The organism is Thermotoga sp. 38H-to (genome assembly GCF_011057665.1).
In the GTDB taxonomy this organism is placed as follows: Bacteria; Thermotogota; Thermotogae; order Thermotogales; family Thermotogaceae; genus Thermotoga.
In genome coordinates, this window is record NZ_LNFZ01000002.1 from 1 (window position 1) to 56,640 (window position 56,640).

Sequence of the window (56,640 nt, forward strand, 5' to 3'; positions counted from 1 at the left end):
ACCGGCATCATCGAAACAAACAACACCGCAAAGATCACTCCGCCAAACACTACATACGTCACTATCGTCCCAAAGGTCGCTTTCCTTCCTTCTGCAAGAAGTTCATCCAGGTACCCCGTCGAGAAGATGTAGAAGTCGTATCCGGGTACTTTCTCCCACACGGTGTATTTCTTCCCGTCGTATTCGTATTCTACGTATTTTTCCCCACCTTTCTTTGCCTCTTCAAACGCTTTCTCAAACCCTCCAAACTCTTTCACGTCTCTCATGAAATTCCCCATGTCTTTGTGAATCAATACCTTCCCGTCATCCGTGACGAGTACTCCGTAGCCATTTTCACCCAATTTGCCACCTTCTGCCACCGTACGCCAAAAATCCTTGTTCTGAGAGAGATCTATCACATAACCCACCGCACCGAGTGTGCCTGCACCGAACGCACCAAGGGGAGCTAAAACAACGAAGGATGGTTTACCTTCAAAAACGTCCGGAACGACCACATACGGTTTTTGTGAACTCTTCACAAGATCCATGTATTTTTGATAGACGGTCGAAGAAGAATCGATCTGCTCTAATCCGTCAGCTTTAGCAATGTAGCCAGAACCCGTCATTTCTTCTATCGTAATTCCAGCAATGAGTGTATTGGAAGCTTCTTTCACCAGCTTGACCATGTTGGAAGCCATGGAATATGTATCGAGAAGCTGTGCTTCCATGGACTGGGTCAGAGCAACTGCCCTTTCTACGTATTTGTTCAACTTTTCAGCAAAATAATTCGAAAGAACCTGAATCTGAACAGTAGCATTTTTCTTGACTGTTTCAACAACCGCACCAGAAACGCTCTGATAGATGAGGTAAAAACTCACAAGAAGTCCTGCCAGAACGACCAATATAACAAGGAAGACTTTCGCACGAAGAGTCATGGCTTCACCCTCCCGGTTTCGGTGTTATCAACTTTTATTTTATCAGACACGTCAACAAAAAAGAAAGGGTACCGGAAACAGTGGGAGTTAAAAACCAACCACTTAAAATCCTTATTAAAACTTTCTTATTCCCCAGACTCATACCCTTCGAGTAGCCAGCTCCCAAGACGGCTCCCACAATGGCCTGAGACGATGAAACAGGGATTCCAATCAAGCTAAAAATCCACACAACCATTGCCTGTGATAAAACAGCCATAAGAGAAGTAAAATGATCTAATTCTATTAGATTTTTCCCCACTGTCAGCATCACGTTCTTACTGTAGGTGAGAATACCAAGAGCTATGCTGGCTCCTCCCAATAAGGCTGCTTGCTCGATCGTCAGGATCTTTCCAGCGAACACACCTGTTACGTTCGCGACGTTGTTCGCTCCCAGAGAAAATGCGCCGTAAGCACCTATGATCCAAGCGGAAGTTTTTATCACTCTGTCTTGAATTTGAATGCTGGGAATTCTCCTGAAGAAGAAAGAAAGAACTGGGTAGATGATGAGACTCAAAAGAAAAGCTCCAACCGGTGTTAAAAACCACACAACGAATATTTTTGTGAGTGCAGAAAAATCGATTCCACCAACGCCCAGTACAGCGACATTGGCTCCTATTATTCCTCCAATCACAGCCTGAGATGTGGACACAGGTATCTCGAGTTTCGTCATGATCGTGACTGTAAGGGCACCTGAAAGAACTGCTATACTGGAGACAAACAGATCAGAAGCACTAAGGGAACTGATATTCTGAAGCCCCTTCGCTCCTCCGAGAACAGAACCCAGAATTACAAAAATGCTCGCCACCATGGTGGCTTTTCTGTAAGGAATGAGTCCCGATCCCACGAAAGGGCCAAAGACGTTTGCCGCATCGTTGGCACCGAGTGACCATCCCAGAAAAAGAGAAGGTAAAAGGAGTACAAACACTATGACCCCTCCTGTAGTGTGTTTTTTATTGTATCACCTTGAACCTTTTTTATGATACATTTGTCTTAATTAGCGAAAGATAAAAAACCAAACAGAACTTCACAATATCTTAAAAATAAGGTACCCATTTTAGAATCTTCTCTTAACCTGTTACATTTAGAATGTACCATGGAGAATGAAAGTTGACCCCCCTATCCCCCTTGAGATACACCCCCACGGCCTTGGCGGGCTCGAAAGAGCCCGCATTTTTTTGTCTAAAAACCCCACTAAACGTGGTCTGATGTGATAGAATTTACACGGCGAACCGGTAAAGGGGGGCTCCGGCGTGGACATAGGCACATTGATCTTTCAAATTTTCTGGATGATCTTCATTTTTTCGCTCGTTACGCCTTTTCTCAAAAACTCTGCTCTCAAATCGGCCAGAGAAGCTCTGATAAGAGAAATTGAAAAAAAGAGAAATAGTCGTGTGATTACACTGATTCACAGGGCAGAATCCATCAGCTTCCTTGGTTTTCCAGTACGCAGGTACATAGATATCGAAGACTCTGAAGAGATACTGAGAGCGATTAAGTTAACACCTCCTGATATGCCGATAGATCTCATACTACACACACCTGGCGGACTCGTATTGGCAGCGGAACAGATTGCCAGAGCTTTGAAAATGCACAGGGGAAAGGTAACGGTTTTTGTTCCACATTATGCCATGTCCGGTGGAACGTTGATAGCCCTCGCCGCCGACGAGATTATCATGGATGAGAACGCTGTTCTGGGGCCGCTAGATCCCCAGATAGGAAATATGCCCGCTCCCTCCATTCTCGCCGCTGTAAGAAAAAAGGATGTGAACCAAGTTGATGACCAGACACTGATACTTGCAGACATAGCGGAAAAAGCGATCAGACAGGTTAAAGAATTTGTGGTGGAAATTCTTTCAGACAAAGTGCCAAAGGAGAAAGCTGAAGAAATCGCCGATAAACTCTGCAGTGGACACTGGACACACGATTATCCGCTGAACTACGAAAAACTCAGAGAGATGGGTATACAGGTGAAAACGGACATGCCTCAGGAAATATACGATCTCATGGATCTTTACAAACAGGCCGAACCCAAGAGACCTTCTGTGAACTACATTCCTGCTCCCTACTACAACAGAAAGGAGACGGGTAATGGGAATAGATGAGCTCTACAAAAAGGAATTTGGAATCGTAGCAGGCGTGGATGAAGCAGGAAGAGGATGTCTCGCAGGTCCCGTTGTGGCGGCCGCTGTCGTTCTGGAAAAGGAAATAGAAGGAATAAACGACTCAAAACAGCTTTCTCCCTCGAAAAGGGAGAAGCTCTTCGATGAAATAATGAAGAAGGCAGCTGTTGGTATAGGAATCGCATCTCCAGAGGAAATAGACCTCTACAACATATTCAACGCCACAAAAATTGCTATGAATCGAGCACTGGAGAACCTACCCGTGAAACCCTCGTTCGTGCTCGTTGACGGAAAGGGAATCGAGCTGAATGTTCCCGGTACATGCTTGGTGAAAGGAGATCAGAAAAGTAAACTGATAGGAGCAGCCTCCATTGTTGCAAAAGTATTCAGGGATAGATTGATGAACGAGTTCCACAGGATGTATCCCCAGTTTTCCTTCCACAAACACAAAGGTTACGCCACAAAAGAACATCTGAACGAAATCGGAGAGAACGGAGTTTTACCCATCCACAGGATGAGTTTTGATCCCGTTTTAGAACTTCTGACCGATGATTTGTTGAGGGAGTTCTTCGAAAAAGGACTCATCTCCGAAAATCGATTCGAACATATAAAGAACCTTCTGGGGGCGAGAAAAAGTGTGGTTTTCCGGAAAGAAAGAACAGGTCATAATCTCTCTCTTTTTTAAACACATCGACAAAGTTGAAGAAACTCTGGAATGCGTCTTCGATCTCATAAAAAAGTATTTTGAAGATACTGACGACATCGAGTCTCTTTATCTCCGGACACAAAGGCTTGAAAGCGAAGCCGATCGATTACGTCGAAAAACAGAGATGGAAATGTACAGTGGAGCGTTCCTGCCGAATTTCAGAGGAGATCTTCTGGGACTGATTGAAGCCGTAGATAAGGTGGCGAACAAAGCCGAGTATGTGGCGGACTTGATTGTTCTTCAAAAACCAGAAGTTCCCCACGAACTGAAAGATCTTATTTTGTCGCAGATGGAATATTCTCTGAAGGCTTACGAATCACTGAAAAGTGCACTCAGGTTTTTGTTCGAGGATCTCGAGAGAGTTGAAGAGTTCGTTCTCGCCGTGGAGAAATACGAACACGACGAAGATACCGTGGAGCGAACGGCCCTCAGAAAGCTCTTTGAGATGGACATCGAAAGGTGTGTAAAACTTGAAGTGAAAGAACTGATAAGAAGTATAGGGGACATAGCCGATAGAACGGAGGATGCGTCTGATAGAGCAGAAATCATCCTTCTGAAAAGGAGGTTCTGAAGTGAAAGAGGCAGGGATTCTCTTCGAAGAACTCGTATCCATAATGGAAAAACTGCGATCTCCTGAAGGATGTGAATGGGACAGAAAGCAAACTCACGAGAGCTTGAAGCCGTATCTTATCGAGGAATGCTACGAACTGATCGAAGCGATAGACGAAAAAAACGACGAGATGATGAAAGAGGAACTCGGTGATGTGCTGCTTCAGGTGGTGTTCCACGCACAGATAGCCCGCGAAAGAGGCGCTTTCACCATTGAGGATGTGATACGAACCCTCAACGAAAAATTGATCAGACGACATCCACACGTTTTCGGAGACAGCCCAGGGTATTCTTACAAACAATGGGAAGATATAAAAGCTCAGGAAAAAGGAAAGAAGAAATCTTCGAGGATCGGTGAAATAAACCCGCTCGTTCCCGCTCTCTCGATGGCAAGAAGAATCCAGGAAAACGCGTCGCAGGTGGGATTTGACTGGAAAGATCCAGAAGGAGTCTACGAGAAGATAGAGGAAGAATTGAAAGAACTGAAAGAGGCAAGTAATCCCAGTGAGTTGGAAGAGGAATTCGGTGACCTGTTGTTTTCGATGGTCAATCTCTCAAGATTTCTGAACGTTGATCCTGAATCGGCTCTGAGAAAGGCCACGAGAAAGTTTGTCGAAAGATTCAAAAGGATGGAGGAGTTAATAGAGAAGGATGGTTTGATTCTTGAAGAACTTCCCATTGAAAAGTTGGACGAATACTGGGAAAGGACGAAAGGAGGAGATGAAGCATGAGAAAGTTGATCTTCGCGATTCTGGCGGTACTGGGAATCAGTCTCTTTGGACAGGCAACAATCACATCCAGCACTGTCGTTGCCATAGTCAATGGAGAGTCTATCACCTCTGATTTACTCGAACTCGAAGCAGATATAGATGGAATTTTGAGAAACATTTCTCAGATCGATTTGAGATTTTTCAACGTTCTTACAGGCACCGAAGAAGGCCTGAAATTGCTGTTGAAATACAAACAAGAAGTTCTCAACTCTTTAATAGACGATCTTCTCATTCAGCAGCTTGCGAAAAAAGAGGGAGTCGGAGTAAGTGACGAAGAAGTAAAGGGAGAAGTTGAAACAAGGCTCAAAGAAACAGTTGAATCCATGGGTATAACCCTGGAAGACCTCGACAAGTTTCTTCAGAGCGCCGGATACGGTGATCTCGAAACTTTCAAAAAGAGATTGCAATGGCATATGAAAACACAGCTTTCACTCCAGAGGCTCCAGGAGAAAATCACTCAGAGCGCAACCGTCACACTCGAAGAAGCACAGAACTACTACAATCAGAACAAAGAGACTTACAGAATACCCGCCGCCGTTCATCTCTACAAAATCACCACCGAGGATAAGAGTAAAATGGATGAAGCACTTTCAAAGATCAGAAAAGGGGAAGACTTTCTCGAGGTTGCGACGCAGGTGGCAACCGGTGGTGATCTCGGCTGGATTGAAGAAGGAAAATTGGAAAAAGACATAGAAAGTGTGATTTTCGACGCTCCAGAAGGGGCCATTCTTGGACCCTTCGAGTCCGGAGGTAAATTCGTGCTCTACAAAGTTGTCGAGAAACGATCTTCTTCCTACAAAAAATTCGAAGAGGTCAAACAGGAAATCATGAGTGAATTGCTCGCAGACAAGAAGAATCAGTTGTGGAACGATTGGTTCAACAAAGTGTTCGAAGAGTTCAAAAAGAATAGCCAAATAGAGATAAAACTTGGAGGGAGTCAGGGATGAAATTGAGGACGAAAACGATGGAGTGGTCGGGAGACTCTCTGAGACTCCTTGATCAGAGAAAACTACCATTCGTTGAAGAATACGTGGAGTGCAAAACACACGAAGAAGTTGCGTACGCCATAAAGGAAATGATCGTCAGAGGGGCTCCTGCCATAGGAGTCACCGCGGCGTTTGGATACGTCCTGGGACTCAAAGAATACAAAACGGGAAGCTTGATGGACTGGATGAGACAGGTAAAAGAGACTTTGGCCAGAACAAGGCCCACGGCTGTAAACCTGTTCTGGGCACTGAACAGGATGGAAAAGGTATTCTCCGAGAACTTTGACAGAGAAAATCTCTTCGAGATCTTGGAAAACGAAGCGCTGAAGATGGCATATGAAGATATAGAGGTCAACAAAGCGATTGGAAGGAACGGTGCCCAGCTCATAAAAGATGGATCAACCATCCTCACCCACTGCAACGCAGGAGCCCTCGCAACTGTAGATTACGGTACTGCCCTTGGGGTGATAAGGGCGGCTGTGGAAGCAGGAAAACGAATCAAAGTGTTTGCGGATGAAACAAGACCTTACCTTCAGGGAGCACGACTTACCGCCTGGGAACTCATGAAAGACGGTATAGAAGTCTATGTCATCACCGACAACATGGCCGGGTGGTTGATGAAGAAGGGGTTGATCGATGCCGTCGTGGTTGGAGCGGACAGAATCGCTCTGAACGGTGACACAGCAAACAAAATAGGAACTTATTCTTTAGCCGTTCTTGCGAAGAGAAACAACATACCGTTCTACGTTGCAGCTCCTGTCTCGACGATAGATCCAACTATAAAAAGTGGAGAAGAAATACCCATAGAGGAAAGAAGGCCAGAAGAGGTCACTCACTGTGGCGGGAACAGAATAACCCCGGAGGGAATAAAAGTTCTGAACCCCGCTTTCGACGTCACAGAAAATTCTCTCATAACGGCGATAATAACGGAAAAAGGTGTGATCAAACCTCCTTTCGAAGAGAACATAAAGAAGATCCTTGGGGTGTGATTTTGGAGACCATATTCAGTTTTCTCGAAGAGAGATTTCTTGCGTGGATGTGTATTTTCACAAGGTTCACAGGGTTCTTTTTGATCGCTCCCTTCTTTTCCGAGAGAGTGTTTCCTGTGGAAGTGAGGGTATTTCTGGGATTGTTTACGAGCTGGTTGATGCTCTTTACAGTCGATGCATCCATACCCCTGAATACTCCTGTTTTGAGTTTCACTTTGAATCTGTTTTTCAACTTTCTCGTTGGGTTTGGAATCGGTTTTATCGTCTATCTGTTTCTTCAGGCGTTCAACGGGGCGGGATACATCTTTGGCTTTCAAATTGGATTCGGAATGGAAGAGGTACTGGCCTTCGGTGAAGAAGAAACAAACCCCACGGGAGAACTGGTTTACTTCATCGCTCTCACTGTTTTTGTGCTGATAAAGGGACCTGTTCTCATGTTTGAGGGATTGAGGGACTCAATCGATGTCTTCCCCGTGAACCTCACAGGTATTGCGGACGGGTTCTTCTCTTACATCGTGGAAAGATCGAGCGACTTCTTCGTGTTGATCCTGAAAATAGGAGCACCAGTCATCGCCTTCATGCTCATCATAAGTATTGTTCTTGGTATCGTCTCGAGGCTCATTCCACAGATGAACGTCTTCATGGTCGGATTGCCCCTGAAAGCGATCGTTGGGGTTATATTGATTCTGGGGATGTTGCCGATATGGGCGGACATGGCTCAAAAGATTTCGGCGCTCAGCTGGAACGCTATTCAAGAATTTCTTGGGAAATAGAACTCCTGCTCTTTGCCGAAGCAGAGAGAACAGAACGCGCCACTCCCAGAAAGAGAAGGAGAGTAAGAGAAGAAGGTAGAGCTCCCGTATCCAGGGAGCTTAATATGGCTGTCACCTTCCTCGTGTTCGCCTTAGCGCTGAAGATTCTTGGATATCAAGGTGTACAGAGGATCACAGAAGACGTTCAGGTCTTCCTATCGTTCGAAGAGACGGAAAATTTACTCGTGAATACTGTGAACGCTTTTAAAGACGTGTTTTTGATCATAGGAGCCTTTGTGGTGTTCTCCATGGTCGCAGGCGTTATGATAGGCGCCCTTCAGACAAGATTTTTATTCGCTCCGAAAGCGTTGAAACCTGACCTCAACAGAATCAACCCGATAGAAGGTTTTAAGAGATTGTTCTCACTCAGATCACTCGTGGAACTTTTGAAGTCTGTCCTCAAGGTCGCCATTGTGGGGATTGTGGTCTATCAGGTCTTGAAAAACAGATGGAGCGAAATGATTCTCCTGACAGAAATGAGCGTGAACGATGCCTTTGTGAAATTCTGGGGCATCGCCTCTGAGATCACGTTGAAAAGCGGAATGGTCCTTCTCGCTCTCGCTGTTTTCGATTACTTCTACCAGAGATGGGAATTCGAAAAGAGTATTCGTATGACGAAGCAGGAAGTGAAGGACGAACTGAAAGAAGTGGAAGGAAATCCCGAGATAAAGCGAAGACAAAGACAAATGATGTATGATATCCTACGAAGAAGAATGCTGGAAGAGGTTCCAAAGGCAGATGTTGTGATCACCAACCCCACTCACTTCGCTGTTGCTCTGAAATACGATCCGGACACAATGAACGCACCAGTTGTGATAGCGAAAGGTGTGGATCATCTGGCACTGAAAATAATAGAAATCGCAAAAGAGAACGATGTACCCGTTTTGAGAAATCCGTCTCTTGCGAGGTCTCTATACTACAAAACGGAGATAGGTGAAGAAATTCCGGTAGAATTTTACAGGATAGTTGCGGAGGTACTCGTTTACGTTTACACGAAAAAGGGCGTGAGAATTTGAAGAATGTAGATATAATCGTTTCTCTGATGATAGTTGCTATCGTCCTTTTAATGGTGCTGCCCGTACCGGACAGGATGCTGGATTTTTTCCAGATCCTGAACATAACCCTTTCCATGATCATACTGTTTTCTACCATGTACATAAGAAACGCCCTTGAACTCTCTTCATTTCCAACTCTGCTTCTTGTGGTGACCCTGTTCAGGCTCGGTCTCAACGTAGCTTCAACAAGGCTCATTCTCCTCGAGGGTCCAAAATTCCAGGGACGGGTTATAAGAACCTTCGGAGATTTCGTTGTAAAAGGAGATTATGTCGTTGGTCTCATCGTCTTTTTCATCCTCGTCATCATCCAGTTCATCGTCATCACCAGGGGTGCGGAGAGAATAGCAGAGGTGGCCGCAAGATTCACCCTCGACGCTATGCCCGGAAAACAGATGAGTGTGGATGCTGACCTGAACAGCGGATTGATAACCGAGGAAGAAGCGAGGAAAAGGAGAGAAGACATCAGGAGAGAAGCGGATTTCTATGGAGCCATGGACGGTGCAAGCAAATTCGTGAGAGGAGATGCCATAGCGAGTATTATCATCGTTTTTATAAACATAATCGGCGGACTTCTGATAGGTATGCTCAGACACGGGATGAGTCTTGTAGAGGCCGCTCAGGAATACGTGATCCTCACCGTGGGAGATGGCCTTGCGGCACAGATCCCGGCCCTTCTCGTTTCAACCGCCACCGGTATAATTGTCTCCAGGGCCGCATCCAAGGAAAATCTCGGAAAAGATCTCGTCACAGAACTTTCGAGAGAAACGAAAGTACTCCTCCTCACCGGTGGAGTGTTGATTTTCTTGGGCATTTTCACTCCCATACCGTTCTTCAGCGCCATACTTGGTGGAGCGTTGATACTTCTTGCGGTGTACACCTCCCGAGCCGTTCCTCAGGAGGAACTGGCGGGTCCTACTCCTACGGAAAGACCCAGTGGGCCAGTTCTCTCTACACCTGAAGAGGTTTCCGAGATCATACAGAGCGATACCGTTGAGGTGGAGATCGGCTACGGATTGATACCGCTCGCCGATCCATCACAGGGAGGAGACCTCCTCGATAGAATCACCTCCATCAGAAAACAGCTCGCATTCGAGCTGGGACTTGTCGTCTCTCCCATCAGAGTAAGGGACAGTGTGCTTTTGAAACCAAACGAATATTCCATAAAGATCCGCGGAAGCGAAGTTGCAAGGTACGAACTCGTACCAAACAGGCTCCTCGCCATAAATCCAGGAACTGCTAAGGAAAAGATTCCTGGTATTCCAACCAGAGAACCAGCGTTCAATTTGGAAGCATACTGGATAGAAGAGTGGAGAAAGGAAGAAGCCCAGCAAAAAGGTTACACGGTCGTGGATCCACCAACCGTGTTCGCCACACACCTTTCTGAAGTCCTGAGAAGACACGCCGATGAACTCCTCGGCTTCAAAGAGCTCGAACTTCTTATAGAAGGACTGAAGGAGAAGTTCCCGAAGCTGGTGGAAGACCTCATACCGGATGTTTTGAAGCCCGCTGAAATCAAAAAGATACTTCAAAGACTTCTAAAAGAGGGAGTATCCATTCGAAACCTTCCAACGATCTTTGAAACTCTACTTGAGAGTGCTGAGAAAAGTAAGGATATAGACTACCTCGTGGAAAGCGTAAGGAAAGCGCTGAGACGTCAAATAGCTTCGATGATCCGTTCCGAAGATGGGAAGATACACGCGATCGTTCTGGAGAGAGACCTCGAGCAGAAGCTCCTGGAATCGCTGAAAGAATTAGGAGAAGAAAGGGAGCTTCTTCTCAACCCTGAAGTTTCCAGAGAGTTGATGAACAAAATTTCAAACGAACTGGGAAATCTCATGAAAAAAGGTTATCAACCTGTTATCGTGTGTTCGGCAAGGATCAGACCTTACTTTTCCAGATACATAATGCGAACGATCCCGGGTGTTTATGTGATTTCCTACGATGAAATACCAGATGACTACATCCTTCAAATTGAAGGTGTGGTGAAATTATGAAAATAAAAAAATACGTTGCTGAGAGCATCAGAGAAGCGATGATAATGATAAGGAGGGAACTGGGAGAAAACGCCGTTATTTTGAGTTCTCGAAGAATAAAAAAAGGGGGGTTCTTTGGAATAGGTGGAAGAACGTACTTTGAAGTGACAGCTGCGGTTGAGGAAGAAAGAGAAAAAGAGGAAAACACGAGCTACAGACTACAGGAAATACTCGTAAAGAATCGACAGATTTCGAACGATAATATCAAAGGGGAGTTCGATGAGATAAAACGGACGATAAACGAGATAAAGCAGATGCTTGTAACTGAAAAGAGGCAAACTCTACCAGAAGGGCTTTCAAAAATTCTTTACGGTATGGAGAAACAGGAAATTCTCCCGGAAATCAGATACAAACTGATAGATTTTCTGAGAATGAAGTTTGGAGATCTGGATCCGAATTCGAATGAGACTTTCAAGATTTTGTCGGAGCAATTCGCAAACCTTGTGAAGACAAATGCACCAGATTTCAAAAACGCAAAAGTACTCTTTGTGGGAACAACAGGTGTAGGGAAAACTACTTCACTCGCCAAACTTGCGGCTCGTTTCAAGATAGACGAAAAGAAAAGAGTCGCTATACTGACACTCGACACGTACCGGATAGCGGCAGCGGAACAGTTGAAAATATACGCAGATATCATGGACATTCCCATGAAGATCGCTTATACTCCAAAAGAAGCCGAGTACGAAATGATGGCTCTGAAGGATTACGACATCGTTCTTGTGGACACAGCCGGGAGAAGTCATCAAAACGATCTTCAAATGAGCGAACTCAGAGCACTTTCAGAAGCTGTAAAGCCAGATATCACTTTTCTGGTAATTTCTATGAACTACAAGCTCGATGACGTGAAAAGAATCGCTGAAAGGTTCTCCGCCGTGAAACCAACTCACATCATTCTCACCAAAATGGATGAAACATCGATGTACGGAACGTTCATAAACATATCAGAAATCACGGGACTTCCCATCGCATTCGTGACAAATGGGCAGAGAGTCCCCGATGATATATTCGAAGCGAATTCCGTGGAACTTGCCAGGATTGTCGCCGGTGAGGTGTTGAATCATGCCAGATCAGGCGGAACATCTGAGAAAGACTGAACCGAATATAATAAGTGTTCTCAGCGGTAAGGGTGGTGTAGGAAAATCCGTGATAGCTGTCAACCTTTCCCTTGCTCTTAAAGAGAAAGGGTTGAAGGTTCTTCTGTTCGATGCCGACGTGGGGTTTGGAAGTGTCGAGATTCTCCTCGGTTTCATGGCACCCAAGACCCTGAAAGACTTCTTCAAGTCAAACGTGAGGATAGAAGACATCGTTTTTGAAACAAAGTACGGCGTGGACGTGCTCAGTTCAGGAATAGACATAGAGGATCTCATTCTCTTCAATTTGAGCGATCGTCGGCGCTTCTTCGACGAGTTTGCCAGACTTCTCAAGAAATACGATTATCTCGTTATAGATTTTCCACCGGGGTACAACGAAAACCTGGATGAGTTCTATATCCAATCAGACTTCCTCATTCTCGTTACCACTCCGGAACCAACCTCGATCATAAACACCTACACTCTGATAAAGCTTCTCTCGGTGAAAGGGATCACACCTGAGGAGATATTTCTGGTGATGAACATGGCAAGAAACATGAAAGAAGGAAGACTAGCAGCCGACAGGCTGAAAAGGGTAGTCGAAAAATTCGTTGGTTTTACGATAAAGAACTACTTTGTGATAAAAGAGGATCAGGTTGTACAGAAGAGTGTGTCCTCACAGGAGCCATTCGTGCAATCCCACAGTCATTCACAACCATCCCTTGCCATCTACGGTCTGAGAGAAAAGATCTTGAAGGAACCTGTTCAAAAGAAAGGTTTTTTGAGCAAGATAAGACAGATGCTGGGAATAGGGTGAGAAAGAATGGAGTACTACACGGAGCTTGTCAACGCAAAAGAAGTGATAAAACCAGGCCAAAATGTGATCGTGGAGGTCTCTGCACCGGAGGATCTGGAAGGTCAGTACAAAAGCAGTGTACATGATGTGGATTTTGAAAAGGGAATTCTCATCCTTTCAATGCCGAGCTTCCAAGGAAGATTGGTCCCACTTCCTCGTGGAACCAGGTGTACTGTGATGATACTGGACAGTTCTGCGATATATGTTTTCAGAACAGGCGTGCTCGAGAGTGGTAGGGATGAAGATGGTTTTCCGGTGACAAAAGTACCTTTCCCTGGAAGATTGAGGAAGATTCAAAGGAGAAGATTCAAGAGAATAAAGATATTTCTCGAAGGAACGTACAGGGTCGCTTCGAGGGATGAACCACCGAAAAGATTTGTGACGAAAGATTTCAGTGCCGGTGGCATGCTCATGGTGGCGAGAGATATTCTGACACCGGAACAGATCATATACGTTACGCTCGATCTGGACGAAGACCTAAAACTCCAGGATCACCCGGCGAGAGTTGTGAGGGAAGCAGGTGTTCTCGAAACGGGAGAGAGAATGTACGGTGTGGAGTTTTTGAACGTTCCTCCTGCTCTGGAAAAGAAACTGGTGAGTTTTGTTTTCAAGAAAGAGATAGAAATGAGAAACAAGGAAAGGAGTGAAAGCGAATGAAGATCTCGGAAAGACAGAAAGACCTTTTGAAAGAGATAGGAAACATAGGGGCCGGAAACGCCGCCACCGCGATTTCTTACATGATAAATAAGAAGGTCGAAATCTCCGTTCCAAACGTGGAAATCGTACCGATCAGTAAAGTCATATTCGTAGCAAAGGAGCCTGAAGAGATAGTCGTCGGTGTGAAAATGCCTGTAACAGGAGAAATAGAAGGAAGTATTCTTCTCATAATGGGAACAACAGTTGTGAGGAAAATACTCGAAATTCTGACGGCTCAGTCTCCTGACAATCTGTTGAACCTCGATGAATTTTCCGCTTCGGCGCTTCAGGAGATAGGGAACATAATGTGCGGTACTTACGTTTCTGCCCTTGCGGATTTTCTTGGTTTCAAGATCGACACACTTCCTCCACAGCTTGTCATCGACATGATATCTGCCATATTCGCAGAAGCTTCCATAGAAGAGCTGGAAGATAACTCGGAAGATCAGATAGTGTTCGTAGAAACGCTCTTGAAAATAGAAGAGGAAGAGCCTCTGACGTCCTACATGATGATGATACCAAAGCCGGGATATCTGGCAAAGATCTTCGAAAGGATGGGGATTCAAGAATGAAAAAAGTCATCGGAATAGGGGAATACGCGGTTATGAAAAATCCCGGAGTGATCGTGACTCTTGGGTTGGGATCCTGCGTTGCTGTGTGTATGAGAGATCCTGTGGCGAAAGTCGGAGCCATGGCACACGTCATGCTCCCAGACAGTGGAGGAAAAACGGACAAACCCGGCAAATACGCAGACACGGCTGTAAAAACACTGGTGGAAGAGCTAAAGAAAATGGGAGCGAAAGTGGAAAGACTGGAAGCAAAAATAGCGGGTGGGGCCAGTATGTTCGAATCCAAGGGAATGAACATAGGAGCGAGGAACGTGGAAGCAGTGAAAAAGCACTTGGAAGAATTTGGTATCAAACTGGCGGCGGAAGACACGGGGGGTAACAGAGCAAGGAGCGTTGAATACAATATTGAAACTGGAAAGCTTCTCGTGAGAAAAGTGGGTGGTGGTGAACAATTAGAAATAAAAGAAATTTAGTATGGGACAAGGAAAGTATGATAAGAAGCTTGCTTCCCTTTATAAAGAGAATAGCGGAAGATCTGGTACAGACCTTACCCCCGAACGTGGAGGTAGACGATCTGATTCAGGAAGGAATCGTCGCGGCCCTGTCTTCTCTGGAAAGGTACGATCCATCGAAAGCGAGTTTCACGACGTTTATAATGAAGAGAGTGAAAGGTGCAATGTACGATTATCTGAGAAAAATAGACTGGATGCCAAGGAACCTGAGAAAAAACGTGAAGATGATCGAAAAAGCGATATACGAAAGCGAGGAGTTCCCGTCCGATGAAGAGATAGCCAAAAGAACCGGTCTTGAATTGAAAGAAGTCGTTCGCACAAGAAACGAAATGATGAGGAAGCAGCTTCTCATGATAGATGCGATGGAAGACGAAATCGTTCTGAAAACAGAAGGACCAGACGAAAACGCGTACCGCGAGCTCCTGGTGGAAGAGATGAGGAAGGCAATTGAAAAACTCTCGGACAAAGAAAAACTGGTTCTGTCTCTCAGATTCGAAAAGGATCTATCTTTAAAAGAAATAGCGAAAGTACTCGATGTTTCTGAATCCCGTGTTTCTCAAATTATAAGTAAGTCGCTTCTGAAAATAAAGAAAGAAGTGATGGGCGATGATCAGGCCGGTTGATTTCCAGGGATTTGTCGTGAAGGGTGTGGAGTCCGTTCAAAACATCTCTCAAACGCTGAACCAGCAGACACTGGTTCAGCAGGCCCTTTCTCAACATCTATTACATCAGATTCAGAGAGAACAAAGTTCAGTTAAAGAGAGTAACACCGCTGAAAGAGCAGAAGTGAGAACTTCCACAGAAAGAAGACAACGAGGTTTTTTGAAGACTGGAACTCACCCTTTGCTGAAAAAGAAAAAAACGTCAATAAAAGAAGAGAACAAGGGATTGTTCATGGACGTGAGAACATGACAATAGCATATCTCGATTCAAGAAAGATGGAAGGAAAGTTCATAGGTGGGCTTCTTCTAGTCGACGAAAGAGGAATCCCTGTGGAGTTCAAGTACACAGATCCGGTGGTTCCAAACGAACTCCAGAAGATCCTCTACGGCAGCTCAATCGACGCCTATTTGAAGGGAGAACTGATTGCAAAAACACTGCTGAAGAAAATGGAGAAAAGACCGGATTTCGTTTTTGTACGAGATCCGGAGCTTCTGGAAGTGGACGACAGGCTTCTTCTGATCGTGGAAAGAACTGAAAAAGTGGAAACCCCAACGCGTGGATCTGAGGAGGAGATTCTTCTGCCGTTCAAAGGATCCTCGGTGAAAATTGTGGGAAAAATATCCGATGAGGACATGAAAAAACTCGCTGATCTTCTGGAGACCTTCGATGTTATGGAACCATTTCAAAGACTGGAAAAGGCGCTGGAGTATCTATGTTCGGAAAAATAGCTGCCCTGATAAAGAAATGGATAGAGGGTTTTCTTCTCGAATTGAAAGGTCCTTCTGTTGAAAAAATAGATCCTTCTTTTCAACTTCCAGCTGTAAGGGAACAGCCTTTCCAGAGTAAGGTGAACGTTTTCTCTCTAAAAGAAGAAACAACGGTTCACGATGGTACAACAGGCGAACAACAGCTCTCTATAAAAGAATGTTCCCTTGAGAATGAAATACGATGCAAGACAGGAACTCCAGAAATTCTAATCTCCAAGACCCACCTTTTTAACCCCGATCTTTCGGATTTATCACTCTACAGTGAAAGCGTTCATTTCACAGTCAAGGTGAAAACGATTCTCTCTGCGAAAGTGGATGTTTTCGCAAACATCAGCATTCCAATTTTGTGGAGAATGAGAATAAAGAGGGAGGTGTTCGTCGACAGAAAAAAAATAGAAGGAGCACTGAAGGTGCTCCTGGATAATTTGAAAGATAGAAAGATCGACAGGATCAAGTTTGTCGGCTACTATAAGAATGTTCCCGCTGGTAAAATCAGCTTGTTCTCTTCTGATCTTCTCGTTGAGATCGACAAAGGTCCTTCTAAGAATCTCGTCGTTTTTGAATTAGAAATCAACGGAAAAAGAAAACACGTTTTCATTTCTGTTCAATGAGTTTTGATAGTTCTTCGACGTTTTCAATCACTATTTTGAAAAACTTAAAGGCTTCCGTGTCCACTTCGGAATTCCGGTCCATGAAGTAGTACATCACCTTCTTCTTGAATTGCTCCCTCTCCTCGACAGACATCCTGAGAATTTGAGTAACTATTACCCTGATTCTCGAATCTTCCTCCATTGCTTTAAGTATTTCTCGTATTTCCGGTTTCATCACTCATTTTTGTTATTTTCCAGAAAAACTTTGAAAGAAATTCCAGTCCTCACATCATCCCCTATTTTGATTTCAATGAAACCCGGTACAACGAAGAGGTCTTTTCCAGATTCTTCCAGAAATCTCCTTGCAACTGCCAAAGCCTTTACCGCTTGGTTCACTGCACCGGCACCGATAGCCTGGATCTCCACCTTTTCGCTCTTGGTAAGAGAACCCGCTATCGCACCGGCTACCTTGTTGGGGTTCGAGTTCGAACTGACCTTCAGGATTTCCATTCTACCATTCCTCCTTACTCACGGGTTTCTAACTTGCATTTTATCATAAAAGAATTGGAGATTTCAAACTTGTTCCAAAGTAACTTCTCTCAGGTATTTAGCGGCATCTTCCGGAGGCACCGTGTTTATATAGAACCCTGTCCCCCACTCGAAGCCCGCTACTTTTGTCAATCTCGGGAATATCTCTATGTGCCAGTGGTAATAATCCTTGCCTTCGAGACTCGTGGGAGCAGTGTGGATCAAAAGATTGTAAGGTGGATTGTCTAAGGCAGCGTATATCCTGTAGAGAACGTTCTTTAGAATCTTTGCAAGAGATCCCACTTCATCCTCGGATATCAGATGAAAGCTGTTCATGTGCCTTTTTGGAAGAATCCACGTTTCGAATGGAAATCTGGCAGCGAAGGGTTCCAGAGCGATGAAGTGATCGTTTTCTTCAACTATTCTTTCCCTCTCTTTCTTCTCCTCATCTATGATATCGCAGAAAGGACATCTTTCTTTGTATTCGTAGTATTCTTTCGAACCGTCGAGTTCTTCCTGAACCCTCTTTGGCATGATGGGAACAGCAATTATCTGACTGTGAGGATGACTGAGAGAGGCTCCGGCATCCTTTCCGTGATTTTTGAAAATCAGTATGTATTTTACTCTCTCATCCTTCATGATCTGTTCGTATCTGATCTTGTAAGCCCAAATGACTTCTTCTACGTTCCTGTAATCCATAACGGCGAGGTGGGAGTTGTGATCTGGGGTTTCAATGACCACATCGTGGTAACCAAACCCTATCGCCGCATCGTACATACCTCTTCCGTATTTCCTCAAAGGTACATTGGGATCAACCGCTGGGAATTTGTTTGGAACAACGCGCACCCACCAACCCGGTGTGTTGGGTTCTGTGTCTGCAGGCCTGAAGGCGAATATCTCCGGTGGAGTGGTGTGTTCGTTTCCATAATCGAAGGGACAGAAACCATCACGCACTTCTTCTACTTTCGTTCTTGCAAAGTCATGGGGTCTTTTCGCTCTCTCCGTGGCTATGATAACCCACCTTTTTATAATGGGATCTTTTCTGAATTCAGGCATATTTTCACCTTCCAACCTTTGCAAGGGCTTTCTTGTAAAGTTCAACGTATTCTTTAGCGGACCTGTCCCAGGACAGATCCGTGTTCATGGCATTTGTCATAATCCTTTTCCAGTGTTCCCTTTCCCTGTAGTAAAAGTGAAGAGCCTTTGAAACTGCCTTCAACAGATGAGCGGAATCGTACTTCTTGAATCCAAAACCCGTACCTTCCATCGATTGTGGATCGTATTCTCTCACTGTATCTGCCAGACCCCCCGTGTATCTCACAACGGGGATTGTTCCATATCTCATACTGAACATCTGCCCCAAACCACACGGTTCGTATCTGCTCGGCATGAGGAATATATCTGCACCGGCGTATATCTTCTGCGCCAGTTCGACATCGAACTTTATGTTCGCTGATACTTTGTCTGGATACCTTTCTTGTAACTTTCTGAAGGCGTTTTCGTACTGTTCATCTCCCGTTCCAAGAACGACGATCTGAAGATCAAAGAGCGTCAGATAATCCATCACATCAACCAGAAGGTCCAGACCTTTCTGGGGAACGAGTCTGCTGATCAACCCGGCCACAGCTGTTTCTTTGTTAACGGGAAGCCCCAGTTCTTCCTGAAGCTTCACCTTGTTTTCCCACTTGAGTTCAAGACGATTCACGTCGTAGTTGATGTAAATGTATTTGTCCGTGGCTGGATTATAAAGCTCGTAATCTATTCCGTTCAATATACCGTAGAGATCTTTCGATCGCATTCTCAGTACACCATCGAGTTTCTCACCGTACTCCTCCGTCTGAATTTCCTCGGCGTAAGTGGGACTAACCGTGTTTATCACATCGCTGAACACTATTCCACCCTTGAGGAAATTCAGCTGTCCGTAGAACTCTAAGCCGTCGATGGTGAAAACATAGCCTGGAAGACCCGCAAAAGAGAGATACTTCGGATCGAACACACCTTGATATCCAAGGTTGTGAATTGTCAGGGATGTGGCCGTTCTGGAAAAGTAAGGATCGTCTCTGTAAACGGTTTTCAAGTAGACGGGAATCAGAGCGGTTTGCCAGTCGTTCACGTGGACGATATCGGGTTTCAAATCAAGATGTTTTATCAGATCCAGAGTGGCCGCACAGAAGAAAATCGCCTGTTCTCCAAGATCTGGCCCCGCGTAGACACTTTCCGCAGAGAAGTAATAATCGTTAGCAACAAAATACGTTTTCACATCGCTTCCGGGAAGAACGGATTCGTATATATCGAACCTCTGGTCGGTTTTGACATAAGAAACAGGAAGGCCTTCGGCTACTTTCTTGATCTCGTATCCGAACTTCTCCGCATTTTTTTCGACGATTCTGTGTTTTGGCATAACTATCGTGACATCTACTCCGTGTTTCTTTAAGTACTTTGGAAGAGTTCCTGCAACGTCCGCCAACCCTCCTACCTTCGCGAATGGAAAAACCTCGTAAGAAACGAACACCACTTTCATCCTTTCACCTCCAGTTTCAGCGGTGCGTCGTGTGGAAAAACTAAGAGATCGATCTTTCCAACTCTGTCAAAGAAGTTCTTAACTTGAACGCTTCCGTACCCTTTGATTATATCATAGTAGCTAAGCCTGTTAGGTGTAATATCCCCTGTGATCAGCACTCTTCCTGCATTCTCTGTATCAAGAAGAAAAGAAAGGTGTTCTCTGGCGTGCCATGGAGTGTGAAACACCTTTATTTTTCCGTCGAACAGCGTTTCCTCGCCCTTCAGAAGCACCACGTTTTTCCACGAAGAGATCACCTTCGAATAGATTCTCCCCACGATCGTACCAAAAGAAGTATAGTTCTTCGTTTTGTAAGATTCGTGAACATAGAAAGTAGCGTTCTCGAAGAGGACGGAGTTGAAGATATGATCTAGATGTACGTGTGTGAACAGAACGTCTGTTATATCATCCGGAGGAATTCCAAGCTCAGAGAACTCCTTTTCCAGTTCGTCCATAGAAGAGAGGTTACCGGGGTCGATGATGATTCTTCTGTCACCGTGTTCCAGATAAACAACCGTGGAAAAGTGAGCGTTCAACCTTCCTGGAACAAAAACGCTTCCACCCGTTACGAGGATTTTCAACTCCACTCGGCATCACCCCGCAAGATAGCTCAGAATCGCTATGAACAAGCAGTAGTAGGAAAACTGCCACATCCTTCCGGATCTCACAGATCTTGAAAGCACGTAAAGAGCAAAAAGACCAGAAAGAAACGCAAAAATCGGTGCAAGAACAGTTATGTTTCCTCTTTCTAAGCCAAGGATTCCTGCACCCAGAACAACTGGTATGGACATCAGAAAGGAATATTGAAGAGCATCTTCATTTTTGTACTTCATAAACAAAAGAGAAGCCACAGTGATTCCACTTCTTGAAATACCCGGGAAGAGAGCAAAGAGTTGGGCAACCCCAACAAGAAAAGCATCGAGAAAACTCATGTTTTCCATTCTCTTTTCACCAGACGAATAATACCTGGTGAACAGCAGGATCAAAGCGGTTACAGAGAAAAACAGAGGGAGAAAGTGTGGCGAAGAAAACAGCCGATCGATTTGTTTTTCAAAGAGAACTCCAAAAACAGCGGCTGGAATGGTTGAAATGATCAGATTCAGGATGATTCTCCAGTTTCTCAGACTCCTTCTTATGCCATCGAGCGTAAAAAGAACAACGGACACCAGCGTTCCAAGATGCAAAATGGCCGTCTGGTAAGCGTTCAGATCCGTTTTTAACAGATGCGACAGAAGAGTCAGGTGTCCAGAACTGGAAACAGGAAGAAATTCTGTTAGTCCCTGTACTATTCCGAGCAGCAGATCCACGTCAGAACCCCTCTTCCTTTTCGATGGATTCTATTTTTATTCCAAGACTTTCAAAAAGCTTGACGAGTGTTCTTTCATCTACCGCGTCCACTTTGATGAGAACTTCTCTCTTGTTGTCTTCCGATCTTGTTGTGATAATAGACAAAATGTTTATGTTACTGAGCGATAAAGCGTCCACAACTTTCCTCAACTCTCCGGGTTCGTCCTCAAGAAGGACAGAAAAACGGATACCAGGAACGTCCATTGCCAGAGCTTCTATGAGTGCTTCAAGAAAATCATGAAGACTCACAGCACCCTTGAGACGCATCTCTTCGTCAATCACTGGGAGATAAGGTTCCTGGTGCTCCAGAAACAGAAGAAGAGCGTGAGTGATGTTGTCTTCTTCGTGGACGAAAAAGTCCGGAAGAGAAACTTTATTGAATATAGGAGTATCGAGGTCCACGTTCAGCAAATCCTCTTTGTTCACCACTCCTCTGAAATGACCCTCCCGATCTTTGACAACGCATTCGTTCGTTTGGTACTGTCTCATCCTGTGAAGGCATTCTCTCACCGTAGCCGATTCTTCAACCACCGGGAAATCCTGGGTGACCCATTTTTTGACTTTCATCGTTCCACCTCCTTGAGTAGTTCATTCAGATAGTGTTTGAAACGTTCCAGAACGAACTCTTTTGAAACACGTTCTCTTATCTCTCCCTTCACGAATATAACAGCTCCATCCCTGAGGCCGGCCACTCCCAGATCGGCGTCTTTCCCTTCTCCTATACCGTTCACAACGCACCCCATAACAGCTATTTTCAACTTCTTTTGAACGTGAAAGAAATTCTCTTCGATCATCTTTGCCATACTTTCGACATCAATTTCTGCTCTGCCGCAGGTAGGACAGGCTATCACTTCCACACCTTCTCTGAGACCAATAGCTATGAGGATCTTCCTTCCAACGATGACCTCTCTCACCGGATCTCCAGATATGGATACCCTTATGGTGTCACCAATGTTTTTAAGAAGAAGATGACCTATAGCGATGGAAGATTTAACGATGGCCGTCTCTGAAACGCCCGCTTCAGTCACTCCAAGATGGATGGGATATTCGACCTTTTCGGCAATGTACTCGTTTGCCTTTATCGTTTCAAGTACATCTGAGCTCTTCACCGAGACGACGATATCGTAGAACCCCTCCTTTTCAAGTAGTCTGACTTCTTCAAGGGCGGATTCTGCCAGATCTTTCCACCTTTCTGAGGTTCTTCTCTTTATGGATCCCACGTTCGCTCCAACACGAATGGGGATACCTTTTTCCTTTGCAGCCGCAATGACATCTTTCAGCCGATCCTTACTCATATTACCCGGATTGATCCTTATCTTGTCCGCTCCGTTCTCAATCGAAAGAATAGCAAGCCTGTAATCGAACTGGATGTCCGCGACAAGGGGAATCTCTATCTGCTCCTTTATTCGTCTGATTGCTTTCGCGTCTTCTTCATCCTGAACAGCAACCCGGACGATTTCACAACCTGCCCTTTCGAGACGTTTTATTTGGGAGACGGTTCTTTCCACATCGGCCGTCTTCGTTGTGGTCATGGACTGAACACTCACGGAAGCTCCTCCACCGATCACCACGTTTCCCACTTTCACACTCTTTCTCATATTCCCATCATCCTTCCTATGTCGAGGAACGTGATGTAAAGAAAGAGCATCATGAGAAAGATGAACCCGAGGAAATGGATGATGTTTTCGACCTGAGGGTTGAGTCTCTTTCGAGTGATCATCTCCACAAGCGAGAAGATGATGCGACCACCATCGAGCGCCGGAAGTGGTAAAAGATTCAGAACACCCAAGCTGATCGTTATCACAGCCACAACTGTGAGGACTGACTCTAGACCTGTTTTGGATGCCGCACTGATCACACCAGCCAGTCCCACTACTCCCACTATCTGACCCGTCTGAACATTCCTGAAGAAATTCTTCAGAGAAGAGGCAGTCGTCAGTAACACATAGTTGCACGCCTTCACAGAAAGACTCACCGCTTCCAGAGGATTCTTCGGTTTATAGCGGGGAACCCCCATCTCCAGGAGATCGGAAGTTTCGAGGACGTCCTTTAAAAATGAAGCCTCCACGCTTTTCTCTATCGTGTCGTCACCCCTTTTTATCACCACCCTGACGCTGTCTGAAAGTCCTCTCCACCATTCGAGATCTTCTCCTTGCAAACTTACCATCATGGTGTCTCTTCCCAGTGTCAACCTCTGATAAAGCACCACCAGGTCTTGCCATCCTTCTATCTCCTGATCTTCTACCCGTACTATACGATCTCCCTTTTTGATGAAAAGTCCTTCTTTGAAATAAACGTCCTTTTTGAACACAGGAGTGAGCCCAGAGAAGGATATTCCGATCATATAGCGGGCCGGAATTTCGTTGAACTGCTTCAGGATACCTTTTACCGTTCCTCCTTCGAACTCAAGAACCACGTATTCGCTCACAAATTCTTTGAGAACAGATATGTCCCTGTTTCCGTTAACTGAGATGAGTCTTCCCGAAGGAGTTCCCTCTGCACTTTCTAGAACGAAATCGTACGTTTCGGGATACATTCTGGGAGTCAATCTGAGAGATTTCTTCTCACCGTCCCTGAAGATAACCAGATCAACAGACAGTCCTTTCTGGATCTCGTTTGAAATGATCGACGTGTCGAAAGCGATCTTGCCGTTTATGGAATAGATGATATCTCCTCGTCTCAGTCCAGCTTCTTCTGCGGGACTTCCCGGTACAACTTCATCTATCCCGGGAAGCGCAATTCCCCAGTTGAGAGTGATAGGGAGAAAGAGAAGGTAACCTGCGAGTATTGAGAAGAGGGGACCCGCAAGGGTGATCAGAAACCTCTGCCAGGCTGGTTTTGTGTAGAAACTTTTTTCTTTCTCTTCCTCGTCTGCTATCTCTTCTCCTTCTTCACCGAGCATCCTTACGTATCCACCTATGGGAAAGACGTTGACTCTGAAGGTAGTTTCCCTTCCTTTCACAGAAAAAATCTTTGGTCCAAATCCAATCGCAAATTCCAAAATTTTCACTTTGAAGAGCCTTGCAAAAAGATAGTGCCCAAATTCGTGGACCATTATGACACCAGTCAGTATCAGTATGAAGTAGACGATAACCATTCTGTCACCCTCTCCGCTCTTTTTCTCGCTTCAAAATGAATTCGCTCCACATCATCCAGTGTCCGCGGCTGTGGATATCCTTGAAACTCTTCGAGAGTCTTTTCTATCACTCTGTGGATACCGCCGAACCTTATTTTCCTCATCAGGAAAGCTTCGACCGCCACCTCGTCCGCCGCGTTGAAAACTGTTCTCAGGGTGTAAGAATCCTTTATGTCTTTCAAGAGAAAGAACGCAGGGTATCTTTCAGGGTCGGGATCTTCAAAAGAAAGACTGATAGTCCTCAGGAAAAACGGTTCAAGAGTAACGCGCCTCGGATAGAGAAGGGCATAACTTATGGGTATCCTCATATCCGGTGGTGATACCACCATTTTGACGTTTCCATCCGGTAGAACCACCGCTCCGTGAACCAACCCCTCTCTGTGTATCTTCACTTCTATCTTCTCGAAGGATAGTCCAAAGAGTTCCATAGCTTCCAGGACTTCGAACGCCTTGTTTACCATTGTAGCAGAATCTACCGTTATACGAGCTCCCATGTTCCACACGGGATGCCTGAGCACGTCTTCAGGTCTTGCTCTATCGATCTTGGAAATCTCCCAGTCTCTCAAAGCGCCTCCAGAAGCTGTCAAAACGATCTTCTCCACCTCTGGTTCTATCACCTGAAAGATGGCGCTGTGTTCACTGTCGACCGGAATGAGTTCTGTTCCTTTCTCTCTGAGTTTTTTCTTCACCAGAAATCCTCCACACACGAGAGATTCTTTGTTTGCAAGACACACCCTTCTTGAGTGTTCTATGGACGAAAGCACCGCCCTCAATCCACTAAATCCGGAAACCGCTACCATTGTGATGTCGGGTTTCAGCACTTCCAGCATCTCTTCTATGGAATGAGGACCTTTCCAGATGTTGATCGAACTGTCTTCAAATTCCACATCACCTGTGATCGCCACGTTCTTCACGTTGAATTCCTTCACGATCTTGAGAGCCAGCTCCAGGTTTCTGTGGAACGAGATACCTATCAACCGAATCCCTTTTATTTTCTTCAACACGTCGAGTGTCTGTGTTCCGATGGATCCGGTGGCACCCAGTATCACAAGGGTTCTTTCTTCCATCTGAAGTAAATCAAACCTCCTTTCTTCACTTCTATCGTGACTCTATCACTCACAGCTTCGTTGCTCACGCCGTAAGGTTTTGTGAGGGGCATAACGGCGTTCTCAAGGGTGTATTTGAAGCCTTTGAGAGTCACCCCTTCTGCGTCTCCACCGAGCGGCAGTATAGACCACTTTTCTCCAGGGACAGCGAAGAGAGTTTTCGCTCCTTCCACGTAACCAACCGTGAGAGAAGACGATTCGAGGGTCGTGTTTTTGAAACGTTTCAACAGATAGAAAAGAGCGAGTACCATGTCGAGACGATCACCTTTCCATCCGAAGACAATCTTTTCTTCTTCGAACTCCCGAAGTGCAAGTTCCAGATCTATTTCATCCTTCTCCTTTGGAAATATCTTCAGCGTTACCCCGTGTTTTTTCAACCACTCCATAGTTTCTTCCTTCACCGAATCGGCGTCACCTATGAAAAGATCGGGTACAATGTTTCTTGTTCTCAGGTAATTCGCTCCTCCGTCCACCGCCACGATCTTCTCACAGCGGGAGACATCCACGAACTCTTCGTAAGAACCGTTTGCAAAAATACACACCATGGATCTATACTCCTCCTTCTCGTTCGAGGCCCTGATATAATTCTATCAGGAGGCGATGCTTTCTATGAGAGTATTAGGAAACATTTCTGTTCAGACGAAGAATGGAAGGGTAGTGAAAATAATTCTGGGATCGGATAAATCAGAAGGACCAAATGAGGTTCTCCGTGAAATAGAAGAATACCTTTCGGGTCAGAGGAAAAACTTTTCATTTCAGGTAGAGATCAGGGGCACACCCTTTCAGAAAAGAGTCTGGGAAGAAGTTCGAAAAATCCCGTACGGTGAGACGAAAACTTACAGTGAGATAGCGAAAAAACTCGGAACGTCCCCCAGGGCAGTGGGTCAGGCTCTTTCGAAAAACCCTCTTCCTCTCTACATACCATGCCACAGGGTGGTTTCCAAGAAAGGACTCGGTGGCTTCAGTGCCGGCCTGGAATGGAAGAGATACCTGATCGATCTGGAGAGAGCCAGAAAATGAAGAAATTCCTTTTATCTTTCTCCATAGCTTCAATTTTAACGTTTTTTTCACTGTGGGGTCTTTATTTCTTTTTCACAAAAAACCTTCCTCCTCCCGAGGAAAAACTGGTACCGACCATCAGATTGTTCTACAGCGACGGAACTCCACTGCTTGTTTCTAGAAATATCTGGATAGAACTCTCCGACATTCCAGAGGAATTCGTTGAGATACTCCTCACCTCTGAAGACGAAGAATTCTACAAACATCCGGGGTTTGATCTCATGGGATTCCTGAGAGCAATTATCATGGACATAAAAACTCTGAGTTTCTCACAGGGAGGAAGCACCATCACACAACAACTCGCCAGGACGCTTTATCTTTCAATGGATAAATCCATAATCAGAAAGCTGAAAGAAATCTTCATATCCTTCTGGCTTGAACGTACAAGGACTAAAGATGAAATCCTTGAGATGTACATAAACTCCGTCTATATGGGGAACGGAATATACGGATTCCAAACGGCCTCTCAATTTTACTTTGGAAAGGATCTTTCAGATCTTTCGGTTCCGGAAATGTGTGTTCTCGTGGCTCTGATCAAGTCCCCCGAAAATTTCAATCCTTTGAAAGATCCCGAGGTTTCCCGAAAGAGGGCGAAGATCGTCCTGGACAGGTTGCTGACGGAGAAAAAAATCAGCATTCAGGAATACGAAAGCTACTCTGCTGATCTTTCAAAACTCGAATTTCGCACACAGCAGATGGCTGTGGACGAAGAACTCTTCTGGAGAGTTGTGAGAGAAGCCCAGGACCTTGGATTTTCGCTGAACGAACTCAGGTACGGCTACAGGGTTTATCTCACACTGGACAAAGAACTTCAGGAAAAGGTGTACGCCACGGTTGAAGATGATAAGACAGCTTTCGTTGGCGTAAAGGTGAAAACAGGAGAAATAGTGGCTTATCGAGGAGTCGGCCTTCAATACGGAACCGGATGGAGACAGATAGGATCGGCGATAAAGCCGTTGTATTATTACTATGCCATTCTCAAAGGAAGAAACCCTTCCGACCTTCTTTTGGATCTTCCTCTGAAGATCGGAGAGTGGGAACCAGAAAACTTCGATAAAACCTTCAAAGGAACAGTCAGTTTGAAGGAAGCACTCGTTGACTCGAGGAACATTCCTTCTGTGCTACTTTACTCGTATTTACAACCAGAGAGCGTAAAAAGTTTTATAACAGAAGTTTTGAAGTTGAGGGCCAGGTATCCAGACGATCTCACCGCTTCCCTCGGTACTGTGGAAACTGCTCCAGAAGAGGTCTTGAAGGTTTACTCCGCCATCTTCAACGGAGGAGTAGTTTTGGAGCCGTACATCATCGATAGAATAGAAGACAGAAACAGAAAGATCATCTACAGAGGATATCCAAAAGTACTATCTGTTGTCCCATCTTTTGTAAGATCTCCTCAGGAAGCGAGCGAAATATTGAAGGGTATTTTAAAGGAAGTGGTTGAGAGAGGCACTGGTGTTCGGGCGAGGATTCCGGGAAAAGAAATCGCAGGAAAGACAGGAACGGCAGAAAAGAACGCCTGGTTCATTGGAGGAGACGATGAGTACATTTTTGCGATGGTGAAGGACGGTGAAAACCTTCTTGGCGGAAGAGATTGTGCTCCGGTGTGGAGAGAAATAGTGAGTAGCTGGGAGAAGTTCGAGGGAGATCTGCGATACAAAAAATTAGACAAACCAGGAACTTTTCTCATTGACGAAAGAACAATGGAATATCTTGACTATGCGAAACTGGTTGAACTGGTCAATGAATTGAAACTCCCTGTGAGCGTTCTTGTCGGAGTTCTACAGCTCATGAACTACACTCACCAGATTGAGTTCCTCTCAAAGCTGAACAGCGTGGATCCGATACTGTCCCTTGAAATCTGGAAAAAGTTTTTGATGGAAGGGGGTTAAACTATGGTTCTGTTCGAAAAACCAGGAAAGGAGAACACAAGAAAAACCCTTGAAATAGCTATTCAAAAAGCTTCTGAGCTTCCTTCAAAAAAGCTATTGATCGCTTCTGCTACGGGTTACAGTGCCAGAATGGCCCTCGAAATGATTCCGGAAGGTATGAAACTCATTGTGGTAACCCATCACGCAGGTTTTGAAGAGCCAGACACCCAGGAGTTCGACGAAGAACTGAGAAAAATATTGAAAGAAAAAGGTCACGATGTTCTCACGGCAACACACGCTCTCTCCGCAGGTGAAAGGTCTCTGAGGAGAAAATTTGGTGGAATCTATCCTCTTGAGATAATAGCGAACACGCTGAGGATGTTCAGCGAAGGTGTGAAGGTGGGTGTGGAAATAACGCTCATGGCGGCTGACGCGGGACTTGTCAAAACGTCCGAACTGGTTGTTGCCTGCGGTGGAACGGAGAGCGGTCTCGACTCAGCAATCGTCGTCAAACCTGCAAATTCCCCAAATCTTTTCGATTTGAAGATCACAGAGATTCTCTGTAAACCTCTAATTTTCTGAGATCCTGCGCGAAATTTTTTATCTCCTGGATCTCTTCATAACTCATTCCATGCTTCCACCAAAAAGGAAGAACGGTGTTGTTCAGGAGAACAGGATCGATATCAGGATCCAATTTGCCTTCTTCAACGAGCTTTTGCCAGTCCTTCGTGCCCGGGATGGGGGTGTATTCGTTGATGGAAACACCTATTCCTTCACTCAAGCACACCTTGATGGCGTTCAACACATCTTCCTTCGTCTGCCCTGGCATGTTCACCATGATGTACGCTGAGACCTCTTTTTCGGTGAAACCAGCTTTCCTCAAGATCCTGGCTGCACGAACGAGGTCTTCATCGTAAACCTTACCACCCGTTTCCCTCTGGAGTCTTCCAGAAGTTTCATAGCCCAGTTTTATCGTTCTGAAATTCGCTTCTTTCAAAAGGAGGGCCGTTTCCTCATCCAGAAGACGTGCATGTATCCCATTAGGGAGATGGAATCGTACAGACCATCTCTTTTCTACGATCAGTTTGAGAAGATCCTTGAACCTTCCCGAGGCCAGAATAGCGTCGTCGAAAAAGACCACATCTTCAACTTCGAAAATGTTCAGGTACTTCTCTACAGTTTCAACCACCCTCTCCGGTGTTCTCACTCTCAATCCATTCCAGAGTTTGTGAACAGCACAGTAAGAACACCTGAAGGGACATCCAAGCGTGGTGATGAACACGAGGTAACCAACCCTGTTGTAGAGTTCGTACATGGGATCGAAGACTTCAAACCAGTCAGCGGGAATTTCTTTCGATGAAAATCCCAGAGTCTCTAAGAATCCGGGAAGAAACACGAGATCACCCTTTTCATAGACTATCGCTCCGCTCTTCTTTGCGTGTTCCGGAAAGAGTCGTGGATAAACTCCCCCCAGGACAATCGGTACATCGTAGCGATCCTTCAAAAAGCGAATCGTTTCCCACACTCCGGGATACCAGTAGCTCAACGTGGATGTGACCATCACAAGATCAACGTTTCCAATTTCTCCCAGTTTCCATTCGAGGAACTCTGGTGGTGCTCCGTACCTTTTATATCTTCTTGGAACAAATTTCAACATCTCTGGTTTCTCTATAACCTGACTTGGAAACTTTCCAGTACCGTATCTTTTGTCTTCTGGCACTTTTGTGAAGCGTGGAAGAACGGGATCGTGTCTGTTGAGGAGATCCACGAGATGAACCTCGTAGCCCATCCACTCCAGTGCGCGCGCAACGTAAAGAAGCCCGATGGGCTTCAACCAGAAATCGTACGCCGCGAAATCGTGAACCCACGGATTAACGAGGAGTACCTTCAATCTCCGAAGCAGAAGTGGTACACCCCCTTGATCGTGAGGTCTTCGTCGAAGATCTCGTGTTTCATCATCTCCTTCACGATCTTCGACTGACCTCCCGTGAGAACCACCGGTAGATCACCGTAAACTTCTTTTATCCGCCCTATTATCCCCTCAAGAGCGTAGACACTTCCGTTCACCACACCCAGCCTGATGTTTTCTTCCGTATCTTTCCCTACAACAAAATCTGCCGGTTTCACCTCAACGAGCGGAAGCTTTGCCGTTCCCCGAAAGAGCGAGTGAACCATCATGAAGAGTCCAGGCAGAATGGCTCCTCCTTCGTAAGACCCGTTCACAACGAGATCCACAGTGGTTGCCGTTCCCATGTCGATGATGATTCCGCTTTTCCCGTACTCTTTGACGAAAGCGACAACGTTGGCCACTCTGTCTGCTCCAATCTCTCCCGGGTTCTTCACGTTCCATTTCACACATCCGTTTTTCGCCTTTACCCATATCGGTGATATGCGGAAATACTTTTGAGAAAAGCGTTCTATAACTATGTTTTGAGTGGGAACAACGGAGGCTACGCCGATGCCTTTTATCTCACGCATGGCATCGCCCAGAAGCGGGTGAAGGTGCGAAAAGAGTTCGTCTTCCGTCTGAAACACGCCGGTGGACAACCTCCACCTTCTGAAAGTTTTACCATCTTCGGTGATAGAGAAGACAGAATGCGTGTTACCTACATCCACGAGGAGGTACAAAAGTATCACCTCCGTTATGATGGTTTAAAATATATTTTACACACTCGTGGAGCAATTGACACAAAAAATCAGTAAGGTAATACTAAATCTAAGAAGAGGACATCAGAAAATTTTATCATGGGAGGTGGAGAGAGTGGACTGGAAGAAGTACGGCTACAACACGAAGGCCCTTCACGCAGGTTATGAACCACCTGAACAGACTACAGGCTCGAGAGCGGTTCCCATATATCAAACGACTTCTTATGTCTTCAGAGATTCTGACCACGCAGCGAGGCTCTTCGCACTGGAAGAATCCGGGTTCATCTACACAAGGATTGGGAATCCTACAGTGAACGTCCTCGAGGAGAGAATAGCGGCAATGGAGAACGGAGTGGGAGCCTTAGCGGTCGCCAGTGGGCAGGCTGCTATAACTTACGCCATTTTGAACATTGCGGGTCCAGGAGATGAGATCGTCAGTGGGAGTGCGCTGTACGGGGGAACGTACAATCTGTTCAAGCACACTCTCTATAGAAAATCTGGCATCATCGTGAAGTTCGTGGATGAGACGGATCCAAAAAACATAGAAGAAGCCATCACCGAAAAAACAAAAGCGGTGTATCTCGAAACTATCGGGAATCCCGGTCTCACAGTGCCAGACTTCGAAGCGATAGCAGAGATCGCTCACAGACACGGTGTTCCTCTGATAGTGGACAACACGGTGGCACCGTACATCTTCAGGCCGTTCGAACACGGTGCCGACATCGTTGTTTATTCGGCCACGAAGTTCATAGGAGGGCACGGAACATCGATAGGCGGTCTCATCGTAGACAGCGGAAAATTCGACTGGACGAACGGAAAATTTCCAGAACTCGTGGAACCAGATCCCAGCTACCACGGTGTGAGTTATGTGGAGACGTTCAAAGAAGCTGCTTACATAGCGAAGTGCAGAACACAGCTTCTGAGGGACCTAGGAAGCTGTATGAGTCCGTTCAACGCGTTCCTGTTCATCCTCGGGCTTGAAACTCTCAGCCTGAGGATGAAAAAACACTGTGAAAACGCGCTGAAGGTCGTTGAATTTCTGAAATCACATCCCGCTGTGAGCTGGGTCAACTATCCGATAGTTGAAAGCAACAAAACCAGAGAAAATGCGCTGAAATACCTCAAAGAGGGCTACGGTGCGATTGTAACGTTCGGTGTGAAGGGTGGAAAAGAGGCAGGAAAGAAGTTCATTGACAGTCTCACCCTCATTTCCCACCTCGCCAACATTGGTGATGCAAGAACTCTGGCCATTCATCCCGCTTCGACAACCCATCAGCAACTCACGGAAGAAGAACAGTTGAAAACGGGTGTCACCCCAGATATGATAAGATTGTCTGTTGGAATAGAAGATGTGGAAGATATCATAGCTGATCTGGATCAGGCTCTCAGAAGATCTCAGGAGGGATGAAAAGTTGCCAATAAACGTTCCAAGCGGTCTTCCCGCGGTGAAAGTTTTAGCAAAAGAAGGCATCTTCGTCATGACGGAAAAGAGGGCGATCCACCAGGACATCCGCCCTCTTGAAATTCTCATCCTGAACCTGATGCCAGACAAAATAAAAACGGAGATCCAACTTCTCAGACTCCTTGGAAACACTCCTCTTCAGGTGAATGTGACACTGCTTTACACCGAAACTCACAAACCGAAACACACTCCCATTGAACACATTCTGAAGTTCTACACAACTTTTTCCGCTGTGAAAGATAGAAAATTCGACGGATTCATCATCACGGGCGCTCCTGTGGAACTCTTTCCGTTCGAAGAAGTGGATTATTGGAAAGAACTCACAGAAATCATGGAGTGGAGCCGCCACAACGTGTACTCGACCATGTTCATCTGCTGGGCGGCTCAGGCCGGATTGTACTATTTTTACGGAATACCGAAGTACGAACTTCCGCAGAAGCTCTCAGGTGTTTACAAGCACAGAGTCACAAAAGATTCGGTCCTCTTCAGGGGACACGATGATTTCTTCTGGGCGCCACACTCACGGTACACCGAAGTGAGAAAGGAAGACATAGACAAAGTACCAGAGCTTGAGGTCCTCGCAGAGTCGGACGAAGCGGGAATTTATGTGGTCGCAAACAAAAGTGAACGACAGATATTCGTCACGGGGCATCCCGAATACGACAGGTACACACTGAGAGACGAATACTATCGAGATATAGGTCGAAATTTGAAGGTACCGATTCCTGCCAATTACTTTCCAGACGACGATCCCACAAAAACTCCCATTCTCACTTGGTGGAGCCATGCTCACCTGTTCTTCAGCAATTGGTTGAATTACTGTATCTACCAGAAAACACCCTACAGACTGGAAGACATACACTGAAGAACCCCTTTCGGGGTTCTTCTTTTTCCGTGTTAGAATAATAATTGTGATTCTGTGAACACAAAAGGAGTGGGAAAATTGTCGATTCTGTCACCCCTGGCAAATTTCTTCGCCCAAACCGCATTCCCATATCTCACATTTGGAAACATAGTCATGTTCGCAGTAGCCATCGTTCTGCTGTATGTAGCTATAGTGAAACACTCGGAACCCCTTCTTTTGATTCCCATAGCCTTCGGAATCATTCTTGCGAACATACCCGTTGAAACTACAGGAATATTGAACGAAGGTGGTTTTCTCTTCTATATAAAGAAAGGCCTTGACCTGGGAATCTATCCTCCCCTCATCTTCCTCGGAATAGGCGCCCTCACAGATTTTTCCTTCATGCTTTCGTATCCGATCACAATCTTTCTTGGTGCGGCTGCACAGATGGGGATATTTTTCACCTTCTTTGTGGCAAAGATCCTTGGATTTTCTCTGAAACAGGCAGCTTCCATCGCCATCATAGGTGGTGCAGATGGGCCAACCGCCATTTACATAACGAACACGCTCTCCCCGGAATTGATCGCCCCCATAGCCATATCCGCTTACTCTTACATTGCACTCATTCCCATACTTCAACCCGTTGTTTCCAGAATGTTGGTCAGCAAAGAAGAACGAAAAATCAGGATGAAACCACCCAGAAAAGTGAGCAGATTTGAAAGGCTTTCATTTCCGATAGTGATAACAATAGCAACCGCTCTTCTGATTCCAAAGTCGCTTCCTCTGGTTGGTTCCCTCATGTTTGGAAACCTCCTCAGAGAGGCGGGGATTGTGAAAAGACTCGTTGAGGCCGCCAGCAGGTACATACTCGACACGGTGACGATCCTTCTCATGCTGTCAGTTGGTGCCTCGGCAAGGGCTGATGTCTTCTTGACTCCACAGAGTTTGATGATATTCTTTCTCGGGGCAGTCGCTTTCCTCGTGTCAATGAGTTCTGGGATTCTGTTCGCGAAACTCATGAACCTGTTTTTGAAAGACAAAATAAACCCGCTCATAGGAGCGGCTGGTGTTTCTGCTGTACCGGATTCTGCCAGAGTTGCACAGAAACTCGCTCAGGAAGAGGACCCAAGTAACTATATACTGATGCACGCGATGGGACCCAACGTGGCGGGAGTCATAGGTTCAGCCACTGTAGCAGGAGTATTTTTGATGTTTCTCAGCTGAGAGGGAAGAATATGGGTTACAAAATCGTGGTGAATTACGACTGGTGCAAGGCGTGTAAACTGTGCGCGTGGATATGTCCAACTAAGGCCATCACGAGTGATGAAACAGGAAAACCCGTGACGAACAAGGATAAATGTATCGGATGCTTAAAATGTGAGAAAATATGTCCGGATATGGCCATAGAAATTGTGAGTGATGAGAATGCCTGAGATGATGTTTCTTCAGGGGAACGAAGCGTGTGCTTTAGGTGCGATAAAAGCGGGATGCAGATTTTTCGCAGGCTATCCAATCACTCCCTCCACAGAGATAGCGGAGGTGATGGCGAGAGAACTGCCAAAAGTGGGTGGAGTGTTTGTTCAAATGGAAGATGAAATAGCCAGTGCGGCGGCTGTTGTTGGGGCATCTCTTGCCGGTGTGAAATCAATGACGGCCACAAGTGGACCTGGGTTCAGTCTCATGCAGGAGGTTATAGGATACGCGATCATGACGGAAACACCGTGTGTCTTTGTCAACGTCATGAGACTTGGTCCATCCACCGGTCTACCAACGAAACCCGCGCAGGGAGACATCATGCAGATAAGATGGGGAACACACGGAGATCACGCCATAATCGCTCTTTATCCTTCATCTGTCGCAGAGGTCTATCGTTACATAATCACCGCATTCAATTTAGCGGAAGAATACAGAACTCCCGTCGTATTTCTCATGGAGGCGATGCTTGGGCACATGAGGGAAAGTTTCTATCCACCGAAAGATGAAGAACTGTTCATCATAGAAAGGTTGAAGGATACTTCTTTTGGAGAAGAAGATCTCTTCGTACCCTTCTCTGAAAGTGAGTACGCAGAACCCACACCACTTCCCATGGCCGAGATGGGAAAAACGAGATTTCATGTCTCTGGCCTCGTTCATGACGAATCAGGTTTTCCTCTCACTTCTCCTGATGTGGCAGAAAAATTGATAAGAAGGCTGACGAACAAAATCAGACTCCATGCGGATGAAATAGCTCTCTATGAGGAGTACGAGACGGAAGACGCAGAAATCCTGGTAGTGGCCTACGGAATAGTTGCAAGGAGCGCTATGAAAGCAGTGAAGATCGCAAGGCGTGACAGAATCAAAGTGGGGTTGTTCAAACCAATCACGATCTGGCCGGCCCCTGTATCACGTTTCAGGAAACTGGCAGAAAAAGTGAACACCATAGTGATAGCCGAGATGAATCTGGGACAATACGCGAAAGAACTCATCAGTTCCATAGACAGAAGATCGAAAGTCATAAGAACCATAAACAAAGTGAACGGAGAACTCATAAAACCCGAAGAGATTCTGGATGTTATAACCGAAACTCAAATAGAGATTTAACATAAAAGGGTACAATTGAATCTTGGCGGATCAAAAAAAGCGAGGAGGTGGAAACCGTGTACGTGGAAATCGTGGATGTAAGGGCAAGAGAGGTTTTGGATTCGAGAGGAAATCCCACCGTTGAAGCGGAAGTCGTTCTTGAAGACGGTACTGTTGGGAGAGCCATTGTACCCTCAGGTGCCTCCACTGGAAAATTCGAGGCCCTGGAAATCAGAGACAAAGACAAGAAGAGATATCTCGGGAAAGGTGTTCTGAAAGCAGTAGAGAACGTGAACGAAACCATAGCTCCCGCGCTGATCGGAATGAACGCATTCGATCAGCCACTCGTTGACAAGACACTGATAGAACTGGACGGCACTGAAAACAAATCTAAACTGGGTGCCAACGCTATACTCGCCGTTTCTATGGCGGTTGCCAGAGCAGCGGCGAATTATCTTGGGTTGCCTCTCTACAAATACCTTGGAGGAGTCAACGCAAAGGTTCTACCGGTGCCTCTGATGAACGTGATCAACGGTGGACAGCACGCAGACAACAATCTTGACCTTCAGGAATTCATGATTGTTCCCGTCGGATTTGACAGCTTCAGAGAAGCTCTGAGGGCAGGAGCTGAAATATTCCACACGTTGAAAAAGATACTCCACGAAGCTGGCCATGTGACAGCGGTCGGAGACGAGGGTGGATTCGCCCCCAATCTGTCTTCCAATGAAGAAGCCATAAAGGTTCTGATTGAAGCCATAGAGAAGGCAGGCTACAAAGCCGGGGAAGAAGTCTTCATAGCCCTCGACTGTGCGGCGTCTTCCTTCTACGATGAAGAAAAAGGTGTTTACTTCGTCGATGGTGAAGAAAAATCCAGCGAAGTTCTCATGGGATACTACGAAGAACTGGTAGCAAAGTACCCCATCATATCAATTGAAGATCCGTTCGCAGAAGAAGACTGGGATGCATTTGTGGAATTTACAAAGAGAGTAGGAAACAAGGTTCAGATCGTTGGAGATGACCTTTACGTGACCAACGTGAAAAGACTCTCCAAGGGAATAGAGCTCAAAGCGACCAACTCCATACTCATCAAACTCAATCAAATAGGCACAGTCACGGAAACTCTCGACGCGGTGGAGATGGCACAGAAGAACAACATGACAGCCATCATTTCCCACAGATCTGGAGAGAGTGAAGACACGTTCATCGCGGACCTCGCTGTGGCAACGAACGCTGGTTTCATCAAGACGGGATCCCTTTCCAGAAGTGAAAGGATAGCCAAGTACAACCAGCTTTTGAGAATCGAGGAAGAACTCGGAAAAGCGGCGGAATTCAGAGGTTTGAAATCTTTCTACTCCATAAATAGATAACACCGAAGGCCCACTTCGGTGGGCCTTCATTTAGTTGAGGTGGTTTCAGATTGGAAAGGCATGAAGAGATAAAAAAAGGAGCATGGATTGGAATATTTGGAAATGCCGTGCTTGCCGCCTTGAAGATTTTGGTGGGACTGCTCACGGGAAGCTATGCGATACTCGCAGACGGAATAGACACGTCCACCGACATATTCACATCTTTTGTCATACTCCTCTCATCCAGAATCTCAGGAAAACCACCTGATGAGACGCATCCCTACGGCCATGAAAGGGCAGAAACGATCGCTTCAAAGATCATTTCCTTCGTTATGTTTTACGCAGGAGCCTCTCTTCTTGTTGAATCAGTAAAAAGGCTTGTGGAACAGGAGTTTTCTTTGGAACTCACTCTGACAGCCTTTATTGTTGTTGGAATTTCCGTTGCAGGCAAAACTTTTCTTTTTTTATACAAACTGTCCCTTGGGAGACGTCTGAACAGCCTAGCTACAATCAGTGATGCTTTGAACATGAGAAACGACATAATGATCTCAGGAACTGTTCTGGCCGGTATGTTTGCGATGAAAACCTTCGGATGGTGGTGGTTGGACAGTCTGCTCGCGATTTTCGTTTCCATTCTGATTCTGAGAACTTCCTTTTCTGTATTCTACGAAGCAGCTTACGAACTCATGGATGGTATGAAAAGAACCGAGTTAGACATGTACGATGATATCTTTGTCGTCCTCGAGCGTTTTCCAAACGTGCACAACCCCCACAGGATGAGAATAAGAAGGGTGGGAACAAAGTACTTCATAGAAATGGATATCGAAGTAGACGGAAAGATGTCGGTGAAAGACGCGCACGAATTGACCGTGAAAATAAGGAAAGAAATGATGAGAAGGAGAGATGATATAGAAGATGTAACAATACACGTTGAACCGCTGGGAAATGTGGAAGAAGAAGGATTCGGGTTAAAGAAAGGAGAGGAAAAATGAGATTGATGGACAGTCTCGAAATACTCTACTACAAAAAAGGAAAAGAATTCGGTGTTCTCGAAAAAAGAATGAAAGAGATCTTCAATGAAACAGGTGTGAGCCTCGAGCCGGTGAATTCTGAGCTGATTGGAAGAATTTTTCTCAAGATCAACGTCCTGGAAGAAGGAGAAGAAGTACCAAGTTTCGTCATAAAGGCTCTCACACCAGAAGAAAACGCCGTCGATCTCCCGCTCGGAGAATGGGCAGACCTGAAAAACGTCTTTGTTGAGGAAGTCGACTACCTCGATTCTTATGGTGATATGAGAATACTATCGGAGAAAAACTGGTACACAATTTATGTCCCATATTTTTCGGTGAAGGAGAAAAGCAGGAATGAAGTGGTGAAAGAGTTCATGAGGTACTTTCTTGAATCGAAAGGATGGAATCCTGAAGAATACGCGTTTTCTGTCCAAGAAATAGATAATCTGTTCTGAGGTGAGAGAATGAACGTTCTGGCACTCGACTCTTCCCAGAAGATAAGAGTTGGGTTGAAAAAAGGAGAAGACCTCTTTGAAATTTCGTACACCGGCGAGAAAAAACACGCAGAGATTCTTCCTGTTATTTTGGAGAAGCTGTTAGACGAAATGGGGCTCAAAGTGAAGGATCTCGATGTTGTGGGAGTGGGAATTGGTCCTGGAGGATTGACGGGCCTCAGGGTGGGAATCGCCACCGTAGTAGGGCTCGTGTCTCCATACGATATACCTGTGGCTCCTCTGAACTCTTTCGAAATGGCTGCAAAGAGCTGTCCAATCGATGGTGTTGTACTCGTTGCCAGAAGAGCGAGAAAAGGTTACCACTATTGTGCAGTTTATCTGAAAGGCGAAGAACTCAATCCGTTGAGAGAACCGGGTGTGGTCTCTGATGAGGAGCTGAAAGAGCTCACAAATGAGTTTTCTCCAAAAATAGTCCTGAAGGACGATATTCTCATCTCACCTGTTGTGCTGGTTGAAGAGAGCGAGAAACTTTTCAAAGAGAAAAAGACCATTCACTACTACGAAATCGAACCTTTGTATCTTCAGAAATCCATAGCGGAATTGAACTGGGAAAAAAAGAAAAGGGGCTGACGCCCCTTACTGAACCTTCTCGAGTTCTCTGGCAACTTCGAGGATCAGTTTTTCACCCTCGTAATCCACTCTCACCGTCTGACCTTCCTGCACTTCACCTGATATGATCATTCTTGCGAGTGGTGTTTCGATTTCTCTTTCTATCAGTCGCCTCAGCGGTCTTGCACCGAACGTTGGATCGTATCCCCTTTCCGCGAGGTATTCTTTCGCCGTTTCGGTGATCGTGAGTTTTATGTTCTTGTCCTTCAACCGCGCTTCAAGTCTTTTGATCATTATTTCCACGATCTGCTTCATGTGTTCTTTTGTGAGTGGTTTGAAGACAACCACGTGGTCTATCCTGTTTATGAACTCGGGCCTGAAGTAGTGTTTCAGCTCTTCTCTAACTCTTTCTTCAATTTCATCAAAACTCTTTCCTTCTTTAACGTAGTTCAGTATCAGATCGCTCGCTATGTTACTCGTCATTATAATGATCGTGTTCTTGAAATCAACAACGTTTCCTTTGCTGTCTGTGAGTCTTCCATCGTCCATTATCTGAAGCAGTATGTTGAACACATCCGGATGTGCTTTTTCAATCTCATCGAGCAGTATGACACTGTACGGTCTCCTCCTTACGGCTTCGGTCAGCTGACCACCTTCCTCATAACCAACGTATCCCGGAGGTGCTCCTATCAGTTTGGAGACAGCATGCTTTTCCATGTATTCGGTCATATCGATTCGTATCAGTGCGTTTTCGCTTCCAAAGAGCACTTCAGCGAGTGTCTTTGCGAGCTCAGTCTTACCAACACCCGTTGGTCCAAGGAAGAGGAAAGTACCGACCGGCCTGTTAGGATCTTTTATCCCAGCCCTTGCCTTTCTGATGGCATCGGCCACTACCTCAACCGCCTCCTCCTGGTCCACAAGCCTCTGATGGATTATCTCTTCGAGCTTCAGAAGCTTTTCTTTTTCAGATTCAACGATTCTGGAAACTGGAACACCCGACCAGGATTCAACCACTTCTGCTATCTTCTCCGCTGTGACAACCGGTTTTCCACTCTTCAAAGCTTCGTACTCGCTCTTGAGTCTGAAGAATTCTTTTTTGAGATCGGCCGCTTCTCTGTACTGAGATCTTATAGTGAGCTCATCGATTTTCGCCTCAATCTCTTTTATTTTTTTCTCGAGTTCGCGAAGCTTCGTTTCATCCTTTTCCTGTTTTGTAGCACTGAGTCTTACTCTCGCTGCCGCTTCATCCAGCAGGTCAATCGCTTTGTCCGGCAAGAATCTGTCCGTTATGTACCTTGCTGAGAGCTTGGCAGCTGCCTCTATCGCTTCGTCTTCTATCTTCACCTTGTGGTGTTCCTCGTAGACTTTTTTCAGCCCTTTCAAGATCTCTATGGTTTCCTCCACACTCGGTTCTTTCACCATTACCGGCTGAAATCTTCTCGCGAGCGCTTTGTCTTTTTCTATGTGTTTCCTGTACTCATCCAGCGTGGTCGCACCTATGACGCGTATTTCTCCGCGAGCGAGGGCTGGTTTCAACATGTTGGCAGCGTCCATCGCTCCTTCGGCTGCGCCAGCACCAACCAGGGTGTGTATCTCATCGATGAAGAGAATTGTTTTTTCTTTCTGTTTCATCACTTCATCGAGGAATGATTTCAACCTTTCTTCAAACTCTCCCCTGTATTTGGTTCCCGCTATCATCCTTCCAAGATCCACCATCAGTATACGCACATCTTTCAGAGAATCAGGGACTTTCCTTTCGACGATTCTCTGCGCGAGACCTTCCACAATAGCGGTTTTTCCAACACCCGGATCACCGATGAGAATTGGGTTGTTCTTGGTTTTTCTCATGAGAATCTCGATCACACGCTCGATTTCTTTGTCCCTTCCTATGATAGGACCTATTTTTCCTTCTCTCGCCAATTTTGTGAGATCGGTTGCAAAAGCCATGAGCGGCGACTGCTCAGCCGCGTATTCTTCTTCGTGCTCCTTAATCGTTTGAAGCACCTTTTCGTAGTCAATACCGTACTTTTTCAGAACACGAGCGGCATACGTGGAACCGTCCCTCAGCAGTCCCAGAAGGAAGTGAAGAGGACCTATATCCTTCTGCTTGAAGAGCCTGGCTTCTTTTCTCGCCAGCTCCAGGATGTAAGAAAGCTCTTTCGATACATAGACCTGATCGGAGAATCCGTAGTATATACCGTACTGGGAATCGATGTAGTCTTCAAGCTCATTAATCACTTCCTCCACGTTCACATTGAGATCTTTCAGTATCTTCGTGACCTCGTTTTCATCGTAAAAAATCTGAAGAAGAATGTGTTCTGGTCTGATCAGATTCTGATTTCTTTCTTTGATATCCTCAACACTCCTCTCGAAAATATCCTTCATCTTGTCGTTCAGGTTTCTCATGATTCTCACCTCCGGTTCATTATATTAGCACTCAAAAATTACGTTTGATAAAACAAAAAGTGAATATCTCTTGAAACGACGAGATATCTTCTTTTCCCACTCAATTAGTACACACTTGTATATAAAAAATGAATCGACCAAAAATCCCTTCAATTCGGTAGTTCGGGATGATGTTCGTTTATTTACCGTTTTTTTGATTTTTCCAGAAGAATACGTTATAATGTTTCCACACGAGGATCAGAAGGCGTGATAAGATGCGGAAATATTCGCAGCGACACATTCCTGTAATGGTTAAAGAAGTTATTGAGTTTCTGAAACCAGAGGATGAGAGAATCATCCTCGATTGTACGGTAGGTGAAGGTGGACACTCCAAAGCGATTCTGGAACACTGTCCGGGATGCAGAATCATAGGATTAGATGTTGACTCAGAAGTTTTGCAAATCGCCGAAGAGAAGTTGAAAGAATTCTCAGATCGTGTGAGTCTGTTCAAAGTCTCCTACAGAGAAGCGGATTTTCTTCTTAAAACCTTAGGAATAGAAAAAGTAGATGGAATACTAATGGATCTTGGGGTTTCTACTTATCAGCTCAAAGGAGAGAATCGTGGCTTCACGTTCGAGAGAGAAGAACCGCTGGATATGCGTATGGATCTGGAAAGTGAACTAACAGCCCAAAAAGTTTTGAATGAGTTACCGGAAGAGGAGTTAGCGAGGATAATTTTTGAGTACGGTGAAGAGAAGAAATTCGCAAGGAGAATCGCTCGAAAGATCGCTGAAAATCGTCCGCTCAACACTACCCTCGACCTCGTTAAAGCCGTGAGAGAAGCGCTTCCATCCTACGAAATCAGGCGCCGTAAGAGACATTTTGCAACGAAAACGTTCCAGGCCATAAGAATTTACGTCAACAGAGAACTTGAAAATCTGAAGGAATTTCTGAAAAAAGCTGAGGATCTTCTGAATCCGGGTGGCAGAATAGTGGTCATCTCCTTTCATTCTCTGGAGGATAGGATTGTCAAAGAGACGTTCAGAAATTCCAAAAAGTTACGAATATTGACGGAAAAACCGGTTCGTCCCTCGGAAGAAGAAATAAGAGAAAATCCAAGATCCAGGAGCGGACGCTTGCGTGCAGCGGAGCGGATAGGGGAAGGAGGAGATTGATCTGCCAGCGAAGGTAAACCAGCGAACGAGAGTACTTGTTCTTTCACACCAACTTATTTTCACTATTGTGCTCGTTGCTGTGTTATTGTTCGTAGGGATAACCGCCTTAAGAGTAGGGGTCCTGGCCTTCCACCTCACGCAAAACAACAAGAAGCTCGAAATCGAGATCAAAGAGTTGGAGAGAACCTACCAGGCACTCGAAGAAGAGTTCTATCACATCTCTTCCTATTTCGATCTCCTGAATCCCTCGGAGTGAGAGTGATAGATGGAAAAAAGGTTGTGGCTACTTCTTGCAATCTTTGCGATATTTTTGATAGTTTCCTTTGTGAATTTGTTCTTCCTTCCTTTAACAGAAAGAACAAACTGGTTTATTTCTATCCCTCCCCGGAGAGGAAATATCCTGGACATCAGGGGAAGGAAATTAGCTCATGATTTACCGAAATACGTTGCTTACCTTGATGTCGAATTTTTTAAAAAGCAAAATGGAGACATAAAAGCACTCGAGAAGACCCTGCAAAACTGCGGCATCACGAAGTCGACAGAAGAAGTGGTGAATTATAGATTTTTCAAACTCACAGAGGGGGAAGATAAAGTTGACGTGTTGAAGAAGATAGAATCAGAGTTGCTTCCCTTTGTCAACATAGAGCTGGTATACACCAGAAAAAAAATTCAGGATTACGCTACAGGAGTTTTGCTTGGAACGGTGATAGATGGAACTGGAAAGGGAGGAATCGAAAGTTTTTTCAATGATCAGCTGCGAGGAAAAAGAAAGGGTTTTTTAGAACTTCGCTACAGAGGAGCCCGTCTCTCCCCCACTCTTATGAATTACTCCCTCCCTGAAAATGGGAAAGACGTCTGGTTGTCTCTGGATCTTGACCTTCAAAGGCGCGTCTACGATATCATCTCGAAGGCCGTGGAAGAATACTCCGCGGAAGCGGGTCATGTGATTGTGATGGAATCGAAAACTGGCAGGATACTATCAATGGTGACCACCAGAAACTGGAACGATTTGATCGGCGGATACATAGAGCCAGGTTCGACGATAAAACCTCTGGTGTACGCGATCGCTCTCGAGACACATTCTGCTTCACCAGATTTCACCGTTGAATGCGAAGGTTCAATAAAACCAGTAGAGCAACTTCCTGTAGTCATAAGAGACATAGAAAAGCATGGCCTGGTGGATTTCTCCATGGGAATCGTAAAATCGTGCAACGTGATGAGTGTTAAGGTAGGAGAGCTTATCATGGAAAAAATCGGTGTTGATGGATTCTATGAGTGGCTTCAGAAGGTAGGCTTTGGGGAAAAAACCGGTATCGAAATGGAGGGGGAAATCGCTGGTGTTCTGAGAGAAGCGAAAAAATGGTCTCTCATAGATCCGGCTGAAATTTCGATTGGGCAAGGTATCGGTGTCACTCCTGTACAGTTGATTTCATCTCTCAATATCTTTGCGAACGATGGATACTGGGTGAAACCTACCATTTTGAAAGATTCCCAGGTGGAAAAAAGAAGAGTTTTTTCAAAAGAAACAACAGACGTGATAAGACAGGCAATGGCTCAGGTTGTAAAAGAAGGAACAGGAAAACTCGCTCAGGTGAAAGAAGTATCGATCGCTGGTAAAACGGGAACCGCCCAGAAGGCGATCGGTGGAGAATACAGGAATATTTATCACTCACTTTTCGTGGGTTTTTTCCCCGCTGAAGATCCGAAGTACACGATACTGGTTCATCTGGACAGCCCCTCAGGGGCTTTCTACGGAGGAGAGGTCGCTGCTCCAGTGTTCAGAGAGATCGTAGAGATTTTCACAAAGAAAGAAGATGGAAGGATAGAGGCTGTAGAAGGCTTGATGCCAGATCTAACTGGACTCCCAGTTAGAGACGCTTTGCTTGTTCTGGAATCCCTCGGAGTGAAGGACGTGGAGATAAAAGGAAAAGGGTGGAAGGTGTCTGAACAAACACCCCCACCCAATCATCCTTTTGAAGGACCTGTGATTCTGTTTTTGAGCGATCAGAAGTAATGTTTTGCGGCGTGTTCAACAGCAATGGCACCGTCTGCAACAGCTGTGACTATCTGTCTGAGGTTTTTCTTTCTCACATCACCGACCGCGTATATCCCCTTCACGGAAGTTTCCATGTTCTCATCCGTTACGATGTAACCGTAGGGATCCAGTTCTGCCAGACCTTTAAGCAGTTTCGAGTTTGGATCGAGCCCTATGAAGATGAACACTCCATCTGCTTTCAATACCTTCTTTTCTCCCGTTTTCACGTTCTCTATAACGACTTCTTCAACCTTGTCTTTTCCTCTGATTTCCTTCACGGTGGAGTTATAAATGACTTCTATCTTTGGATTGCTCAAGACCCTTTCCTGAAGAACCTTCGCAGCCGTGAGCGTTTCAAGAAGCTGGATCATGGTGATCTTGTTCACTATGTTGGCAAGGAAAATCGATTCGTCGCACGCGCTGTCTCCTCCACCCACTACGATTATGTCCTTTCCCGCAAACAGATATCCATCACAGGTTGCGCAGTACGACACGCCTTTCCCAAAGAACTCCTTTTCACCGGGTACATTCAATCTCTTCGGATTCGCACCGGTTGCAACGATCACTACGGGAGCTTCTATTCTTTTACCATTATCCAGTTCGACCACTTTTTTGTCTCCCTGGATTTCCAGTTTAACGACTTCGGCGTTGTATATGTCTGCGCCGAATTTCTCGGCGTGTTCTTTGAACTTCGAAGCGAGTTCTTCTCCGGAGATGGCAGGGAATCCCGGGTAGTTCTCAACCAGATGAGTGAGGTTCACGTATCCTCCTTCGATCGCTTTTTCAACGACCAGAACAGAAAGTCCTGCCCTTCTGGCGTAGATGGCAGACGTGAGACCCGCGGGTCCTCCACCCACAACGACTATGTCGTATTTGTCTTTTATCTCTTTCTTTCTTATGGATCCAGTATCAAAGAAAACCACTTCTTCTCACCCCTTTGCGAGCCTCAACACCTCGTTTATGAATTCTTTCTCGGGATAAGCCCCTACGAAGAATTTCGACGGATCCCTGTTCACAACAATGTGGGGAACAGAAGAGACTCCGAATTCCTCACTCAGCTCCCAGTATTCGTTCGCTTCTATCATCTCTCCGATTATCTTGTCGCTGGCCATAGCCATGTTGTGAGCCATGAGAACCGCCCTGGGGCAGTAAGGACACGTTGGTGTTACAAACACACTGATCCTTATCGGTTCCTCGAGACTCTGGAGTTTCTGAATGCTCTCTTCAGAAAGCTGCGGTTTTCCTTCAGAGACGGCGATGATATCCTGAATGAGCGTTCCAAATTCGTGTCCTGAGGGAACTCCGTAAAATCTGATACCGTAATCCTTACCGTCCTCGGGCAAAAGAATTGTGGCGGGAACCATTTCCACCTGGTACTTTTCCACCGCTTCCTTGTCGCTGTCGAAATCACGGATTTCAAGTTCAAGTCTTGGATCGACAGAGACGAGTTCCTCCAGGACCTGTTCTGTGATTTCGCAGTACTGACAGCGCGCTTTGTCTTCCGTCTTGAAGAAGACGATCTTCACCTTTCTTTTGAGCTCTTTCCCAAAAAGATCCTTGAGATAAGCGATGTCCTTGTCCGACAAAATACCCATTTTTTCACCTCCGATATAATTCTACCAAATTAGTCGAGTTTGTCTACTCCGTTCAGTAAACCTATTGTTACACCAAGAACAAGCAAGATTGAAATCACGAAAGGATTCTTTAAATCTGCACTTGAAAAGACGATGTACAGACCAAAAAACTTCAAAGCCGGTCTTCCAAAGGACTTGAACAGTTTCTTTCTGATCTGATAGAGGCTGAATTCTCTGTCGTTGTATCCAAAGGAGAGGAACATGATGCGGTACTGTTCATTTATACTCATCAGAAAATGAACAGACTCTCCAAGAAAAAAGAGCACCGCAAGAACGACCACTATCAGATAGAAAAAGAGAGAATTCAAAATCCAGGAAAACAGGTAAATGAGACCGAGGGTGGTGAACTCGTTGAATATTTTGAGGGCGCTCAGATCAATTTTTTCTCTTCTCTTCAGATAGAGGTAGGAAAAGAAGACAGATACAAAGAATCCAACAACAGAAAAGGACAACCCTTCAAGGAACCAGATCATTTCTCATCCCTCTTGTTTTCTTCCTTTTTGAAAATTTCAGATATAGCTCCCAGGCTTGCGAGTATGGAACTCGCTTCAAATGGGAGGAATATCTTTGTCGCCTGACCGTTAGCCATTTCCTTCAGCGTCTCAAGGTACCTGACGGTGAGAAGATCCTTGGTCGGATTTCCTTCGTGTATTGCATTGAAAACGAGCTTTATTGCCTCGGCCTGTCCACGTGCTTCGAGAATGAGTTTTTGCATGTTCGCTTCTGCGACTCTCTTTATGGCTTCCGCTTCACCCTCTGCTCTCAAAATAGCCGCGTTTTTCTCACCTTCTGCTTTCAATATTTCCGCCTGTTTGTAACCCTCCGCTTCCAGTATAGCCGCTCTTTTTGTTCTCTCTGCTTTCATTTGCTTGCTCATAGCATCGGTGATATCCTGAGGTGGATCTATCTTTTTAATTTCAACTCGGGTGATCCTCACACCCCACTTGTCCGTTGCTTCGTCGAGAACGGTTCGAAGCTTCATGTTTATTCTTTCCCTGGATGTGAGTGTTTGATCGAGTTCCAGCTCACCTATGACGTTTCTCAGGTTCGTCTGAGCGAGTTTTATGGTGGCCATCTCGAAGTTGCTCACGTTGTAAACCACCCTGTACGCGTCGGTGATCTCGTAGTAGATCACGGCGTCCACCGTTACGACCACGTTATCTCTTGTTATGACCTCCTGTGGAGGAACATCAATGACTTTTTCTCTCATGTCTACCTTTATCATTCGCTCGAAGAAAGGAATTATGAAATGTACTCCAGACCCGACTTCTCTTTTGAACTTCCCGAGCCTTTCCACAAGCCCCCGTTCGTACGGACGAACGATCCTTACAGAACTCGCAGCCAGTACGATCAGAAAGAAAACCAAAACAACAAGAGCTATCAACATAGAAACACCTCCCTCATACTCTTTTTACAACCACATGGGCACCTTCCACCTTCATTATCTTCACGTGTTCTCCTTTCTCAATGATCTCATCGTCGTCTTCTACGTACGCCCTCCACACATCTCCGTTGATTTTCACAAGGCCAGTTCCCTTTCTGTTGTCTATTGTTTCAATAACGATCGCTACTTTTCCGGCGATCTCTTCGACATGGATTTTTCTTGGCGATTCCCAGTTCTGAACCAGCCTTCTCGTGAAAAAGACGAGTACTATAGATACAGCTGCAAAGACTATGATTTGAACATATACTCCAAGATAAAGTGACACCAGAGAAGCGGCAAGCGCTCCCACTCCAAACCAGAATATGAAGAAAGTGGGTGTGAATATCTCCGCTACCATAAGAATCGCACCAAGAACAAGCCAGAACACCCAGGCCTCCATGATTTCGCCCCCTCACATTTCAAACACCTTTCTTGGATCCATGTAAAGGATCTCTACATCAGGCATTTCCTCTCTGTATCTTTTTATGACAGACTTGAGCTGTCTTATGTAGCGGGTGGAAATGTGGTAGAGAATGATTCTTTTGACACCTGCTGATTTCACAGACTCCATCACTTCATCTATGGCGGCGTGGTTCTTGTACCTTCGATCACGTGCATCCAGGAACGTACACTCGTGGATGAGCAGTTCCGTTCCACGGATCTCCTCAGGATCGAGTGCCAGCGAGTCTCCACTGATGGTGAGGATCTTTTTGTGATATTCTTCAGTGACAAAGTCTCTACCTTTCTCTTTTACAAGACGTGAAATTTCTTTGCTGTCCAGTTCCTGAAACTCTTTCTTCAGCTTTCTTCTAACCTCGAATACGTGATAACCAAAACTAACTTCAGAAGAAACGTGTTTCGTTTTGAACGGCTGAACGTACCTCTTGAATCCCCCTGCGTCTCTCAGAAAAACTTTCTCACCTTCCTTCAAAGGATGAACGTTGAAGGAGAACCTGAGATCAGGGTTTGCTCTCTTTATGAATTCGGTGTACTCCTCCACTGCCCTATTCCCCTCTGGATAGAAAACATCGAGGGGCTTTTCTCTGTCTCCCATACCATTGTTTCTTATGTTCACAACTCCCCACAATCCCGCTATGTGATCCACGTGACCATGAGTGAGAAAGACGTATTTGAAGGCGTACACCTTGCTTCCAAGAGTTGTGGAAACACCCTCTCCTGCATCGAAGAGGATGCGTTCCGGTGAATAATAGATCCAGGTGGAAAACAACGCCTTCGAAAATCCTATGATGTTCATTCTCCTCTCTCCACCCTGATCTTTATCGTGTCCTTAACACCTCCTGGCAGACTGACTTCCAGAGAGTATTCACCCAGTTCTTTTATGGGTTTGTCCAGTTTGAACCACTTTTTATCGAGCTCCAAACCGGTGGTTTTTGAAATCTCTTCTGCGAGTGTCGCAGCTGTAACAGCTCCGAATATCTTTCCACCTTCACCCGCTTTGACCTTCACGACGTGAGTTCTTTTTTTCAATTCCTTGAGGATCTTTTCACTCTCTTCTCGCTCTCGTTCTTTTTTTCTTTTCTCTATTTCTTTTTCATGTTTTATCGCCCTTTCAAGCCCCTCCGTGTATTCTTTTGCAAAGCCACGGGGTATGAGATAGTTTCTTGCATAACCATCTGAAACTTCTTTGATCTCACCTTTTTTCCCGATCTTTGGAACGTCCTTGAGAAGTATCACTTTCAAAACAGATCACCTCCTGCGATTTTTTCCTTATCTATTCTATCATGCTTGATTGATATAATCTTGAAGAGAGGAGGTGTGAAGTGTGCAGAAAGCGATAGTTCTGTGTGCTGGAAAAGGGACAAGACTCAGACCACTCACGTTCACAACCGCCAAACACCTTATTCCTATTGCTAACAAGCCTATTCTCTTCTACAGTCTGGAAAATATCGCACAAGCTGGTATCGAAGAAGTGGGGATCGTGGTGAGCCCTCACAATGCCGAAGAGTTCAAGAGCATAGTTGGTGCGGGTGAGAACTTCGGTCTCAAGATCTCTTACATCATCCAGGAGGAACCCAAAGGTCTTGCACATGCCGTCTGGGTTTCACGAGAATTTATTGGAGACGAAGATTTCATGATGTACCTGGGAGACAACCTCATTCTCGAAGATCTGGGAAAATTCGTGAAAGATTTTGAAAATTCGGACTATGCCGCTTCAATTCTGCTATCACCAGTCAAGGATCCAACCCGTTTCGGTGTAGCCGTGATGGAAGGTGACAGAGTGATAAAGGTTGTGGAAAAACCCAAAACACCTCCCAGCAACCTCGCCATAGTGGGTCTCTATCTTTTCAAAAGTAAGATCTTCGAAGGGATAAAGAACATAAGACCTTCTTGGAGAGGAGAACTCGAGATAACGGACGCCATCGAATACCTTATTGAAAAGGGTGAAAAGGTTCGAGGTTACATCGTTTACGGTTGGTGGAAAGACACTGGAAAGCCTGAAGATCTGCTAGAAGCCAACAGGAAGATCCTGATGGAGACAACCGAAGAACTTCTCGGGGAAATGGATGACAAGTCCTCCATACAAGGGCCTGTTAGAATAGGAAAAGCGTCGAAAATCGTCAATTCTGTGATTAGAGGTCCCGCAGTCATAGGAGATAATTGCTTCATAAAGAACTCTTACATAGGTCCCTACTCTTCAATAGGCAACGGCGTGATTCTCGAAGACTGTGAAGTGGAAAACAGCATCGTGATGGATGAATGCTCCATAACGGGTGTGGAAAAAAGGATAGATTCTTCTATACTGGGAAAGGGAGTTTCTGTGAGGGGATCACAGAAGAGACCCGCGAGTTTGAATCTCATCCTGGGAGACATGAGTCGGGTGGAACTTTAAAAAAGAGGGGCTTTGAGCCCCTCTTATTGTTTCGTCCACTTCACGATGATAGGCGAGACAATGTAAAGCGAGGAATAAGTTCCCACGATCGTACCTACTGTCATTCCAAAAGCGAAGGGTTTGACGGCATTTCCGGCGAACAGAAGAAGGACAAAAACGACGAAGAACGTGGTGAGAGAGGTATTTATCGTTCTGGCGAGTACCTGATTTATACTCATGTTCACAATGTTCACCATGTTCCTTCCGCGATATCTTTTCATGTTCTCTCTGATCCTGTCTGAAAGAACGATCGTGTCGTTGAGAGAGTAACCAAGCAACGTGAGAAATGCTGCCACCGCCGCGACGTTTATCTCGTAGCCGAACAGCGAGAAGAATCCCATGGTGATGAGCACATCGTGTATCAGAGCCACAACGGCAGCGACTCCAAAGATGAACCTGAACCTGATAGTGATGTAGATGAGGAGAACAACAAGAGCCACCAGAATCGCTGTCCACGTTCCCCTTCTGATTTCCTCGGCCGCCGTTCCACTGATCTCATTGAAGGACACCACCTTACCAGAAAGGAGTTTTTCCATCTCTTCCTGAATTTTCTGCTTTTCATCTGGTTCGTAAGTTTTCGGAACGATGATGGAGTACTTCTGAACGTTTGAAGGATCACCCGCGGAACGAATCTCAACTATTCTCGCCTTTGCAAATTCCTCAGAGATTTGAGAGATGGCTGTCCTTATGTCATCTTCAGTGACCTGCTTGTTTTCAAATCTCACTATGATTTCAGAACCACCAGTGAATTCCACCCCGAAGTTGAATCCTCTTGTTAATATGGAAACGATGGATATCGCTATTAGTATCAGCGAGATCGCGATGAAGATCTTCGACTTTCCCATGAAATCAATTTCTTTTCTCATTGCCCGGTCCCTCCCTGTACCTCATTGGCTCTGAGGGGCTTGATGAAGCGCGCAAGTGCATCGAGAAACAGACGGCTGAATACCAGATTCACAAAGATACTTCCAAGTACACCGATGATCAGAGTGATGGCAAAGCCTTTGATGGTTCCGGTGCCGAAATAGTAGAGGATGAGGCCCGTGAGTATCGTCGTGATGTTTGCATCGAGTATCGTTGAAAGCGACCTGTTGAAACCAGCCGCTATGGAAGTTTTAACAGGTTTGCCCAACTTCATCTCTTCTTTTATCCTTTCGTATATGATCACGTTTCCATCGACGGTCGTCCCTATCGTGAGGATGATACCCGCTATTCCAGGGAGGGTGAGGATGAATTTGCCTGCTGCCATCACACCAAGAAGTAATACGGTGTTGTAAATGAGCGCAAGATCGGCGACTATTCCCATCGTTCTGTAGTAGATGATCATGTAAACAAGAACAAGTATGAGTCCGATTATTCCCGCTTTCAGGGAGGCATCGATCACATCGCGTCCAAGGAGTGGCGCAACCCATCCCGAAGAGGTTTTTACAAGCCTTGCAGGAAGCGCACCGCTTCTCAGAATGGCAGCGAGCTGTTTCGCTTCTTCCAGTGAGAAGTTACCTGTTATCTCTGCCTTCCCATCAGTTATGATTGCAACTACCTGACCGGCGAACTGAACAACGTTATCGAGCACTATGGCGAGTCTCTTCTTTGGATCGTAGGTCCCTTCGGGAACGTACAGCGCCTGTGTGATCCTTTTGAACACATCAACATACTCTTTTGAAAGCTCAAATGAGACCTTATAGCCGTATCTTCCAGTTCTTGTCTCTACTTCCGGTCTTGCGTACACGATCCTTGGAGCTTCAAGAACCAAGTCTCTCCTTCCCATTATTTCTTTTTTCACAAGGTACCACTTTCCATCTCTTCCTTTGAGCCATACCGCGTTCTCTCTTTTGGCTTCAAGGGAAAGTTCAGGTACTTTGATGGGATCTTCACCGAGGTACTCATCGAGAACCTGAGCAAAATAAAGGACACCCGTCGATCCGATCAACTTTTCTGCCTGGACCGTGTCGGTCGCCCCGGGTATCTCCACCACTATGTAGTACTTGTTATCCCGGAGCACTTTATTGACAGCTGCTTCTGTGTAACCAGCCGCATCGAGCCTGTTTCTCAACACAGTCCACACGTCATCCACAACATCGGAAGGATTTTCTGTTCCTTGCTGAACTTCGAGCATGTATTCGATCCTTGCACCACCTTTTATATCCAGTCCAAGGCGAATATTGGATGTCCATCCTCCTTTACTGGGCCAGAAGATGGCAAGCAAAGCACCAGCCAGTACCAGTAGAACTACTACGAGCCTTACTCTGTCTCCCCTCATTCATCATCCCTCCTGATCTTCCTGTGACCTCTCCTTTATAACCGTGGAAATAGCCCTTTTTGTTATCTCAAGTTCCGTGGAATTCGCTGTTTTGATCTTGACGGTGTCTTTTTTGATATCGATGACTTTCCCAACGATTCCTCCAATTGTGACGACTGTGTCTCCTCGTTTTATCTGACTTATCATCTGCTGAAACTGTTTTTCCCTTCTCCTCTGGGGAAGGATGATCATGAAGTAAAAAATAGCTATGAAGAATATCAGCATGAAGAGGAGACTTCCCCAGCCACCTGTTGCGGTTGTGGTGCTACCGTTCGAAGCACCTGGAGCTGCTGCGTAAATGATCTCAGGCATTCTCCTTTCCTCCCTTCTCAAATATCAATTGAAGCCGTCTGTAAACCAGTGGAACCAGAATGAATTGAAGAACGATACCGGGAATACCTGTGGTGAAACTCAACAAAATGGAGGTTAACGGCTGAAGCTTAATGCCAACAAGAGCCCCAAGAATGTAGTAAGAAACCGAGTAAACAAGCCTTCCGAGAACTACGGCGATGAGAATTCGAACGAAAATGTTCTTCTTCATAACCCCTATAACGAGCCCGTACGTGAACACCTCAGGTATCATGAAGAGAAACATTGGAAATGGGGGCATTCCCATCGTTAAAAACGAGAGAAAAGGAAGTACCGCACCCGTTACTCCTCCCACGAAAGCCCCAGAGGTCGCTCCAGCGAGCATAGCTGCCAAGTGGAGAGGCAGGAACATTCTCCCGAGGTTCACCAGGTGAAAAAGATAGGCAAGAGCTACACCAATAGCAAGCCACATCGCAGTGTAAGTCAGCTTTCGCATCCGAATATCACCCCTCTTTTTCAAACTTCGAATTGATTATATCATCTATCATGTTTCTGGCGTTCTTTACATCCTGGTCAATAGCAGACTTCAGCTCCTTGATTGAACCAAATTTTTTCTCGTCCCTCATGAATTTCAACACTTCCAGTTTCAGCTTCTGTCCGTAAAGATCTCCTCCAAAATCCAGGATGTACACTTCGTACTTCACGTTTTTCGCATCACCCACGGTGGGTCTGAAACCCACGTTCATGACACCAAACTTTTTCTTTCCATCTGGCAAATGAACTCTCACCAGATAAACTCCCCTTTTCAGATCTACGAGTTTTTCATTTCCTCTGTCGATGTTGGCAGTTGGAAATCCCAACTTTCTTCCAAACTCCCTGTCTCTGTGGACGATTCCTTCGATTTCGAAATATCTACCAAGGTACAGAGGAATTTCCTCTGCTTTTCCTTCCTGAACGAGATTTCTAATCAGAGAACTGCTCACTCTTCTTCCCTGAACAACCACATCTTCGATTTCGTAGACTTCTATACCCTTCTTTCTAAGAAAAGACGCGTCTCCGTTTGCGTTCTTGCCAAATTTGAAATCCTTTCCAACAACAACAGCTGACACTCCAGATAGATACCTCTCGACAAACTTTTCTGGAGTGAGATCTTTTATTCTGAAAAAATCCAGAACAACGGTTCTTGCATAATGAGAAAGCATCTCTACCCTGCTTTCTACTGTCATGAGAAGACCGGAAAAATCCGGCGAGAAATATTCAGGAGGATAAGATATGGTGTAGATCAGGCTACTGTCTTTCCTGAGGAATGCTATTTCCTTCATGGTCCTCAGGACCTTCTGATGCCCGATGTGAACTCCATCGAAAACTCCAATGCTGACAACCATTCCTTTCACCTCGTGTTGAAGACCTTTCGGAGAGTCAAGACTCGCTCGTTTTTTTTGTGCTTTCTCAAGGTTTCCAGAAAAGAAGAATTTCTTTCCGCTTCAGCCAAAGCAAGTAACTGTCCCTCTTCGTTGAATACTCTGACAACTTCTCCCTTTTTGAAACTGTCCCATTCTTTGAGCATCTCAAGGTGTATTTGAGAACCGTTGAGAATCATTTTCGTTGGTTCTTGATGAACGATGACACGCGGCAACCACTCAAGGCATTTCTCGAGAGGTATGATCCTGTTTTCGATCTCTTCAGGAGCGGCTTCGAATACGTTCAAACTTTCCTCGATTGTATGAGGTCCCACGCTCTCTCGTACGAGCTCAACGGCGGCGGCACCGCAGCCGAGCTTGTAACCTATATCCATACAGAGAGATCTTATGTAGGTGCCGGGAGACACTTCCACTTTGAAAGAGACGTCTCTCCCCTCAATATTCACGTCCCATATCTTGAAGATCTTCACTCGTTTTGGAGGAAGATTTATGATCTTTCCCTCTCTCGCCAATTTGTAGAGACGTTCGCCTTTGTATTTCTTGGCAGAATAAGCGGGAGGAACCTGGTTGTATTCTCCCACAAAGGAAAAGATTGCTTCTCTTATTTCTTCTTCGGTAGCGTTGCACTCTCGTTCTTCAACAACTTCGCCTGTTATATCAAAGGTCTCAGTTATCAAACCGAGCCTCATCTTCACCCAGTACACCTTTTTCAAATCTTTGTAGAACTCGAGAATTCTCGTACCCTGGTTGACACCGATTATGAGAACACCACAAGCGAACGGATCGAGAGTTCCACCGTGTCCGACTTTCCTTGTCTTTAATTTTTTTCTAACTTCGTCCACAACATCGTGTGATGTGGGTCCTTTAGGTTTGTAGGCTACAAGGATACCGTGCTTCACCCTTCCTCTTTATCCTCCTCTTTCTTTTCTTTGTCTTTCAGGGGATCGTATCCAAGTTGAATCAGCAATTGGTGAACTTTTACACTCGCTTCTATGCCTTTATCCTCATAAAAGCGGATTTCTGGAGCAACGTAGAGCCTCAGGTTTTTGGCGATAAAGGTTCTGAAAAAACCCTTTGCTCTGTTCAATATTTCAACCGTTTCCTTTCGTTCTTCCGGTGTTCCGAGAAAACTGACATAGACGTCTGCGTATCTTTTGTCCTTCGATAACTCCACTCTGGAAAACGTGACAAAATCTTTCTTCAAACGAGGATCTCTCAGTTGCTGAAGTGCTTCTGTCAAAAGTTTTTGAATCTCCGATTCGAGCATGGCTTTTCTATAGGCTGGATTCATTCTTTTCACCTCCTAATCTATCTGCAAGAATTCCTGAGCCTTGCTGTACTTCTCCTTGGATTTATCCAGTATTCGCAAAAAAGTTTTCGGTTTCATTTTCAACACATTCAGAGCAAACGGAGAAAGTTTTGGATTCCCCCATGAAAGAGATGACCCTTTCATCATGAGATTCGCTATCACATCCCCAATGTGGACCATGGAAACTTGATTGACGAAGAGTTCGTTCGGGTTGCCCGCGACATTGTGGTGGTATTCAGCAGACAAAACAAGAAGATCTGGAAAGTTCCACTTCCTGAGCAACTTTGCGCCCACTTCAGAATGCGATGGAATCCCAAGCTCCTCTTCTATGTCTATGAGGTTTTTCTTCGTCTTTTGAGCAATTTTGGCTTCCGTTTCAAGTATATCGGAGAACAGGAGATCATAAACTACCTTGCCCAGATCGTGGAGGAGTCCTGCTATGAAGATCTCTTCCTTGAGGGGATAGCCC

65 protein-coding genes (1 of these 65 only partly in view) are annotated in these 56,640 nt (G+C 45.5%); 34 read left to right on the forward strand and 31 right to left on the reverse strand.

Annotated elements, in window-relative coordinates:
• Together AS158_RS03985 and AS158_RS03990 are read right to left on the reverse strand one after the other, a co-directional pair.
• On the reverse strand, positions 1-914 hold a 914-nt coding region (locus AS158_RS03985), incomplete at its 3' end, for a cache domain-containing protein (protein WP_206516523.1).
• Between the two features lie 34 nt (positions 915-948).
• The gene (locus AS158_RS03990) at positions 949-1,878 is read right to left on the reverse strand and encodes an inorganic phosphate transporter (RefSeq protein ID WP_165304534.1); all 930 of its coding nucleotides are present in this window, start codon (positions 1,876-1,878) and stop codon (positions 949-951) included.
• Positions 1,879-2,239: 361 nt separating this feature from the next.
• On the opposite strand from AS158_RS03990, the gene AS158_RS03995 reads away from it, so the two are divergent.
• The 18 genes from AS158_RS03995 to AS158_RS04080 are packed head-to-tail and all read left to right on the forward strand — an operon-like array spanning position 2,240 to position 16,777.
• Entirely contained in the window at positions 2,240-3,055 is an 816-nt protein-coding gene (locus AS158_RS03995) for an ATP-dependent Clp protease proteolytic subunit (RefSeq protein WP_346774452.1), read from the forward strand.
• Positions 3,042-3,758 carry a ribonuclease HII gene (locus tag AS158_RS04000; RefSeq protein ID WP_038053800.1) on the forward strand — a complete coding sequence of 239 codons (717 nt, stop codon included), beginning with the start codon at positions 3,042-3,044 and terminating at the stop codon, positions 3,756-3,758. The genes AS158_RS03995 and AS158_RS04000 overlap by 14 nt, the downstream gene beginning before the upstream one ends.
• A complete protein-coding gene (locus AS158_RS04005; protein ID WP_038053803.1) occupies positions 3,709-4,350 on the forward strand; it encodes a TIGR00153 family protein in 642 nt (213 codons plus the stop codon). The genes AS158_RS04000 and AS158_RS04005 overlap by 50 nt, the downstream gene beginning before the upstream one ends.
• A 1-nt stretch (position 4,351) precedes the next feature.
• A complete protein-coding gene (gene mazG / locus AS158_RS04010) occupies positions 4,352-5,119 on the forward strand; it encodes a nucleoside triphosphate pyrophosphohydrolase (protein WP_038053813.1) in 768 nt (255 codons plus the stop codon).
• Entirely contained in the window at positions 5,116-6,105 is a 990-nt protein-coding gene (locus tag AS158_RS04015) for a peptidyl-prolyl cis-trans isomerase (protein ID WP_038053815.1), read from the forward strand. Before mazG ends, AS158_RS04015 begins: the two co-directional genes overlap by 4 nt.
• A complete protein-coding gene (gene mtnA, locus AS158_RS04020; RefSeq protein ID WP_038053817.1) occupies positions 6,102-7,133 on the forward strand; it encodes an S-methyl-5-thioribose-1-phosphate isomerase in 1,032 nt (343 codons plus the stop codon). Before AS158_RS04015 ends, mtnA begins: the two co-directional genes overlap by 4 nt.
• Complete coding sequence (fliR, locus tag AS158_RS04025; protein WP_156105093.1) at positions 7,130-7,906, forward strand: flagellar biosynthetic protein FliR; 777 nt, start codon at positions 7,130-7,132, stop codon at positions 7,904-7,906. The genes mtnA and fliR overlap by 4 nt, the downstream gene beginning before the upstream one ends.
• Positions 7,837-8,961, forward strand: a complete 1,125-nt coding sequence (flhB, locus tag AS158_RS04030) for a flagellar biosynthesis protein FlhB (RefSeq protein WP_038053821.1) — start codon at positions 7,837-7,839, stop codon at positions 8,959-8,961. Before fliR ends, flhB begins: the two co-directional genes overlap by 70 nt.
• Complete coding sequence (gene flhA, locus AS158_RS04035; protein ID WP_038053823.1) at positions 8,958-10,994, forward strand: flagellar biosynthesis protein FlhA; 2,037 nt, start codon at positions 8,958-8,960, stop codon at positions 10,992-10,994. Before flhB ends, flhA begins: the two co-directional genes overlap by 4 nt.
• The gene (gene flhF / locus AS158_RS04040) at positions 10,991-12,127 is read left to right on the forward strand and encodes a flagellar biosynthesis protein FlhF (protein WP_038053826.1); all 1,137 of its coding nucleotides are present in this window, start codon (positions 10,991-10,993) and stop codon (positions 12,125-12,127) included. Before flhA ends, flhF begins: the two co-directional genes overlap by 4 nt.
• The gene (locus tag AS158_RS04045; RefSeq protein WP_038053829.1) at positions 12,093-12,920 is read left to right on the forward strand and encodes a MinD/ParA family protein; all 828 of its coding nucleotides are present in this window, start codon (positions 12,093-12,095) and stop codon (positions 12,918-12,920) included. The genes flhF and AS158_RS04045 overlap by 35 nt, the downstream gene beginning before the upstream one ends.
• A 6-nt stretch (positions 12,921-12,926) precedes the next feature.
• The gene (locus tag AS158_RS04050) at positions 12,927-13,616 is read left to right on the forward strand and encodes a flagellar brake protein (protein WP_038053832.1); all 690 of its coding nucleotides are present in this window, start codon (positions 12,927-12,929) and stop codon (positions 13,614-13,616) included.
• Positions 13,613-14,227 (forward strand): CheY-P phosphatase CheC, encoded by a 615-nt coding sequence (cheC, locus tag AS158_RS04055; protein ID WP_038053834.1) that lies wholly within the window; start codon positions 13,613-13,615, stop codon positions 14,225-14,227. Before AS158_RS04050 ends, cheC begins: the two co-directional genes overlap by 4 nt.
• Positions 14,224-14,697, forward strand: a complete 474-nt coding sequence (gene cheD, locus AS158_RS04060) for a chemoreceptor glutamine deamidase/glutamate methylesterase CheD (RefSeq protein ID WP_038053837.1) — start codon at positions 14,224-14,226, stop codon at positions 14,695-14,697. Before cheC ends, cheD begins: the two co-directional genes overlap by 4 nt.
• A 17-nt stretch (positions 14,698-14,714) precedes the next feature.
• Complete coding sequence (locus AS158_RS04065) at positions 14,715-15,359, forward strand: FliA/WhiG family RNA polymerase sigma factor (protein WP_038053841.1); 645 nt, start codon at positions 14,715-14,717, stop codon at positions 15,357-15,359.
• Entirely contained in the window at positions 15,343-15,648 is a 306-nt protein-coding gene (locus AS158_RS04070) for a hypothetical protein (protein ID WP_038053844.1), read from the forward strand. The genes AS158_RS04065 and AS158_RS04070 overlap by 17 nt, the downstream gene beginning before the upstream one ends.
• The gene (locus AS158_RS04075; protein ID WP_038053847.1) at positions 15,645-16,127 is read left to right on the forward strand and encodes a hypothetical protein; all 483 of its coding nucleotides are present in this window, start codon (positions 15,645-15,647) and stop codon (positions 16,125-16,127) included. Before AS158_RS04070 ends, AS158_RS04075 begins: the two co-directional genes overlap by 4 nt.
• On the forward strand, positions 16,112-16,777 hold the full coding sequence (locus tag AS158_RS04080; protein ID WP_038053849.1) for a hypothetical protein: 666 nt from the start codon (positions 16,112-16,114) through the stop codon (positions 16,775-16,777). The genes AS158_RS04075 and AS158_RS04080 overlap by 16 nt, the downstream gene beginning before the upstream one ends.
• Here the strand turns inward: AS158_RS04080 and AS158_RS04085 are convergent.
• The 11 genes from AS158_RS04085 to AS158_RS04135 form a co-directional block, all read right to left on the reverse strand.
• Positions 16,761-16,991 carry a hypothetical protein gene (locus AS158_RS04085; RefSeq protein ID WP_038054219.1) on the reverse strand — a complete coding sequence of 77 codons (231 nt, stop codon included), beginning with the start codon at positions 16,989-16,991 and terminating at the stop codon, positions 16,761-16,763. The genes AS158_RS04080 and AS158_RS04085 overlap by 17 nt on opposite strands.
• Positions 16,991-17,266, reverse strand: a complete 276-nt coding sequence (locus AS158_RS04090) for a stage V sporulation protein S (RefSeq protein ID WP_004080683.1) — start codon at positions 17,264-17,266, stop codon at positions 16,991-16,993. The genes AS158_RS04085 and AS158_RS04090 overlap by 1 nt, the downstream gene beginning before the upstream one ends.
• A 63-nt stretch (positions 17,267-17,329) precedes the next feature.
• Complete coding sequence (gene galT / locus AS158_RS04095; RefSeq protein WP_038053852.1) at positions 17,330-18,340, reverse strand: galactose-1-phosphate uridylyltransferase; 1,011 nt, start codon at positions 18,338-18,340, stop codon at positions 17,330-17,332.
• 4 nt (positions 18,341-18,344) lie between these two features.
• Entirely contained in the window at positions 18,345-19,805 is a 1,461-nt protein-coding gene (locus AS158_RS04100; RefSeq protein WP_038053854.1) for a glycogen/starch synthase, read from the reverse strand.
• Positions 19,802-20,431 (reverse strand): MBL fold metallo-hydrolase, encoded by a 630-nt coding sequence (locus AS158_RS04105; protein WP_038053856.1) that lies wholly within the window; start codon positions 20,429-20,431, stop codon positions 19,802-19,804. The genes AS158_RS04100 and AS158_RS04105 overlap by 4 nt, the downstream gene beginning before the upstream one ends.
• Before the next feature lie 6 nt (positions 20,432-20,437).
• Positions 20,438-21,151 carry an undecaprenyl-diphosphate phosphatase gene (locus AS158_RS04110; protein ID WP_038053858.1) on the reverse strand — a complete coding sequence of 238 codons (714 nt, stop codon included), beginning with the start codon at positions 21,149-21,151 and terminating at the stop codon, positions 20,438-20,440.
• A gap of 1 nt (position 21,152) precedes the next feature.
• Positions 21,153-21,758 (reverse strand): CBS domain-containing protein, encoded by a 606-nt coding sequence (locus AS158_RS04115; protein WP_038053860.1) that lies wholly within the window; start codon positions 21,756-21,758, stop codon positions 21,153-21,155.
• Positions 21,755-22,789, reverse strand: coding sequence for a flavodoxin-dependent (E)-4-hydroxy-3-methylbut-2-enyl-diphosphate synthase (ispG, locus tag AS158_RS04120; RefSeq protein ID WP_038053862.1), 1,035 nt, complete (start codon positions 22,787-22,789; stop codon positions 21,755-21,757). The genes AS158_RS04115 and ispG overlap by 4 nt, the downstream gene beginning before the upstream one ends.
• Entirely contained in the window at positions 22,786-24,288 is a 1,503-nt protein-coding gene (locus tag AS158_RS04125; RefSeq protein ID WP_038053868.1) for a site-2 protease family protein, read from the reverse strand. The genes ispG and AS158_RS04125 overlap by 4 nt, the downstream gene beginning before the upstream one ends.
• On the reverse strand, positions 24,264-25,394 hold the full coding sequence (dxr, locus tag AS158_RS04130) for a 1-deoxy-D-xylulose-5-phosphate reductoisomerase (protein ID WP_038053878.1): 1,131 nt from the start codon (positions 25,392-25,394) through the stop codon (positions 24,264-24,266). The genes AS158_RS04125 and dxr overlap by 25 nt, the downstream gene beginning before the upstream one ends.
• Positions 25,373-25,978, reverse strand: a complete 606-nt coding sequence (locus AS158_RS04135) for a thiamine diphosphokinase (RefSeq protein ID WP_038053880.1) — start codon at positions 25,976-25,978, stop codon at positions 25,373-25,375. Before AS158_RS04135 ends, dxr begins: the two co-directional genes overlap by 22 nt.
• 64 nt (positions 25,979-26,042) lie before the next feature.
• Between AS158_RS04135 and AS158_RS04140 the strand changes: the two genes are divergently transcribed.
• Genes AS158_RS04140 through AS158_RS04150 form a run of 3 tightly spaced genes read left to right on the forward strand, consistent with a single transcriptional unit; the run spans position 26,043 to position 28,942 of the window.
• Positions 26,043-26,453 carry a methylated-DNA--[protein]-cysteine S-methyltransferase gene (locus AS158_RS04140; protein ID WP_012895783.1) on the forward strand — a complete coding sequence of 137 codons (411 nt, stop codon included), beginning with the start codon at positions 26,043-26,045 and terminating at the stop codon, positions 26,451-26,453.
• On the forward strand, positions 26,450-28,381 hold the full coding sequence (locus AS158_RS04145) for a transglycosylase domain-containing protein (RefSeq protein ID WP_165304535.1): 1,932 nt from the start codon (positions 26,450-26,452) through the stop codon (positions 28,379-28,381). Before AS158_RS04140 ends, AS158_RS04145 begins: the two co-directional genes overlap by 4 nt.
• 3 nt (positions 28,382-28,384) lie before the next feature.
• Complete coding sequence (locus AS158_RS04150; protein WP_038053887.1) at positions 28,385-28,942, forward strand: pyruvate kinase alpha/beta domain-containing protein; 558 nt, start codon at positions 28,385-28,387, stop codon at positions 28,940-28,942.
• On the opposite strand, the gene AS158_RS04155 is transcribed toward AS158_RS04150, so the two are convergent.
• Together AS158_RS04155 and AS158_RS04160 are read right to left on the reverse strand one after the other, a co-directional pair.
• Entirely contained in the window at positions 28,908-30,251 is a 1,344-nt protein-coding gene (locus AS158_RS04155) for a radical SAM protein (RefSeq protein WP_038053889.1), read from the reverse strand. The genes AS158_RS04150 and AS158_RS04155 overlap by 35 nt on opposite strands.
• Positions 30,248-30,988, reverse strand: a complete 741-nt coding sequence (locus AS158_RS04160; RefSeq protein ID WP_038053892.1) for a type III pantothenate kinase — start codon at positions 30,986-30,988, stop codon at positions 30,248-30,250. The genes AS158_RS04155 and AS158_RS04160 overlap by 4 nt, the downstream gene beginning before the upstream one ends.
• A 133-nt stretch (positions 30,989-31,121) precedes the next feature.
• Between AS158_RS04160 and AS158_RS04165 the strand changes: the two genes are divergently transcribed.
• From AS158_RS04165 to tsaB, 9 genes are all read left to right on the forward strand, one after another.
• The gene (locus AS158_RS04165; protein ID WP_038053894.1) at positions 31,122-32,414 is read left to right on the forward strand and encodes an O-acetyl-L-homoserine sulfhydrylase; all 1,293 of its coding nucleotides are present in this window, start codon (positions 31,122-31,124) and stop codon (positions 32,412-32,414) included.
• A 4-nt stretch (positions 32,415-32,418) separates the two neighbouring features.
• Entirely contained in the window at positions 32,419-33,333 is a 915-nt protein-coding gene (metA, locus tag AS158_RS04170) for a homoserine O-succinyltransferase (protein ID WP_165304536.1), read from the forward strand.
• 78 nt (positions 33,334-33,411) lie between these two features.
• The gene (locus AS158_RS04175; protein WP_165304537.1) at positions 33,412-34,536 is read left to right on the forward strand and encodes a sodium ion-translocating decarboxylase subunit beta; all 1,125 of its coding nucleotides are present in this window, start codon (positions 33,412-33,414) and stop codon (positions 34,534-34,536) included.
• An 11-nt stretch (positions 34,537-34,547) separates the two neighbouring features.
• Positions 34,548-34,745: a 4Fe-4S binding protein gene (locus AS158_RS04180; protein ID WP_165304538.1), complete on the forward strand. Its 198-nt coding sequence runs from the start codon at positions 34,548-34,550 to the stop codon at positions 34,743-34,745.
• Complete coding sequence (locus tag AS158_RS04185; protein WP_165304539.1) at positions 34,738-35,892, forward strand: 2-oxoacid:acceptor oxidoreductase subunit alpha; 1,155 nt, start codon at positions 34,738-34,740, stop codon at positions 35,890-35,892. Before AS158_RS04180 ends, AS158_RS04185 begins: the two co-directional genes overlap by 8 nt.
• A gap of 56 nt (positions 35,893-35,948) precedes the next feature.
• Positions 35,949-37,238 carry a phosphopyruvate hydratase gene (eno, locus tag AS158_RS04190; protein ID WP_038053908.1) on the forward strand — a complete coding sequence of 430 codons (1,290 nt, stop codon included), beginning with the start codon at positions 35,949-35,951 and terminating at the stop codon, positions 37,236-37,238.
• A 50-nt stretch (positions 37,239-37,288) separates the two neighbouring features.
• On the forward strand, positions 37,289-38,209 hold the full coding sequence (locus AS158_RS04195) for a cation diffusion facilitator family transporter (RefSeq protein WP_038053911.1): 921 nt from the start codon (positions 37,289-37,291) through the stop codon (positions 38,207-38,209).
• Positions 38,206-38,682: a DUF3855 domain-containing protein gene (locus AS158_RS04200; RefSeq protein WP_165304540.1), complete on the forward strand. Its 477-nt coding sequence runs from the start codon at positions 38,206-38,208 to the stop codon at positions 38,680-38,682. The genes AS158_RS04195 and AS158_RS04200 overlap by 4 nt, the downstream gene beginning before the upstream one ends.
• Positions 38,683-38,691: 9 nt before the next feature.
• Complete coding sequence (gene tsaB / locus AS158_RS04205; protein ID WP_165304541.1) at positions 38,692-39,312, forward strand: tRNA (adenosine(37)-N6)-threonylcarbamoyltransferase complex dimerization subunit type 1 TsaB; 621 nt, start codon at positions 38,692-38,694, stop codon at positions 39,310-39,312.
• Between the two features lie 6 nt (positions 39,313-39,318).
• Here tsaB and AS158_RS04210 read toward each other — a convergent pair whose 3' ends face one another.
• The gene (locus tag AS158_RS04210) at positions 39,319-41,697 is read right to left on the reverse strand and encodes an ATP-dependent Clp protease ATP-binding subunit (RefSeq protein ID WP_165304542.1); all 2,379 of its coding nucleotides are present in this window, start codon (positions 41,695-41,697) and stop codon (positions 39,319-39,321) included.
• Between the two features lie 254 nt (positions 41,698-41,951).
• Here AS158_RS04210 and rsmH point away from each other — a divergent pair, with 254 nt between their 5' ends.
• The 3 genes from rsmH (at position 41,952) to AS158_RS04225 (ending at position 44,865) form a co-directional block, all read left to right on the forward strand.
• A complete protein-coding gene (gene rsmH, locus AS158_RS04215; RefSeq protein WP_038053922.1) occupies positions 41,952-42,851 on the forward strand; it encodes a 16S rRNA (cytosine(1402)-N(4))-methyltransferase RsmH in 900 nt (299 codons plus the stop codon).
• Positions 42,852-42,936: 85 nt separating this feature from the next.
• Complete coding sequence (locus tag AS158_RS04220) at positions 42,937-43,107, forward strand: hypothetical protein (protein ID WP_241241269.1); 171 nt, start codon at positions 42,937-42,939, stop codon at positions 43,105-43,107.
• Positions 43,108-43,116: 9 nt separating this feature from the next.
• Positions 43,117-44,865 (forward strand): penicillin-binding transpeptidase domain-containing protein, encoded by a 1,749-nt coding sequence (locus AS158_RS04225; RefSeq protein ID WP_165304544.1) that lies wholly within the window; start codon positions 43,117-43,119, stop codon positions 44,863-44,865.
• Here the strand turns inward: AS158_RS04225 and trxB are convergent.
• Genes trxB through rplI form a run of 7 tightly spaced genes read right to left on the reverse strand, consistent with a single transcriptional unit; the run spans position 44,856 to position 49,644 of the window.
• The gene (trxB, locus tag AS158_RS04230; RefSeq protein ID WP_038053935.1) at positions 44,856-45,809 is read right to left on the reverse strand and encodes a thioredoxin-disulfide reductase; all 954 of its coding nucleotides are present in this window, start codon (positions 45,807-45,809) and stop codon (positions 44,856-44,858) included. The genes AS158_RS04225 and trxB overlap by 10 nt on opposite strands.
• A 6-nt stretch (positions 45,810-45,815) precedes the next feature.
• Positions 45,816-46,481, reverse strand: coding sequence for a thioredoxin family protein (locus AS158_RS04235; protein ID WP_165304545.1), 666 nt, complete (start codon positions 46,479-46,481; stop codon positions 45,816-45,818).
• A 29-nt stretch (positions 46,482-46,510) separates the two neighbouring features.
• The gene (locus tag AS158_RS04240) at positions 46,511-46,993 is read right to left on the reverse strand and encodes a hypothetical protein (RefSeq protein WP_038053939.1); all 483 of its coding nucleotides are present in this window, start codon (positions 46,991-46,993) and stop codon (positions 46,511-46,513) included.
• Entirely contained in the window at positions 46,990-47,907 is a 918-nt protein-coding gene (locus tag AS158_RS04245; protein ID WP_038053941.1) for an SPFH domain-containing protein, read from the reverse strand. The genes AS158_RS04240 and AS158_RS04245 overlap by 4 nt, the downstream gene beginning before the upstream one ends.
• Before the next feature lie 13 nt (positions 47,908-47,920).
• On the reverse strand, positions 47,921-48,343 hold the full coding sequence (locus tag AS158_RS04250) for an NfeD family protein (protein ID WP_165304546.1): 423 nt from the start codon (positions 48,341-48,343) through the stop codon (positions 47,921-47,923).
• Between the two features lie 12 nt (positions 48,344-48,355).
• Positions 48,356-49,198 carry a ribonuclease Z gene (rnz, locus tag AS158_RS04255; RefSeq protein WP_165304547.1) on the reverse strand — a complete coding sequence of 281 codons (843 nt, stop codon included), beginning with the start codon at positions 49,196-49,198 and terminating at the stop codon, positions 48,356-48,358.
• A complete protein-coding gene (rplI, locus tag AS158_RS04260; RefSeq protein ID WP_165304548.1) occupies positions 49,195-49,644 on the reverse strand; it encodes a 50S ribosomal protein L9 in 450 nt (149 codons plus the stop codon). Before rplI ends, rnz begins: the two co-directional genes overlap by 4 nt.
• Before the next feature lie 82 nt (positions 49,645-49,726).
• On the opposite strand from rplI, the gene AS158_RS04265 reads away from it, so the two are divergent.
• Positions 49,727-50,794 carry a glucose-1-phosphate thymidylyltransferase gene (locus AS158_RS04265; protein ID WP_038053954.1) on the forward strand — a complete coding sequence of 356 codons (1,068 nt, stop codon included), beginning with the start codon at positions 49,727-49,729 and terminating at the stop codon, positions 50,792-50,794.
• 23 nt (positions 50,795-50,817) lie between these two features.
• Here AS158_RS04265 and secF read toward each other — a convergent pair whose 3' ends face one another.
• The 8 genes in view from secF to AS158_RS04305 are tightly spaced (at most 12 nt apart) and all read right to left on the reverse strand, a layout consistent with a single transcriptional unit that may run on beyond the window.
• Positions 50,818-51,699 (reverse strand): protein translocase subunit SecF, encoded by an 882-nt coding sequence (gene secF / locus AS158_RS04270; RefSeq protein WP_165304549.1) that lies wholly within the window; start codon positions 51,697-51,699, stop codon positions 50,818-50,820.
• On the reverse strand, positions 51,696-53,093 hold the full coding sequence (gene secD, locus AS158_RS04275) for a protein translocase subunit SecD (protein WP_165304550.1): 1,398 nt from the start codon (positions 53,091-53,093) through the stop codon (positions 51,696-51,698). Before secD ends, secF begins: the two co-directional genes overlap by 4 nt.
• 3 nt (positions 53,094-53,096) lie before the next feature.
• A complete protein-coding gene (gene yajC, locus AS158_RS04280; protein ID WP_038053962.1) occupies positions 53,097-53,444 on the reverse strand; it encodes a preprotein translocase subunit YajC in 348 nt (115 codons plus the stop codon).
• Positions 53,437-53,937 carry an ECF transporter S component gene (locus AS158_RS04285; protein WP_038053965.1) on the reverse strand — a complete coding sequence of 167 codons (501 nt, stop codon included), beginning with the start codon at positions 53,935-53,937 and terminating at the stop codon, positions 53,437-53,439. The genes yajC and AS158_RS04285 overlap by 8 nt, the downstream gene beginning before the upstream one ends.
• Positions 53,938-53,944: 7 nt before the next feature.
• Positions 53,945-54,826 (reverse strand): riboflavin biosynthesis protein RibF, encoded by an 882-nt coding sequence (gene ribF, locus AS158_RS04290; protein ID WP_165304551.1) that lies wholly within the window; start codon positions 54,824-54,826, stop codon positions 53,945-53,947.
• A gap of 5 nt (positions 54,827-54,831) precedes the next feature.
• Positions 54,832-55,761, reverse strand: coding sequence for a tRNA pseudouridine(55) synthase TruB (gene truB / locus AS158_RS04295; RefSeq protein WP_165304552.1), 930 nt, complete (start codon positions 55,759-55,761; stop codon positions 54,832-54,834).
• A complete protein-coding gene (gene rbfA, locus AS158_RS04300) occupies positions 55,758-56,153 on the reverse strand; it encodes a 30S ribosome-binding factor RbfA (protein ID WP_165304553.1) in 396 nt (131 codons plus the stop codon). The genes truB and rbfA overlap by 4 nt, the downstream gene beginning before the upstream one ends.
• A gap of 12 nt (positions 56,154-56,165) precedes the next feature.
• On the reverse strand, positions 56,166-56,640 hold the 3' portion of the coding sequence (locus AS158_RS04305) for an HDOD domain-containing protein (RefSeq protein ID WP_165304554.1). The gene runs 383 nt beyond the window's last position; the window shows 475 of its 858 coding nt (coding positions 384-858); its start codon lies beyond the right edge, outside the window; the stop codon is at positions 56,166-56,168.

What these genes read in the sequence shown, in the direction of transcription:
- AS158_RS03995 (WP_346774452.1), top strand. Translation starts at nt 2,240, where the DNA reads ATGATCTTCATTTTTTCGCTCGTTACGCCTTTTCTCAAAAACTCTGCT.
- AS158_RS04000 (WP_038053800.1), top strand. Translation starts at nt 3,042, where the DNA reads ATGGGAATAGATGAGCTCTACAAAAAGGAATTTGGAATCGTAGCAGGC.
- AS158_RS04015 (WP_038053815.1), top strand. Translation starts at nt 5,116, where the DNA reads ATGAGAAAGTTGATCTTCGCGATTCTGGCGGTACTGGGAATCAGTCTC.
- mtnA (WP_038053817.1), top strand. Translation starts at nt 6,102, where the DNA reads ATGAAATTGAGGACGAAAACGATGGAGTGGTCGGGAGACTCTCTGAGA.
- flhB (WP_038053821.1), top strand. Translation starts at nt 7,837, where the DNA reads ATGGGCGGACATGGCTCAAAAGATTTCGGCGCTCAGCTGGAACGCTAT.
- flhF (WP_038053826.1), top strand. Translation starts at nt 10,991, where the DNA reads ATGAAAATAAAAAAATACGTTGCTGAGAGCATCAGAGAAGCGATGATA.
- AS158_RS04045 (WP_038053829.1), top strand. Translation starts at nt 12,093, where the DNA reads ATGCCAGATCAGGCGGAACATCTGAGAAAGACTGAACCGAATATAATA.
- AS158_RS04050 (WP_038053832.1), top strand. Translation starts at nt 12,927, where the DNA reads ATGGAGTACTACACGGAGCTTGTCAACGCAAAAGAAGTGATAAAACCA.
- cheC (WP_038053834.1), top strand. Translation starts at nt 13,613, where the DNA reads ATGAAGATCTCGGAAAGACAGAAAGACCTTTTGAAAGAGATAGGAAAC.
- cheD (WP_038053837.1), top strand. Translation starts at nt 14,224, where the DNA reads ATGAAAAAAGTCATCGGAATAGGGGAATACGCGGTTATGAAAAATCCC.
- AS158_RS04065 (WP_038053841.1), top strand. Translation starts at nt 14,715, where the DNA reads ATGATAAGAAGCTTGCTTCCCTTTATAAAGAGAATAGCGGAAGATCTG.
- AS158_RS04070 (WP_038053844.1), top strand. Translation starts at nt 15,343, where the DNA reads ATGATCAGGCCGGTTGATTTCCAGGGATTTGTCGTGAAGGGTGTGGAG.
- AS158_RS04075 (WP_038053847.1), top strand. Translation starts at nt 15,645, where the DNA reads ATGACAATAGCATATCTCGATTCAAGAAAGATGGAAGGAAAGTTCATA.
- AS158_RS04080 (WP_038053849.1), top strand. Translation starts at nt 16,112, where the DNA reads ATGTTCGGAAAAATAGCTGCCCTGATAAAGAAATGGATAGAGGGTTTT.
- AS158_RS04085 (WP_038054219.1), bottom strand. Translation starts at nt 16,991, where the DNA reads ATGAAACCGGAAATACGAGAAATACTTAAAGCAATGGAGGAAGATTCG.
- AS158_RS04090 (WP_004080683.1), bottom strand. Translation starts at nt 17,266, where the DNA reads ATGGAAATCCTGAAGGTCAGTTCGAACTCGAACCCCAACAAGGTAGCC.
- galT (WP_038053852.1), bottom strand. Translation starts at nt 18,340, where the DNA reads ATGCCTGAATTCAGAAAAGATCCCATTATAAAAAGGTGGGTTATCATA.
- AS158_RS04100 (WP_038053854.1), bottom strand. Translation starts at nt 19,805, where the DNA reads ATGAAAGTGGTGTTCGTTTCTTACGAGGTTTTTCCATTCGCGAAGGTA.
- AS158_RS04115 (WP_038053860.1), bottom strand. Translation starts at nt 21,758, where the DNA reads ATGAAAGTCAAAAAATGGGTCACCCAGGATTTCCCGGTGGTTGAAGAA.
- ispG (WP_038053862.1), bottom strand. Translation starts at nt 22,789, where the DNA reads ATGAGAAAGAGTGTGAAAGTGGGAAACGTGGTGATCGGTGGAGGAGCT.
- AS158_RS04125 (WP_038053868.1), bottom strand. Translation starts at nt 24,288, where the DNA reads ATGGTTATCGTCTACTTCATACTGATACTGACTGGTGTCATAATGGTC.
- dxr (WP_038053878.1), bottom strand. Translation starts at nt 25,394, where the DNA reads ATGGAAGAAAGAACCCTTGTGATACTGGGTGCCACCGGATCCATCGGA.
- AS158_RS04135 (WP_038053880.1), bottom strand. Translation starts at nt 25,978, where the DNA reads ATGGTGTGTATTTTTGCAAACGGTTCTTACGAAGAGTTCGTGGATGTC.
- AS158_RS04140 (WP_012895783.1), top strand. Translation starts at nt 26,043, where the DNA reads ATGAGAGTATTAGGAAACATTTCTGTTCAGACGAAGAATGGAAGGGTA.
- AS158_RS04145 (WP_165304535.1), top strand. Translation starts at nt 26,450, where the DNA reads ATGAAGAAATTCCTTTTATCTTTCTCCATAGCTTCAATTTTAACGTTT.
- AS158_RS04150 (WP_038053887.1), top strand. Translation starts at nt 28,385, where the DNA reads ATGGTTCTGTTCGAAAAACCAGGAAAGGAGAACACAAGAAAAACCCTT.
- AS158_RS04180 (WP_165304538.1), top strand. Translation starts at nt 34,548, where the DNA reads ATGGGTTACAAAATCGTGGTGAATTACGACTGGTGCAAGGCGTGTAAA.
- AS158_RS04185 (WP_165304539.1), top strand. Translation starts at nt 34,738, where the DNA reads ATGCCTGAGATGATGTTTCTTCAGGGGAACGAAGCGTGTGCTTTAGGT.
- AS158_RS04200 (WP_165304540.1), top strand. Translation starts at nt 38,206, where the DNA reads ATGAGATTGATGGACAGTCTCGAAATACTCTACTACAAAAAAGGAAAA.
- tsaB (WP_165304541.1), top strand. Translation starts at nt 38,692, where the DNA reads ATGAACGTTCTGGCACTCGACTCTTCCCAGAAGATAAGAGTTGGGTTG.
- AS158_RS04210 (WP_165304542.1), bottom strand. Translation starts at nt 41,697, where the DNA reads ATGAGAAACCTGAACGACAAGATGAAGGATATTTTCGAGAGGAGTGTT.
- rsmH (WP_038053922.1), top strand. Translation starts at nt 41,952, where the DNA reads ATGCGGAAATATTCGCAGCGACACATTCCTGTAATGGTTAAAGAAGTT.
- AS158_RS04225 (WP_165304544.1), top strand. Translation starts at nt 43,117, where the DNA reads ATGGAAAAAAGGTTGTGGCTACTTCTTGCAATCTTTGCGATATTTTTG.
- AS158_RS04235 (WP_165304545.1), bottom strand. Translation starts at nt 46,481, where the DNA reads ATGGGTATTTTGTCGGACAAGGACATCGCTTATCTCAAGGATCTTTTT.
- AS158_RS04240 (WP_038053939.1), bottom strand. Translation starts at nt 46,993, where the DNA reads ATGATCTGGTTCCTTGAAGGGTTGTCCTTTTCTGTTGTTGGATTCTTT.
- AS158_RS04245 (WP_038053941.1), bottom strand. Translation starts at nt 47,907, where the DNA reads ATGTTGATAGCTCTTGTTGTTTTGGTTTTCTTTCTGATCGTACTGGCT.
- AS158_RS04250 (WP_165304546.1), bottom strand. Translation starts at nt 48,343, where the DNA reads ATGGAGGCCTGGGTGTTCTGGCTTGTTCTTGGTGCGATTCTTATGGTA.
- rnz (WP_165304547.1), bottom strand. Translation starts at nt 49,198, where the DNA reads ATGAACATCATAGGATTTTCGAAGGCGTTGTTTTCCACCTGGATCTAT.
- secF (WP_165304549.1), bottom strand. Translation starts at nt 51,699, where the DNA reads ATGAGAAAAGAAATTGATTTCATGGGAAAGTCGAAGATCTTCATCGCG.
- secD (WP_165304550.1), bottom strand. Translation starts at nt 53,093, where the DNA reads ATGAGGGGAGACAGAGTAAGGCTCGTAGTAGTTCTACTGGTACTGGCT.
- yajC (WP_038053962.1), bottom strand. Translation starts at nt 53,444, where the DNA reads ATGCCTGAGATCATTTACGCAGCAGCTCCAGGTGCTTCGAACGGTAGC.
- AS158_RS04285 (WP_038053965.1), bottom strand. Translation starts at nt 53,937, where the DNA reads ATGCGAAAGCTGACTTACACTGCGATGTGGCTTGCTATTGGTGTAGCT.
- ribF (WP_165304551.1), bottom strand. Translation starts at nt 54,826, where the DNA reads ATGGTTGTCAGCATTGGAGTTTTCGATGGAGTTCACATCGGGCATCAG.
- rbfA (WP_165304553.1), bottom strand. Translation starts at nt 56,153, where the DNA reads ATGAATCCAGCCTATAGAAAAGCCATGCTCGAATCGGAGATTCAAAAA.